Source organism: Desulfosporosinus hippei DSM 8344, from assembly GCF_900100785.1.
In the GTDB taxonomy this organism is placed as follows: Bacteria; Bacillota; Desulfitobacteriia; order Desulfitobacteriales; family Desulfitobacteriaceae; genus Desulfosporosinus; species Desulfosporosinus hippei.
The window spans coordinates 57672-113131 of sequence record NZ_FNCP01000017.1; the positions used below are offsets into that span (position 1 = coordinate 57672).

Here is a 55460-nt window from a genome sequence, read left to right on the forward strand (position 1 = left end):
CTTTGGATACTTTTGTTCATATTTTCCCGAAGAACTAATCATTGCAGCAGGTTTTGAACCCTTACGTCTCTTGCCGGATTCTGAAAACTCTACACCTGCTGAACTCCCGGGATATTGCTGTTCTCTAGCAAAAGGGACATTAGATATGGAAATCAGAAAACAATACTACGATCTGATTGGTATAGGTTTTACTCATACTTGTGACACCATGCAATGTCTGAGCGGAGTGTGGAGCGCCTGTGGTCAAACTAAAACCGTTGACATTGTTCCTCCGGTCATGCTAAACGCTCCTGGAGCATTCAGCTATTACCTGGCTGAAACTAAAAATCTTATGATGACCCTCTCTTCCCTGACCCAAACTGCGATTAAAGAAAGTTCTATTCTTGAAGCCATCAAATTATGTGCTCATACGCGGAGCTTAGTTACAGAAATTGATAACCTCCGGTCAATTCTTCCTTCCCCTTTAGTTTTCTCAATCCTTAGAGCCGGACAACTTATGCCTCGAGTAGAATATGTGAAAGCTCTTGAAGAGTGCCTCCCTGATTTAAAGGAAATGTCCTCAAAAAACCTTCATCAGGTAAAGATACTGGTCAGCAGCGCTGTTTTAGAAAGCGACAGCCTTTTTGCAATGATCGAAGAATTAGGAGGTAGAGTGGTTGCCGATGATACATGTACCGGCTACCGTCACTATTCGGGAAATACGGTTTGGGGATCAGTTAATCCACTCACCGACATCGTCCAAAGATACTCAGAAATGCCGCCCTGCCCCTGTAAGAACCGCAGTCTCAATGAAAGGATTCACCATCTCACTACTCTAGCTAAACATCGAAATGCCCAAGGGGCTATTATTATCATTCGTAAATTTTGCGAGCCCCATGCTTGGGATGCAGTTTCACTAGCAGAAAGTTTAAGAGAAAAGGGTATTCGTACTTTAACCCTTGAACTTGAAGGAGCAAGTGTGGGGGGACAGGAAAGAACGAGACTTCAAGCCTTCTTAGAAGGTTTACTTGAAAGTCCAGATTTGTAAAAGGAGCTAGTGAGAATATGAATGAGGTACGAGAGAAGCAAAGTAATTACCGTCCTTTATCCAGCAAAAAAGCACTACAAAAAACCATGGGCCGTTATTATGCCTTAACAAACTATCACCGCTACTGGGGCAAAATTTTTCGTCGTCCTTTAGCCTGGGTCACCAGCGGTGCTCCGGTAGAGCTACTGCGAGCTTTCAATATTCATTCCGCTTACCCGGAACAATACGCAGCAATCTATAGTGCACGTAATGCAACAGTAGCCTTGTGTGAAGTTTCAGAAGCCGCCGGTTATTCTCAAGATCTCTGTTCTTATGCCCGATCAAATATTGGCGGAGTCCTGCGGCCTGATTTGGCACCATTAGGCGGAATGCCCAAACCCAACCTCCTAGTTGCTTGCAATAACATTTGTGGAACAGTTCTAAAATGGTATGAAGTTTTAGCACGTCATTTTAAAGTGCCTCTTTTGGTTTTAGATACTCCATTTTTACCCCATGAATTTACTGCACAAGCTAAAGCGTATGTTTTAGAACAATTAATCTCCATGGCCAATGATTTAGAAAAAATTACAGGGTGCCCTTTCGACGAGAAAAAGTTAGCAGCAGAAATGAAGCGCAGTCGAGAAATCACTTCCCTCTGGATAGAAACCCGACAGTATTGTCAAAACAGTCCCTCTCCCCTGAACGCCCCCGACCTCTTTATTAATATGGCTCCTATTGTGGTTCTTCGGGGTTCAAAGGCAGGTATTGAATATTATCGTAAGCTAAGAGATGAAGTTAAACAAAGAGCTGCTCTGGCTCAAGGAGCCATCGAAGATGAGCGAATTCGCCTAGTCTGGGACAACATCGCTATCTGGCCTCAATTATTTAGTTTTTATAAAATGTTTTCTGAGAAAGGAGCATGTTTTATTACAGACACTTATAGTGGCGGATGGGCCGTCGAACATGCTCCAGGAACTCCAATGGAAAGCTTAGCTGCAACTTATACAGAAATCTTCCTGAACCGCTCCCCAAAATACCGAGCGAATCAATTAATTAAATTAATCGAAGATTATAAGGCTAATGGATTTGTAATGCATTCTAATCGCTCCTGCAAACCCTATTCTTTAGTTCAAGAAGTTATCCGTAAAGAAGTTATGCGAGAAACAGGAGTGCCGGGGTTAATGATCGAGGCGGATATGGCCGACCCTAGGGCTTATGCCGAAGAACCTGTCCGCAACCGGGTTCAAGCTTTCTTGGAAACATTTTTATAAGATTAAAATCAAGGAGGAGAAATACATGCCCAATCATTATATAGGAGTCGACATTGGATCTCTTACTGTCAAAGTTGTACTCATCGACGATGATTTAAAAATAATTGGTCAAGGAAAAGAAAGGGCGGGCTATAGTGGGCGAACCATTGCCCAAAAATTGATCGCAGAAGTACTCGCAAAATCTGGTTTAACAACTCAAAATGTCGGTGCCACAGTTGCTACAGGCTATGGACGAGTAACCTTCTCAGCTGATCGTGAAGTATCAGAAATCACTTGTCAAGCCAAGGGAATCAGCCATCTTTTTCCCAGTGCTCGAACAGTTATTGATATAGGGGGGCAAGATAGCAAGGTTATAAAACTCTTTCCCAACGGAAAGGTTGCAGATTTTACAATGAATGACAAATGCGCAGCCGGCACCGGTCGGTTTCTGGAAGTAATGGCTTCAGCCCTTGAAGTGGATTGGCAGGAAATTAGCGAATTAGTCTCCGCTTCTAAAAAACCAACTAAAATCTCTTCCTTTTGTACTGTTTTTGCCGAGTCTGAAATCATATCTCAAGTTTCAGCCGGCGAATTAAAAGCTGATATTTTAGCAGGAGTATGTGATTCGGTAGCAAGCAGAGTCGCCTCAATGAGTCGTCGTACAGGATTAGAGCCGGATATCGTGTTTACTGGTGGAGTAGCACATAATGATGGAGTCGTAAAAGCACTGGCCAAACAACTTGACTTTTCCTTACTTATATCACAAGAACCAGTCATCACAGCTGCTTTAGGGGCTGCATTAATTGCCAGAGAAATTAAGAAATAAGATAAACACAGCCAGTTTCCTAAACATAAATTCCCATCAAGAAAATCCCGATAACCTTGCTCCAAATATCCCAGAACTGAGCAATGGGCAGAGGGTTTACTCCAAGACCACACTCGACGGTAAATCCCGGGCGTCTCCAATCTTGAATAAACCAATCCTTATACCCTGCATCACTTTCAACATACCGAACAGCTTCATATCCACTGACTTCAACCAAACGGGTTACGATTAGTTGAGATTCATTAGGCTCTAACCCCCGATATCCCCAATAAATCTCCTCTCCTTGGGTATGGAATGCACTAACCAACCGAAAATTATGTGATTGGGTAAACTCCGCTATAGCCCTAGACTCCGGCTCGGATAGAGGTGCATTCCCGGGATAATTCTGTGGGGAAGGCGCTGATGCTGCTCGCCGCGAAACTTCAGTTTCCCAATGGGCTGGAAATTGATCGTTTAAGTCTACACCTCGAATATTGGCTTTCCACCCCCTGAAATCTCGAGACCCTGAATTAATCATTAAGGCAGTTTGATAAGCCTTAGTGTTCGTGGCAATTTTCCCCTGCACAAGCTGGACACCATCCGGATTGACCATAGGAACAATCCATAAAGAAGTTGTGTCAAACAAGCCCTGAATATTAAAGGACCCGATTTTCTTCCCAGAAGCATATGCTTTAGCATAGTTTTCAATGAACTTCATTAAAAGGACAGTGGTAATCCATTCATTAGCATGAAAAGAGCCATTATAGTGGACTTCCTTTTTCCCATGTCCGAGTTTTACAACCGGAATAGAACGGCCCATAACGGTTGATCCAATAGAATTGACTTCAATAAACGGATATAACTCTTCAAGAGACTGCAGATCATTAAGCATTTCGTCATAACCATAGCTTTCTCGGGGAATTACAATGGTTCTCTGAACTGCCGGCCTTGGAATGTTAATTACTTGACCCGGCTGGATTAAAGCAGGGTTTCTAATCGATGAATTAGCAACCAATAATGCGTTAAGGTTTATTCCGTACTTCTTTGCAATATTATATAGTGTTTCACCCTTTTTAACAGTATGTTTTATCATTACAAGACACCCCCTAAATACCTACCTATATGTATCGGTCAACAATATCAGATTTGCCTTATAGCAGTATATACATCACATCATCATTTGGTGTAAGTAAAATATATTACTTGTGAAAATTGTACAGTGGCTTGTATAGCTCACCAGAAAAGAAGTGGAAGTTCTGAGGTCCAGATAAAAGTCAAAAAATGCCGGTTCTTTCATTGAAAGCAACCGACATTTTTTATAATCTTAGTTGAAAGCTTCAGCGTATGCCTTTATCGCTAAAACACATCTTTAACGATTTTCTGTAAATCTCTCGCAGTACGGCACCGATATACCTTAGAACAATAGATTTGATATTCTTTCATTGCATTATCCGGTTCCGACCACTCATTTTTTTCCAAAGGATTCAGCCAAAACACCTTGCGGACTTTTTCCGCGATCTGAGCAAGATATTCTGCCTGAGCTTGATGATAGTTGTTCTTACCATCTCCCAGAATAACAAGCACTGCTTGTGAAGAAATACCTTGGAGCTTTTTCTCCGCAAGTTCTTTGAAGACAGCTCCATAATCTGAAAAGCCAGAACTAACTTTATGACCCCAGCTTTTTATTTCCTGTTTTACTTCAGTTAATTCTTGATTCCAAACAAACTCAGTCACATCCCATATTGAATCAATGAAAAATAATATCCGTACCTTTCGAATTCTCTCTCTAAAGCAGGTCACCACATAGATTAAGAATTCCACGAAGGAGGCCATTGAATTTGAAACATCGCAAAGCACTACTAATTCCGGTACTTGCGGTTTTTTATGTCTAAAGTATAGTTTAAAGAAATGCCCATCCCATTGAACACTTTGCCGAATGATTTGAGCTATATCTATGGTTCCTTTCTTAGAGGATTTCCAACGCGCGCCTTGTTTTAAGGCTAATTTCCGGGTCCATTTTTTAATACTGGATTTTACAAGCTCCTTTTCCTCTTCTGACAATAAGCTTAAAGATTTATATAGCCAATGCTGTCGAACCACGGGTTCCCAACTGTTATGGTGCCTTACCTGAACCGTCAAAATCTGCTGTTGAATTTCATTTATGATAGTAGCTCGAGCATTATGATGTAAAATCCAATCATCTTCTGAAAGCGAACCCCGCTGATAAGCCAAATCGAAGGAATTAATCCAAGTGAAATAATCCAGATCCGTTAAAATCTTTTTCACAACGTCTTCAAATTCCTGCTCACTACCTACCAACTCTTCTATCCTCGATAAGGAAATTATTCTGGAAATTTTAGCCGAATCTAAAATATCTCCAGAATTTGTAAGGCTAATCCCCCCAGTACCCCGACCCGTGCCTTGTCCGCCTATCCCAGGACTATTATGGTTTTCCAAATCCTTTTTGACAGATGTATCCTTTGAATCCTCAGAATTGAAGGTCTCTGAACATCCTACGACTATTCTCCATACCGTCTCAAAGACCCCAGTATCTTGTGGGCGATGAATAAATAATGATCTCAATATTTGTTTAGGCGGTATTTCCGGATAGCAAGCCAGACAGGTTTGAGCATCCAGAATATCTTGGGAGGATATTGATAGAGAAACTTGCCTGAGAGCATTGATTACCCGAATAAAAGTCCATCCATTCATAGCTCCCATTTATTGATTATCCTTACTTTGTCTACTCTCGGTTTCCCACTTTTTAAGGCGTTCTTCTAGCTTCCCAATGTCCTTAGGATATTTTAACAAAACGCTCAAAGTCCCAAGGAGGTTACCATAATTCAATTCCTCCTGCTGAAGAGCTTTTAAGGCCCGGGCATAGTCAATGGTCTCGGATACGCTAGGCAGCTTCTGCAACGGCAATTTTCTTACTTTAGCAACAAACTCACAAACATCTCTAACTAAACTATCTGCCAGCTCCGGAGCATGTGCTCTAAGAATCGATATTTCTCGATCTAAGCTGGGATATGTCAAATAAATATGTATACAACGTCGTCTTAAGGCATCGCTAAAATCGCGAGAACTATTGCTGGTTAAAATTACAATTGGTTTTGTTTTCGAAGTAATAGTTCCTAATTCGGGAATAGAAACCTGTCGCTCAGCTAGTAGCTCCAGAAGAAAGCTCTCAAATTCTTCATCGCTTTTATCTAACTCATCAATGAGTAATAGAACTGGTTCAGAAGATAGAATCGCCTCTAAAAGCGGCCGAGAAAGTAAAAACTCTTCCGAAAATAAATCAAATTTTATTTCATCCCACTCTTCGGTTTTTGCAAGCTGTAAGCGCAAGAGTTGTTTAGCGTAATTCCAATCATACAACGCCTTACTTAAATCAAGTCCTTCATAACACTGTAACCTGATAAGTCTTCTTTTCTCTGCTCGCGCCAGAGCTAAAGCCAACTGTGTCTTGCCCACCCCGGCAGGCCCTTCAATAAGACAAGGTTTATCTAGGGCTAAAGCAAGGAATAAGGTTGTCGCTGTTACTGGATCTATTAAATAACCTTCTTCATCTAGTTTTTGAGCTAACTCTAAAGGAGAAGACTGCATAACAAGAATTCCCTCCACTTCGTGGCTAAACCCTTGGATTCCATCTAGGTTTTACTTGATTATACTACATCACACTTTCTTCTGTAACTTTTTTCTTGCGTTAACGATCTTTCCTTGAGACATTTCCTTGGAGCTAATCTGAATTCCAAAAGTGCTTTCTAACTTTCTTAAAACCTGAACTTCCTGTGGATTGGCGATTGAAATTGCAATCCCCTTATTACCTGCCCTGCCTGTTCTGCCGACTCTATGAAGATAAAGCTGAGGATCTTCCGGCAAATCCAAGTTGAAAATATGGGTGATCCCCTTTATGTCTAATCCTCTGGCAGCTATATCTGAAGCCACTAACAAGGAGCTTTTTCCGCTCCTAAAGTCATCCATCGCCTTTTTTCGTTCAGCCTTTTTAGCCCCTCCAAAAATGCCTTCTGCTTCTAAACCGTGATATTTTAGTGTTAAGACCGTTTTTTCAATCTCTTCACTTTTATTAATAAAAATCAGCCCTCGCGTGGGGATGATTATTCTAATTAATTTTCTCAGGGCTTCAATTTTATCTCTCTGTTCTGCTAAAAAATACATATGTTCAACGGTGGGAGCAATCATGATTGTTTCGGTCACTCGAATGACTTCAGGAGTTTTTAATAGTGCCGATGCCTTCTGTTGGGTCAGCGGGGATAAGGTCGCCGAAAACAACAATAGCTGCGTTCTGCTTAGGGTCGTCTTGATTACCCCTTTAACAATATCGCCGTTATTCTCATCAAGTAGACGATCAGCTTCATCCAGCACAATTGTCTTAACTGTTTGAGCTACTATCTTTTTCTTTTGAATTAGCTCAAGAATTCTTCCACTGGAACCCACTATTATATGCGGTTTTTGCTTTAATTTTTCAATTTGCCGAGAAATATTTACGTTTCCAATGATTGCAGCGGAAGTAACTGCAATACCAGAATCTTTTACTAGAGTTTCTATCTCACGCTGAATTTGGATAGCTAGTTCATGGGTTGGAGTAAGAATCATTGCTTGAGTTTCTTTCTTGAGAGTATCGATCTTTTGAATAATCGGAAGCAGAAAAGCTAAGGTTTTACCGGTTCCTGTTTCTGACTGGCCCAATACATCTTTCGCAGCTAAAATATAGGGTATTGCTTGCTCTTGAATTGCAGTTGGCTCAACAATCCCTTGTTGTTTAAGAGCAGTTACTAAAGATTCGTCGATTCCAAGTTTATTAAAGGTATTCATTGATAATCCATCCTGTCTAAAATAAAGTTTAGCTTCATTATATCCTTTTTTTTCGCATATCAGAAATAAAACGTCATAATTAACTCATTACAGCTAACCTATTCTAATGGTTATAAAATTCAGAATTTATACCCGGTATAACTATCCGTAATTTCACACTTGGTCATTACTATAATAAGATCAATGTAAGCAGGCTTATCAAGTCTTATAATTATATATCTAAAATAAGGCAAGGAGACGGAGAGATAATTGTCTAATAATCAATTGTACTGTAAAACTCTCCAGCACTTTTTAGCAGTGGCACCATATATCAATCAATTTGTGATTGATGATATTGGTTTATTCATCTGCGACACGGAAAAAGTAATTTGGGACATGGTTCCAAAAACTTTCAAGTGGGATAAGGCCTCCTATGTCGGCGATAAACCTGGTCCCGGATGGGTCTCACATGATGCTATCCAACAACGAAGACGGGTCGTCAAAGAAGTCGGGAAAGAAGGCTTCGGAGTTCCCTATATAGCTGTAGCAATACCCATTTGGGAAAACGACAACATTGTCGGTGCTATTGCCATTCAGCAATCCGTGGATAGCAGGGAACAGCTTTTTGAAATTGCTAACTCCTTAAACAAGATTATTAAAACTGTCGATGTTAACGTTCACCAAATAGCGGCGAAAGCTCAGGAGCTTTCAGCGACTGGACAACAGCTGGGTTTTATCTCGCAGAGTACTAAAAATCAAGTTGACGAAACAGATACAATAATTGGGGTCATTCACAAAATCTCCGCTCAGACAAATTTACTGGGACTTAATGCTGCCATAGAAGCGGCTCGTGTCGGCATACATGGCAAAGGGTTTTCTGTAGTTGCTGATGAAGTCCGCAAACTTGCGCAAAGCAGTTCTGATTCCTCAAAGAATATCCAAGTAACCCTAAAAAAGATTCAAGATGCTGTAGAGCAAATAAATTCCGCAGTCAGTGAAATGACTATGGTGTCAGACCATCAAGCAGCTTCATTAACAGAAATAGCCCCTTCCGTCAATGAATTATCTAAATTGGCTGATGCTATTGTCGCCTTAGCGAAAGATCTAACCACTGATCATTTTAACCGAAACTGAAAAATTAGGCAAAAATTAAAGGAACCCATCCCACAAAGGTAGGTTCCTTTGAATTACTTTTGATAATATACTCTTCTAATGCTTTACTATTTACTAATAATGATTTGTCTTATCTTAATTGAGCTTTAAGTTTTTCTTTATCCATTGAATAGTCCAATCGCTTGATCTCTTGCCCTCTGTCCAATACAACAACTGATGGCACGATTTTGACATCATACTTTTGAGCCAGACTTTTCTTGGTAGCCGTATCGATTTTCACCACTTTGTAGAGTTCCGAAAGTTCTTGATTTACCTCCTCTATTAAAGTGCTAAACTCCATGCTTTCATTATTTAAGGCATTGAAGAACAGTAAAAGAACTTTTTTGTCACTTTTCATAACACTCGTTCTAAACGCATTCAGTTCCTCAATATAACGCTCGGCAGCGACTGCGGCCGTTGCCCCATCCCCTGCAGCTGAAACCACTTGCCTTAAATATTTAACACGATTGTCTCCAACTCCATATACTCCTTCGAGATTCGTTTCCATCAAGTCATTAACGGGAATATAGCCTCTTTTGTCCATCTCAATGCCGCTTTCCTTGAGAAAATAAGTCGAAGGAATCATCCCTACAAAGAAAAAAACACCCTGACAAGCAAGTTCGCTTGGTCTGCCCGTTTTTAAGTTCTTGATTTTAACACCCTCAACATTAGCCTCGCCCAGGACTTCTTCAATCGTGGAGTTCCAGACAAACTCCATCTTTTCATTTTGGAAGGCCCTTTCCGCACTCACTTTATTGCAATCGAGAACGCCTTCATCATGGAGTACAATCACGGTGACTTTGCGAGCGAACTTGGTAATGAACATGCCTTCTTCGATGGCTTGATCCCCGCTGCCAACGACAACAACGTCTTCGCCTTCAAAAAACTCGGCATCACAGGTTGCACAATACGCAACCCCACTGCCCTGAAGCCGCTTTTCACCAGGAATATTTAAGAGTCTCGGCTCACTGCCACAAGCAATGATAACCGCCTTGGCTGTGTATTCTTTCCTTTTTTTGGTGCTGATGATTTTGTCTTCTTTAGAAAAATTAACGCTCACAACTTCATCACCTAAAAATTCAACACCAAAGGAATCGGCATGCTTTTTAAAGTCTTTCATAAGATCAGGTCCGCTGATTTGGCCATAGCCCGGATAATTGACAATTTCTCGTGTGGTATTGACCAAACCGCCAACCGTCCCTTTATTGATTACCAACGTTCTCAGCTTTGCTCTTCCCCCATAAATAGCCGCCGTGAGCCCTGCGGGCCCCCCGCCGATAATGATTAAATCGTGGGTTAGTTCTCCCATTTTCCTAAATCACTCCCTCTCTTTAGAATGTTTTAGGGATTACGATTCCAGTACTTCCGCAATTTTATCGATGACTTTGTCTTCGTCAACAGCACCTGCTAGTTTTGCTTGATATTCGCCGCCCTTAAAGAAAAGAATCTGAGGAACTCCTTTTAAGGAGAATCTTTGGAACAAGTTTTTATCCTCTTCTACATCCACGTAATAGAATCCAACCCTGTCTTGGTATTGCGGTTGAAGCTCCTCCAAAACAGGAACGACATTTTTACAAACGTGACAGTCTTTTCTGGAGAAAATAACAAGACAGGGTTCCTCATTATCATAGATAATTTCTTCAAAACTCTTGGCATTTAATTGTTCTAAGGGCATATTTTCCACTCCTTTAAATAGCTTTTTGTCCAATCTCTCAAAGTAGTCTTCAAAGAATTTTCATTTATGAAATAAACAGAGTAAGGCAGGCTATTCCACGAATTAAGTTTATGTGAATCAGCCTGCCTTTTTATACAATCAGAAAGTATAAACTTGCGTTTTATTTATATTAGAATTCTTCGGTTAAAATCTGATAGATTGGTGCCCCTTCGCAGTGGGCAGGCATTCTAACACCTACTAATGTTGCAATAGTCGGTGCAATATCAACTTGTCTAATGGTTCGAACTGTTTTAAAGTTTTCTTTAATTCCGTTCCCTGCTGCTAGGAAAATTGGGGCAACAGAAGTATCGAAAGCACCTTCTACAGTGGATAACCCATCACCATGTAAACGGCTAAATCCCTCATCGACAGTAAAGAAGATATCACCACACTGCGGACCGTTTGTTCCTAATACGACAGCGTCTTTATTCCGCATTGCCAGCCCGATAACACGCTGTCCTTTATATCTATAAGAGTACAGATCAGACATAATTTTTCTTTCCAACTCATATTTGTCCGCCGGGTCAACAATGCCATGGGCATCACGACCCTTTAAGTTGATATATATATAGTTACTTCGAGTCTGAACCGCTGTTGTCTTTTCCCAATCTACTTCTTTCAATGTTTTACCGTTTTCGCCCTTTTTCATTACGGTATAACCGAGTTCCTCCATTACCTGTACATTCATGCCGCCATATTCACCAATTTGTGGTGGGAATTCTTCCCCGACCAGTAAACCATGGTCAGCTAGAATCATGATTGTCCAACCTTCATCTAACAGATGTAAGAATTCACCTAAATATTTATCTGTCTGAATGTAAAACTTTCGGATAAAGTTCTGATTAACTTCAGGGTCAGTATAACTCCAGCGCTCTAGATTTTTCGCTAAGTGCCAAAACATATGACCTGCACAGTCAACATTATGCAAATGAGTGAACACTACCTGGTAATCCCGGGTTTTAATTAAATGATTTAAAGCCTTTGCTTGCCATTGACTATACGAATCCCAGGCAGGTTCATAAACCTTCTCAACCAAGTAAGCGTCTTCTCCCCCAACCAAGCTAACAGGCTGAACCGGTCCAACATTTTCTACGACATCTTTTAACAATTCTTTTGGATGCCATAATTTATCCTGGGCAATATCCAAGGCATTACTGATCCACAGTTTCACCGCTGTACCATCGGTCGAAAGTTCCAGGAGTTTCATTGAACGACAGGCTGGTTTTAATACACCCTCTTTATTAATGTCATCTACAATACCGGAAACCATTTTCCCGAGTTCTAATACTACGATTGGTTTCTCTGCCTTCTTATTTTTATAAATTGCTATGCGGTCATAGATGCCATCAGAATTTTTTAAAATCAGGGTGGGTCGTCTTACAATACCATCAGAGGTTAAAATAGTAAATTCTTTGGCATCTGCCGGTGCAGCTGCCCATCCTTCTGCATTTTTCAGCGGTGAATTGACTACATCATAATGAGGAATAGATTCAATGACCATTTCCATATTTTCTGGTCCCATGATATATTCGCGGATTTCACTGCCTGTCATGGCAGCTTCACCATACCATAATTCCATCATATCGGTAGCTGGTTCTTCTTCTTCTTCAGTAATAGCACTCAGATCGGAAATCATGCAGCCGGTACCGGCAGGACGTTCAAGTTTGGGAGCATATATTAATTCTGTAATTTCCTCATTAGCAGCGATAATTTTTTCCCAATCAAGTTGTGCCACACCCATATTAACAGAACCCGGCTGTGTTCCATCAACAACGTGTAAATTGGGGTTGTCACTGGTCGGAGGCCAAGCGGAACCGGGCCAATGCCATACTAAGGTTTTGAGGCCGGCTTCAGTCGTTACATTCCATAACTGCTCAGCTTCACAATTTCTGGAATCCATATTATAGACAACAGCGTCCAAGCTCTTTGGTGACTGTCGCCAAAAGCAGGTAATACCATGCGTTCCAGGATAAGCACCGGTTGCTAAGGTCGTCCAGCAGGCAGGTGTAATTGTTGGCAGGGCACCTAAGTGGGATAAGTCTTCTCTTGCTGAGCCCTTATCAATAAATTTTTGCAAGTTTGGCATTATTCCTTCGGCCAAGAACTTCCGGGTTACTTTGGGATCCATCCCGTCGACCCCTAATACCAATAATTTCTGGGTTAATGCTTCTCTTTTCATTATCTAAATCACAACTCCTCAAAGAGTTTCGAAACTGTCGACCTTCCCGGTTTACTCATTTCGAGCTCAATCACTTTCAGGCCTACCATCCAAGACACGCTCTTGATAGTGGCTTAAGTATTACCAAGCGGGTTGGAATTCTTTAAATAACTTTATTTAGTAACGAGAAGAACTAAAGTTGTTTGCTCGTTCTCCTCATTACTATCATTGATATTTAGTTATTTGGTCGTAACTTAACTATTGACACCATACTCTTTTTCAGTTTCTTCCACTATAGCGCGTAATTCTGCTTGAACACTTTCCGGAAGATGCTCCGGCTTATAGTCTTCGAGTATGGATCTAGCCACATCATAAGCTCTTTCCGAAAAATCCTTACCCCCATCAGCCAGCCAGACATCTCTCATACGGCGGTCAATAACATTACTTTTAGATTGAGAACGCATGTGTTTGAAGGTATGCTCTTGACCAATAAAGTTACCAGCGGTACCTACCTCTTTAATAACATCTATTGCCAGAGTTTCATCAGACACACTTATCCCACAAACAGCCTTTTTAATCATCCTAGCCATCTCATTATCCATGACCATTTGTGCATAGTCATAGGTGATGCCGAGTTCCAACATACCTGCGCCATAGATTAGGTTGGACCCTGCCAACGCTGTCAGCATAGCGGTAATTGTGAACTCATGAGATGCCTGGGCATCCGGGAGTTTGCTGTCTACCTAGCCACCGGCTACCCAGCTCGGCAGTAAGTAAAATTGGGCAAGTTTCGCAACACCTGCATTGATCATTCCGAGTTCCGGAGATCCAACCGGTGCCGTAGCAAAACGCAAATCCATGATTGTGGTTGAACTACCATAGATAACCGGTGCTCCCTTGCGGGTTAGCTGGCTTAAGACGATGCCACTTAAAACTTCAGCATTGTGTGTTACAAGACTCCCTGCTAACGTAATTGGGGAGGTAGCTCCAGCCATAGCCATTGATAGTACGTTTACAGCTATGCCGGCGCGGGCACCTTCAATAATTACTTCAGTACAATGGCCTACTAATTGTAACGGGCTTGTTGGGCAAACATTACAAGAGAAGATTGGTCTTTCCCGCAGCTTTTCTTCTCCACCGACTATGGCAGCAGCCATCTTCAGAACTTTTTTAAAGTTTTTGCCACCTTCAGTACCGATAAATACATGCTTAGACGTATTATTGAAAATAACCTCGGCATTATGAACGACAGCTGCCACTGCCGGTACATCCTGAGGAGCCACCGGACGCAAAACTGCATCCATTTCACTCATTGCATCACAGAAGCGCGAAATATTGGCTACATCTTGCTTAGTAGTCTTCCGATACTCTTTGGTATACGGGTCGATGATTGAGACCCCTTCGCCAAAATTAATAAAGTGAACTCTTTTGCCACCCAGTATAATATCATGTTTAGGATTTCTACCTGCCAAAAGAATTGTATTAGGAGCTGAGCGAATAGCATCCTCTACAATATGAGGAGGAATTTTCACGACTCGCGTTTCGAAATTTACGCTAGCTCCTCCAGCTGCGAAAATTTCCAAGGCTTCTTTAGACTCAACCTTAATCCCTGTTTTCTCCAGTACTTCAAGGGTTCCACTGTGGATATCATAAAGTTCGTTGTCAGAAAAAATATTAAGTCCGAAACCCTCAAATTTTGAGACTCCTGCTTGAACTTCACTTCTCAATTCTTCCACCTCCATAACTTCTGCAACATTTAATATGTCTGATATCTTTTCCCGGAAAACTAGTTTAAGAATGCGGTAGCCATCTCTTTAGCAGCCATAGCGTCTGCACAATAACCATCTGCCCCGACTTCATCAGCAAAGCTTTGCGAAACCGGAGCCCCACCAACAAGAATCTTAACTTGATCTCGTAATCCTTCTTTGGCGATATGGTCAATTGTGACTTTCATATTTAGCATTGTTGTGGTCAAGAGAGCAGATAAACCAACGATTTTTGCATTATGCTCTTTAATAGCTGCTACAAATTTTTCCGGAGATACATCGACACCTAAATCAACTACATTAAAACCGCCGCTTTCCATAATCATGACAACTAAATTCTTACCGATATCATGTAGATCTCCGGCAACTGTTCCAATAATGATTGTTTTACTAACTGCAATGTCTTCTCCGGTAAGCAACGGCTTAACAATATTCATCCCCTCTGATAAAGCCCTTGCCGCCATCATTACCTCAGGAACATACATCTCTCCGGCTTTAAATTTTGGAGTTACAATATCCATACCAATTAGTAAACCCTTGGAGATGATTTCCAGTGGATCGCCACCGGCATTTACCAGCTTCTGGGTAAGCTCTTTTACTGCAGCAGCATTTCCTTTAAACACATAATCTGCTAATTGATCGAAATCGCTCATTTATAAATCCTCCTTTAAGATGCAATACTTCTGCAATTACAAACTAGTAACCTTTCCCAAATAAATCATATTATAATTACATTTCGTTGCATAATTCCGTCTTTTTATGCCGGGTATAAATCTAGACAGCTAGAAAAAATTATTAATATTAATGAGCTCTAGCCTTCTCGATAAACTCTAATAATGCTTTGTCCGTCTCTGAATCGAGTAAAGTCTCGGGTGCATTTTGCAGAATCTGTTGATACTTTCGGTTTGCTTTGATAACAACATCTTCTGAACCGGCGTTCTTCCAATCGCTATAATTTCCCCAATCTGAAACAGTAGGCGTCCACAGTGATCTGAATTTCTCAAATGTACTTATATGCGACAAATAGGTTCCCGTATGTCCTATCTCTTGAATAACGTCAACAGCTATTGCTTCATCCGAGGTATCGATCCCTTGAGAAATCCGTCTTACTCTTCTGATCAATTCTTCATCAATGACAAACTTTTCGTAGGAAGTGGTCATAATTGCGTCTAAAACACCCAAGCTTTGCACTGACATCTGGGCGCCGCTCATCATTCCCATTAGCAGGCTCTGCATGGTTTCATATCCTGCTTGACAATCAACAGTCTTTGAATGGGTGATTCCCGACATGGTTCTAACGGGTAGGTGATAGTAATCTAAACCCATTTGCAAGCTGGCAGTATTTATTAACATTGCCTCAGGAGAACCTGCCGCAAAAGTTGCTTCTTTCATATATCCTGAAGTTGATGCGGTAGCGTATACTAACGGAGTCCCCGGATTCACTAATTGAACCAGAACCAGTCCTGCTATGGTTTCAGTGTTTTGCAAAACTGCCGTTCCTAAAAGTGATATTGGGCCACTTACTCCAGCCATAATGCACGGCGCAAGTAAGATAACTTGATTTCGTTTTGCATATTCAATCATAGTTTCGAGAGTATCAGGAGCATAGGCTAATGGACTTAATGAATTTACTAGTACCGCTGTACAATGGTTCTCCAATAAAAATCCGGGTTTACCCAAGGCCATCTCAACCATATCCAATTGTTGGCGAACCTGTTGGGTATTAGCACAGAATCCGATAACGGGTTTCTCAGTGTTTTTTAATGCTTCGTACATCATAAGTAGATACTTATCACTGCTCTTAACATCACTGGGGTCAACCGGGATTGTGCCTACTAGATCAACAACATCGCTGGCTTGACAGAGTTTTTGGATATTAGCATAATCCTCAAGAGTTGCCTCTCGACGTCCCTTTTGTATGTCTTGAATATAAACCGGCCCAACGTTTGGCTGTATCAAAAAACCTTCTCCAACGGTAACCGAGTATTTATCATTACGAGCCCGCATACGGAAGGTACGTGGAGCTGTAGCCAAGGCTTGATCTACCAGTTCGCGAGTAATAAAAACTGTTTTATTTTCTACTCTTGCTCCATGTTTCTTAAAGACTTCAATAGCTTCATCATTGTGAAAAACTACTCCGGTCTCCCGAAGAATCTTCAGTGTGGCTTCATGAACCCTTACTAAATCATCCTTCGTTAAGACTTCCAGCCGTGATTTTAAAGCCATTATTACACCCTCTCCTATCCTACTTGCCCGAAACTTCAGGTAGCTAATTAGCTTTAATCCTTAATGATACTCTGAGTCAAATAGACTTAGGTAGAGTCTATTTGACTTGATATTAGAAATTCGTTCAACTTGAATTTAATACCAAGAAATTTAAAACATCGGCATTTCCTTAGTGTTTAAGCATTTGGCCTGCTTACACCACCTCCAAACAATCTCCTTCTGGCCGATAAACTACTACCACTCTTCGGTTATTGAAGGATTAGCGGTAGTCGAGCCTTCTACAAAATTGGTTCAGTTGGATTTCATCAATATGTCAAAATATAATGCAATTTTCATGCCGTTCTAAGTATTAAGTTAAATATGTTATCGACAACAAAAAAAGCAAGGATCAGTTACTTCTACAATGATTTAGACCCCTTATTAAGCGCTTAAAAAAGCGACAAAGTATGGGGTCACTCCATCCTCGACATAAAATATAGAATATTTAAGTCATGTTGACTCAAATATTCCAACGATGCAGGATTTTATCTTTGTCTTACCGAATAAAATAAATAGTTAATTTAATATTTTCAAAACAAACTCTCTTGTACGACATTAGATTATAAATATATATCAATTTTTACTGATACTCAATCAATTTTGCTGTAAACATTGCAAAAAGGGAGTTGTCGAAATTGCTAGATATAAACGAACAAAGTTTGAACAGAGATGATTTTAAAATGATTCTGGACAATTCGTTTGATGAGATCTTTGTCGTTAATAGCAAGGGAATTGTAACCTATGTCAATAAAGTATGTAAGAAGCATTATGGCTTAGATCCTTCTGAGATAATCGGAAAGAATGTTAGCTATTTATTGAGTGAAGGTTATTATTCACCAGCCTTGGCTCCCATAGTTTTTCAAAACAAGCAAACCGTAACCGTTGAGCAACAAACTAAAACTGGAATTAAACTTGTTGTCACTGCCACCCCTGTGATTAACAAGGATGGCGAAGTTGATTTCATCGTTATGAATAGCCGTGATATTACACAACTTGAAGAGTTAAAACAAGATTTAGATAAAACGAAAAAACTTGTTAAACATTACAAAAGCAAAGTCGATGAATTAAGTCAACAAGTCAGCTACTTTAAGGGATACTCCTTTCGAGATGAAAAAATGAAGTTATGCCTGGAAATAGTTAAGAGGGTTGCCTTAGTAAATTCTACAGTTCTTATCTTAGGGGAATCCGGTACCGGAAAAAATGTACTGGCCATGGATATTCATAAAATGAGCGAGCGTAAAGATGGCCCTTTCATCTGTATTAATGGAGCCACTATCCCAGAGCACCTCTTGGAGTCAGAGCTCTTCGGATATTGTCGCGGTGCTTTTACAGGTGCAGATAAGTTCGGGAAAGTAGGATTGGTTGAACTAGCCCATGGTGGCACTTTGTTTCTGGATGAGATCGGTGAAATACCTTTGGGAATTCAAGCAAAATTATTAGAACTTATTCAAGAGCGCAGATTTATTCCCGTTGGCGGCAAAGAGCATAAGAAAATTGATGTAAGGATTGTTGCAGCGACCAATAGAAACCTTGTTCAATTAATCGATGAAGGAAAATTTCGCGAGGACCTGTACTATAGGTTAAGCGTCATCGAAATTGATACTCCCCCTTTGAGAGAAAGAACCAATGATATTATTCCGTTATTAGAGTTTTTTTTGAATAAATATGACTTAATGTATAAATACACTCACAAGTTTGATAAACAAAGTCTTGCTGTGCTTAAAAGTTATACCTGGCCCGGAAATATTAGGGAGATGGAGCATTTGGCCGAACGATTAGTAGTTACGGTTCCCGAAGGATATATTCTACCCGAACATCTACCCAGTAAAATGTTTAAAATACCATCTGCTCATGCTCACTCAAACATTTTGGAAGATGAACTGTCCAACTGGAAAAATCTCAAAAAAACCAGTGATGAAGAGGCTATCATAATCAGATTGTATAATATGCTGGGGAGTTCATACAAAGTTGCAAACACCTTAAATATCAGCCAAAGCAAAGTAACACGTATCGTACGCAACCATAAACAACGTTCTACTCTTAAGTAGACGTTAGATACGAAATAATTTGCCGGCTAATTATTGATATTTAGTTTCATAAGTAGAAACCGAGCTCTTACGCAGCGGAGGTAATTAGGATTATGAGATTAGAACAATTATTTCTTTTAATCGAAGTCGCTAAATACAACTCAATTTCATTGGCAGCTGAGCATGCCTTTATTACCCAACCGGCTGTAAGTTCATCAATCAGTAAACTTGAAGATGAGCTCGGAACACAACTTTTCAGACGAACTCCTCAGGGGGCTTATCCGACTTCAATCGGAGAAATTGTCATTGAAAAAGCTCGCCATATTCTTGATACCATCGAAGAAATCAAACAGATTTCCAACACCTCAGCATTAACAGGCGACCTATCCGTTGGGATTATACCCAGTATGGGAGATAAAATTATTCCTAATGTTCTATATTACTTGAAGGAAAAGCATCCTGGTATTAATATTTCCTTAACAGTTGCTGAATCGATTAACATCCTGCAGAATATTCAATCCGGCAAAAACGACATTGGGATTGTATTACTAACTGAAGAAATAACGGGCAAAGACATTTGTTGTGAAGAATTATTTAAAGATAAATTTTTAATTTATGCTGCCAAAGACTCTCCTCTCGCTCAACAGGATTCGGTTTCTCTAAAGGAAGCACTTGGATATCCCTTTGTTGCTTATAATGACGAATTTACCAAGAATAATGGTGGTATTACAAGCATTCTTAAAAAACACGGTGAACCTAATGTCATTTTTCGATTTTGTAATTTTGAATTGATTAAAAGAGTCGTTTCCCAGGGAATCGCCATCTCCTTCTTCCCCAAATTCATGTCTGTCGATGATATTTATCTGCAGTCAGGAGAGATACTCCCGATACCTATCAGTGACGTTAGTTTAGGCATTACTGTCGGTCTCATAAGATCAACACGCCATGCAGTCTCTCTCGTTGAAAAGGAATTTGTGGAAGCCCTGAAATCCATGTGTGAAACTTCCGCAACTATTTCAAATGGCAACTAATACATAAGAGGTATCTGATTTGTAGAAAGAGCAATCCCAAAGAGGATGGCCGTGATCAGCCATCCTCTTTGGGATAATTTTACCCTTTACCCTCAGTCAACTTCATTATATATTTAACGGCAAAAGGCGGCTTCTGGCTGAAGCCGCCTTTTGCTATTTTCCGAGCTGGGCTTACCGCGACAGCCCTGTTATGATTAGTCTTCTTCCGGATAATCGACAACTTGCACTTTATCTTCTCCGCCGAAATCCTCCTTGAGCCACTTGAGTAGGGACAGCGATAACATGATGATAATAAATATAATGGGTACGCCGGTAGCAACCGATGAAAGCTGAACCACCGGTAATCCGCCCACCTCCATGATAGCTATCCCGATCACAGCCAGGAGTGAACACCAGAAAAGTCTTGTCCAGCGGGGAGATTCCTGATCATTCTTAACCTCTTTGCAAGAAATACTGGAAATAATATAGGCATTGGTATCAATGGTAGTAGCTTGGAAAATAAGCATGACAAATAAGAAATAAGGGATCACTATTACAGCAAGGGGTAAGGTATGCAAAACATAGGAAATCATTGCCCCGGCACCGGCATCTTTCATAATCATATCCAGTGCCACCCCTTGATTAAGCTGAAGATCTACGGCATAGCCGCCGAACACTAAGAAGAACAGTGAACAGCCGATGGATGTTACAACCATCATATTTATAACCACGTTTTTGATGGTTCTCCCCTTGGAGATCCTGGCAACAAATAAGCCGAAATACATAGCCCAAGCAGCCCACCAAGCCCAGTAAAATACTGTCCAGTCTTGGGGGAAACCGGATTTGGTAATCGGATCTGTATATAAACTCATCCGTAAAAAGTTAGTAGCCAAAACCCCTAGGCTGTCAACATAAAAGGATAACAAAAACAAGGTGGGGCCAACGAGCGCAACAAACGCTAATAATCCCATACATAACCAACTATTTAATTCCGACAATTTTTTAATTCCGCTATTGATACCGGAGACAGCACTATAGGTAAATGTTGCCGCAATCACCAGTGTGGTCACGACTTTTACCGTCATAGTATCCGGAATACCCAGATAACCGGCTGCAACAGCCGACATCATAGGTACACACGTTCCTAAGGTTGTTCCTAATCCTCCGACCAGTCCAAGCACAACAAAGATATCGATCGCTCTGCCAAGCCATCCGTCTACCCGGTTACCCAATACTCCCCGGCAAGCATAGCTTGGAGAGAAGTAGGGTTTTTTTCTAACGTAAAGCATGTAGGCAAAGGCGATGGCCCCTGGAACAAAGATAGCCCAGGCCGAAAGCCCCCAGTGAAACATTCCATAGGCAATAGCGAATTGCGCAGCTTGCCCTGAAAATGCCTCATTCCAGTAAGGAGGAAACTTTAGATAATACAGAGGCTCGGCCATGGACCAATAAACTAAACCTGCTCCAACACCGCCGGTGAACATCATCGAAAACCAGCTGAAGTCTGAGAATTCAGGTTTATCATCTGTTCCGCCCAATTTTACATTGCCATATCTGCCGAAAGCCAGCCAAAATGAAAATATTACACAGCCCAAAGCAAATAATAACCATAACCAGTCCATTCTATAGGTTATAGCTTTTAATATGGTTGCAACATAGGGTTGCAGCTCTGTACCATAAATAAGCATTGGGGCATATAACAAAACACATAGAATAGCACTGCCCCAGAAAACAACAGGATTTATACGAGCATATATCCCTTTAGACTTCTCTTGTGACAAGTTATTCACCCTTTCTTGTGATTTAATCTGAGAACCGGGTTTAAGAAGATAAGTCAGTTGATAAAATCCACGTGTCTATCTAGTATGTGTTACAAAAGCAAAATCCTTGGTTATTACCTTCTTGTTATTTTCAGGTCACGTGAAAAACAATCCTATGCTGATGCCCGCTATCATGAAAAATGCGTTATAATACCGTTAAACTTTTTTTATCCTCCATTTCGAATTTTTTAATGGCTTAGTTTGTTATCCCCTCCTTTTCTTACCTAGAAAATCCGAATTTAATCAAAAAACTCTTGACATTCATTAGCTGGTCTTTGAATATTAGATCAGGATCTATACCTCTTCTAACCTCCTTCACAAAATAACTGTCAATCTCTATAAGACATTTGTTTGCAAATTTGCTGCCAACTATCAATAAAATAAATATCCCTATGCGAAATAATTCATAATTGAGTAGTATCCTCTCGGTTAATAGGCTATATAACTTAATAAAAAGAGGGTCTTATTCAATAAAAAAAAGATATTCTCTGATAAATCCACAATTTAGCTTCTTGACTATTCTCAATTATATATAAAATTAAGTCTAATTGACTTTCTCCAAGTCAATTAGACTTAATTTTATTGATCTTCATAATAGTTTTGTCCAATATGTGCTGATAACAGCACCCAACCATCTTTTTAATGGAGTGGATTTCAAAGGAAGCATAACCTTGAGTCAACAAGACTTATACACTTTTCTCTTATCTATTGGTTTACTCTTGTAGCTTTCTGTCTTCTCTGCACAACCAAAAGGCGGCCGAATAAACTGACTGCACTTACTGCCAGACCCAGTATTAGTCCAATCCAATAACCCGATGCACCAAGTGGAGTGTTGTCGGCCATATAATACCCTGCCGGCAAACCAATACCCCAATAAGAAATACATGCCGTGAGAAAGGTAACATTCACATCTTTGTATCCACGTAAAGTTCCTTGAATCGGTGCAGCTATTGCGTCTGATAATTGGAAGAATAAAGCGTAAATGAGAAAATGTTGTGCCATTTTAATGACTTCAGCCTCTTTAGAATACAAAGCTGCTACTTCTTTGCTAAAAAGCAGTAGTATAGAAGCACAAATGCAAGCCATTCCAATAGACATACCCATACCCAGATAGCTATAATGCCGAGCATCCTTCAGCCTATTAGCACCTACTTCAAAACCGACCACAATAGTTAGGGCAGAAGAAATGCTCAATGGTACCATATAAAGCATAGTAGCAAAATTCATAGCTACCTGATGCGCAGCAATAGTAACAGTATTGAACGTGCTCATTAGTAAGGCAACAACTGCAAAAATACTGGTCTCTACAAAAATTGCAAATCCTATGGGTAAACCAATCTTTAATTGTCCTTTCCATTCTTTCAGCGATATTCGATAAACATGCTTAAACACTTGATATGAAGAGAATAATTTATGATGCGAAATCACGATCAATGCTATAAAAGCCATACAATAATAGGTAAGAGTGGACGCCACGCCTGCACCAACACCACCTAAGGCAGGAAAACCAATTTTACCAAAAATAAGAATATAATTTAGTAATACATTAAGTGGCAATGATACGACAGCAATCATCATTGTTATTCTCGTTTTCCCAAGGGCATCAATAAATGCACGTAAAACTTGATAGGTAAACAATGCTGGGATTCCATAGGCAAGTGCTAATAGGTAATCTCGGGATATTCGAAGTACGCTATTTTCCAAACCCATCAGTAAAAGAATTGAGTCTAAAGCAATAGCTCCTCCCCCAATAACAAGTATTGCAATAAAGAGGGCTAAATAAATTCCTTGCACGACTTTAAAGGAAACTTCTTCCTCTCGTTTCGCCCCAATTAATTGGGCAACAATGGGAGTAACAGCTACGAAAATCCCCCCAAAACCGGCACCTATGGGAACCCATATACTTGAACCGATGGCTACCCCAGCCAGGTCTGGAGTACTTGCATGTCCAGACATAATCGTGTCGAAAAAATTCATGGAGAACATAGTGATTTGAGCAACTAATATCGGCCATAGAATTGAAAACAACTGTTTAATCTTTTGCAGCATTGTAAATGTTTGTTTCATGAATTCTCAATCTCAAATTTTAATTTTGCCTCAAGTTGATCTTCCCATATCAAGTAGGCCGCGAAAGTTTTCCCCGATTTAGATTTAAAGCCTTTAATCAAGGGGGTTTTCCCCTTTTTCAATAAGCTTTTGACTTGATTTACTGTCAGTACTTTACCACAAATAGGTGTTTTCCATAAAACAAAATGGCAGCCTTCTCTCCAGTTTGAACATCCAAATCCCTTCTGACCTTCGATTATTTCCCCGCCGCACTTTGGACAGTTTCCCAATCCTTTTATCTGACTCTCCTCTACTGTTATTGTTTTATCTTTCTTTCCCGATTCCTTTACTTCCTTGGAAGTGCCTTTACTTTTTTTTATGTTCTTTGAGGATGGGGCAAGAGCTAAAGGGGTTTTACCATGTCTTTGTTCAAAGGAACGCAGCTCTTGAAGAATTCGTACAATGGCCTCTTCTACTTCTGTCATGTAATGTTCAATTGTGAGTTCTCCTCTTTCAACTTTTGACAGGTCAAACTCCATTTGTCCTGTCATTTCCGCACTAATAAGGAGCTGTGCTTGAGGTAGCTTTTCCTTAATCACTTTAATCAATTCCATGCCTTTTTCAGAGGGTCTTAAGATCTTGTGATCCTGCAGGATATATCCCCGATCAATTAGGCTTTCAATAATAGCTGGTCGAGTTGCTACTGTACCCAGTCCTTTTCCTTTAAGTTGCTGGCGAAGTATTTCATCATCAATCTGTTTTCCAGCACCCTCCATAGCTTTAAGAAGATCACCTTGAGTGAAGCGTTTCGGTGGTTTTGTACTTTTTTCTTCAATAAAAACATGTTTCGCCTGTACGTCCTCTCCATTGCTCAGAGGGGGCAAGGCTACACTTTCATCCTCTGTCTGATCTTTTTTGAGCTTTTTCTTACTTTTTCCTTCACTCTCTTCATTAATCTCACCTGAACCATATACTTTTTTCCACCCTAGGCTCAACAATACTTTTCCTTTCGTGCGAAAGGCCTCCTCTTCAACCATAGTAAGTACATCAGTTTGATGGTACTGAGCAGGAGGAAACCAAACTGCCAGAAAACGCCGAATGATTAAGTCATATAGATTCTGTTCGTCGCGATTGAGCCTATCTAGGGCAATTTTTTCAGTTGTCGGGATAATGGCATGGTGGGCAGTGATTGTATTAATTACTCTTTTTCCCTTAGGTAATCCAAACTGAGCTGCCTCATCAACTAAATTCGTATAAGGTTCTTGGCGAGTCGCTCTAAGATGATCTGGCAGTTTTGGTAAAATGTCTGGGGATAAATAAGCACAATCCGTACGCGGATAAGTTATAGCCTTTTTTTCATAGAGTGACTGAGCTAACTGCAGTACTTTCTCGGCACTATACCCGTATTTTTTAGAAGCTGCAATTGATAATGAGGTCAAATCAAATAGCAGGGGGGCCGGCTCCTGTATATCTTTCTGCTCAATTTTAAGGATTTTCCCTTGCTTACCTAGGGTTTTGGCAACAATAGTCTCTGCAACCTGAGGATCTGTTATCCGCTTTGAGTCATCTCTTAGGTCAAACCACTTACCTGGATATCCCCCTTGCAAAGTTGTGAACTCTGCCTTGACCTCAAAGAATTGCTGAGTAACAAATTGTTCGATTTCCCACTCCCGCTCTACGATTAAGGCTAAGGTCGGTGTCTGTACTCGACCTATTGAAATAACATTGGGTTTTTTGCGTTCTGCATCGAAGCTACCAAATAAGGAGCTAAATCCTTCTGTCAAATTCATTCCGAAATCCCAATCTGCGTAGGCCCGTCCATTCCCGGCTGCAGCTAATCCTGCCATTGACTCACCTGGGCGGAGAGATTTTAAACCCTCTAAAATTGCTGCGTTGGTCAAAGAGGAAATCCAGAGCCGAGACAAAGGCTTGTTGCACTTTGAGGCATCCCAGACCTCCTGAAAAAGCAACTGTCCTTCCCGATCGGCGTCAGTTCCACAAATAACCTCACCAATGTCCGCAGACTTTAACCATTGTTGAATTACTTTAAATTGCTTTTCTGCCCCGGATTTAACAACCCGCCGAAAATCCCTAAGGTTAGGTAATACTGGCAATCTCTTTAAACTCCAACGTTTCCCGACTCTATCTAAATCCATATAAGCTTCCGGACGCTCTAGCTCTAATAGGTGGCCATAGCACCAGGTTATCACATAGCTTTCATTCTCTAAGTACCCATCGCCTCGCTTTTTTACGCCTAAGGCGGCAGCATATTCACGAGCTTGGGAAGGCTTTTCTGCAATAATAAGTTTTCTAATCATCTCGATCCTCTCTTTATCAATGAACCTATGTCCAGGGAATTGAGCTTATTATATCTTACCACAGATTAGGTCTATAAGGGTCAATTGGAACTACCCTCTTAAGGCATTCTACTATTATTGTTCGTTTATTATAGTTAAAGTTTAATTAACAAAAAAAGAACACCGACATGGTGTCCTTTTTTACTGCATTAGTTTCCCATTGCTAAATACGAAACTTTTCAACAGCGTATCGAAGCTCTTCAGCTAAATTCGCTAAGCTCTTACTGTTGTCCGTGATTTGATCCATGGCTGCAGTCTGTTCCTGAATAGCTGCACTTACACTTAAAGTTTGATTAGATGTTTCCTTATTTAATTCATCAATTGATAAAACAGATGAAACGATATATTGACTTCCACTTGCCATTTGTTGTACCACTGCTGCTATTTGGTTTACTTGATCGGAGACTTCATTGATCAACCCTACAATATTCCCAAAGGCTTTGCCTGCAGTATTAACTACTTCCACACCATCTGCAACACTGCGTACAGCGCTTTCCATTGCTAAGCTAGCGTCCTTAATATTTTCTTTATTTTCTTTAACCGTTGAAACAATATTAACTGCTGAATCTCTTGATAGTTCTGCAAGCTTTCGCACTTCCTCTGCTACAACTGCAAAACCTCGCCCATTCTCTCCTGCTCGGGCAGCTTCGATAGCCGCGTTCAAAGCTAGTAGGTTTGTCTGCGATGAGATATTAGCAATAATATCAATGAATTCTGTGATATTATCAAAACCAGACTCTAATTTCTGAATTGCATTCTGAACAAGCTCAGTTGAACTACCAACTATGCTCATTTGTTCTACAGCATGAGCAATCGTTTGATTACCTGCTTGGGCAATCTGAACTGTCTTGTTCGCAGTATTGGCAACTATATTACCACTCGAAGCAACTTCTTCAATACTAGCCGAAAGTTCTTCAATCGTCCCAGATGTATCAGACAGTGCCTTGACTTGCTGTTCTGAGCCATTTGCCACTTCAGAAATTGCCCGGCTTATTTGATTTGAAACTTGAGTATTTTGATCCATTGTAGCGACAATTTCCTGAGATGCCGCCGTAAGCTGCTCTGCAGAGTCAGATATTTGAGTTACCAACCCCCTCAAATTAGCAGTCATAATATCAAAGGACCTTGCGAGTATTCCTACTTCATCCTCTGTTGAAATATTAAGTTCAACATTTAAGTTTCCTTGAGCGACCTTTTCAACACTCTCTGAAATTCTTTTCAATGGCTGTACTATCATTCTCGTGATTAAAATCCCGATTAATACTGCAAGCAGTGTTGCCAATGCCGGCAAAAGAATTAGCATCGACTGAGCACTATTAATCATCCTGTTATCGTTAGTAACTTCTGATTTTGCTTCTTCGATATTATAATTTCCGATTTCGCGCAACAGAGTCTGAAAATCTTCTTGCGCTGAAAAACCCATTTTGTAGTAGTATTCCATTGCTTCATTCCTTTTGCCCTTTTGTTCATAATCCAAGGTTGTTTCAATAACTTGCTTCAAAATTTTGAACTGCTCATTGGCCTTTGATAATCTTTCCAGTTCATAACTCGTTGATGCTAAGGGTGTATAACTTATAAGGAATTTCTCAATTGAGTTTTCACGCACAGTTATTTGATCTAATTGTTGCTGATAAGTTGCCTTGTCGAGTGTATAAGAGGTTATTGCCAAAACTGCTGATTTAAGTGCATTACTATCTGATCGTGCTTGATTAATATCCCGTATTGGTATTAACTCGTTGTCATATAAACTATTAAGGGAGGTACTCGCTTTTTGAAAATAGAAATAACCGATATAGCCTACTCCACCTAGGGAAACTACCATTATGGATATAATGATTCCAATTTTAAATGCTGTTTTTCTATTAAGAATCCAATTCAAAGTTATTCCTCCTTTTACTGGTTACCTCAGAGCAGCCGGCTTTAAGTTTGGTGCTTGTGATTTTTTTAACTTCGGTGTTAAATTCGAAATTCCTTTATGGATTCCATCACATTTTCTTATGGATAGCACGAAATTTTGGTGATAATAAGGAAATTAAGCATATGAGCAATGCGTTAATTTTTACAATAGCAAAAGGCGCATGATCAAAACCACTGATCATGCGCCTTTTTAATTACAACAATTAAGTTTTAATATCTCAAAGAAAACAAATTGGAGAAGTAATATTATGCTTCAGCACTCCAAGACCCTAGATAAGCTTCCTGTTCCTTAGTCAATTTATCTATTGATAAACCAAGGGACTGTAGTTTTATCATTGCTACTCGCTCATCGATTTCTGTATTGACCTGATAGACTTGAGGAGATAATTTATCATAATTTAAAGCAACATATTCTAGCGATAGTGCCTGTAAGGCAAAGGTCATATCCATTACTTCGGCAGGATGACCATCCCCGGCAGCCAGATTAACCAAGCGGCCCTCAGCTAAAACATACAATAGATGACCATTAGGAAGAGCATACTCTGTAATGTTCGTTCTTGCTGCCCTTTCTGAAACAGCGATTTCTTTCAGTTGAGCAACGTTTACTTCTACATCAAAATGTCCGGCATTGCACATAATTGCACCGGATTTCATTAAATGAAAGTGCTCCTTATTAATCACATTCATATTGCCTGTAACAGTGATGAAGAAATCTCCATACTTTGCTGCTTCAGCCATGGGCATCACATCGAAGCCATCCATCAGAGCCTCATTAGCTTTGATAGGATTAATTTCGCAGATGATCACCTTCGCTCCTAATCCTTTGGCCCGCAGAGCCACGCCTTTTCCACACCAACCGTAACCAGCAACTACTGCAGTCTTACCGGCAACAACCAAATTAGTCGTTCTCATGATTCCATCCCACACAGATTGACCGGTACCATATCTATTATCAAACAAAAACTTACATTGAGCGTCATTCACAGCTATCATCGGAAACTTTAGAACACCATCACGGGCCATTGAATGCAAGCGCAACACACCTGTCGTAGTTTCCTCAGCTCCGCCTTTAACATTCTTAAGGAGCTCAGGACGAGTGGTATGAATTGTAGAGACTAAATCTCCTCCGTCATCAATAATAAAATCTGGTTCAGTATCAAGGGCTAGTTGTAGATGAGCATTATACTCCTCATCTGAAGCATTATACCAGGCATGAGCTCCGATTCCACTCGCAACAAGAGCGGCTACTACATCATCTTGAGTTGAAAGAGGATTACTGGCAACTACAGTTACCTCGGCTCCCCCAGCTTTGATAACTTGAGCCAAATAAGCGGTCTTAGCTTCCAAATGCAGGCAGATAACTACTTTTTTACCGGCAAAAGGCTGTTCCTTCTCGAACTCCTCACGAACTTTATTAAGAACTTGCATTCGAGGGATAACCCAATCAATTTTGCGTCTTCCTTCTGAAGCTAAGGATAAATCTCGAATTGTAAATTTGACATCCATTTGTAAAAACCTTCTTTCGTAATGCTCAATATTTTGATTTGGGATCAGAATTCAATCTTTAAACTGACCACCGCAACGTCAACGTAATACAATCTATTGAGATTTATTATATGCTGTTAAAGCAAATATGTGTTGTCCTACTGATTATACTCTAAAAGGGTGCTCGTCTTCAAACTGTTACCGTGCTAAGATAAATCTTCAATCTCAGCCCTGGCTATAAACCTCCAAGTAAAATTTCCTCATCCCGTCGATATCCTCTTGCGGCAATTCAACCACTCCCCCCATCATCTGGGCAAGAAGAACGATTTGGGCTGATTTTTCTACAATTTGGCAGACTTTTAGAGCTTCATCCAGATTACGCCCAACACCAAGCATACCGTGATTTGCCAGCAATACAGCATAACGCCCTTCTAGAGCTTTCACTGTGTTAATCCCTAACTGTTCTGTTCCTGGTAAAGCATAGTTATTGACCCGTACATTACCACCCGCAATTTGGACTAAATCCTCAACCGCTCCGGGGATTTCTTTTCTGGCCACTGCCATGGCAGTGGCGTAGGCACTGTGGGTATGTATTATTGCCTCAACATCCTGGCGAGCTTTATAAATTGATAAATGCAAAGGTACTTCGACGGAAGGTTTTCGATTCCCACTCACAATATTTCCGTCCAAGTCCAATACTACTATATCCTCAGGCTCTAGGGTGTTGTAACTCATTCCTGACGGAGTTATTGCTATACAATTCTCACCCGTAATTCGACAACTAATATTCCCCCAAGTTCCGATGGTAAGATTTGCAGCAAGTATTTCTTTCCCCTTCTCGACGACTTTTTTGCGGGCAGCCAATTGTTGATCCATTTTGTCCTCCTTAACAACTTATACTCTAAACCTATACCCTGCTCCCCATACTGTTTCAATATATTGTGGATTCGATAAATCGCTCTCAATCTTTTCACGAATTCTAGCAATGTGAACAGTGACTGTGGCAGAATCCCCCAAAGCATCCAATCCCCATACTCGCTCAAACAGTTCTTCACGCCCAAATACTCTGTTTGGATTTTGGGCCATATACAATAATAAGGCATATTCTTTCTGGGCTAGATTTACTTCCTTACCCATCACGAAAACTCTATGAGAGTCTATATCAATTTTAAGGCCACGAATTGACAAGGCATTGGTTTTTCTTGCCCCTTCACTAAATCTAAGCTTCAATCTTTCATAGTTTTCCAAATGAGCTTTTACTCTCGCCACTAATTCGCCGGGGCTAAATGGTTTTGTTATATAATCATCTGCCCCTAAGCTTAAACCTTTAATCTTGTCGATTTCTTCTTTTTTTGCAGAGACTAAAAGAACGGGGACATCTTTATCATCTTTCAAATTACGTAATATTTCTAACCCATCCATTCCGGGTAGCATTATATCTAAAATAAGCAGATCAACTTTATTATCTTGAAAGGCCTTTAACCCATCCATCCCATTGTTATAAACATTAACTTCAAATCCAGCAACCTCAAGATAATCCTTTTGCAACTCAGCAATACTTTGGTCATCCTCAACGATTAAAATCTTCTTTTTCATTTCTTTCCCCCATCATGACTTACTCAGTGAGATCATGATACTAGTCCCTTCTTTTCCATGACTGACGGCCCATACTCTACCATTATGCCCTTCAATAATCTGCTTGGCAATAGCCAGCCCTAAACCGCTGCCTTTGCTGCGTGCTGCATCTGATCGATAAAATCGATCAAAAATATGAGGTAAATCTTGCTCCTTAATCCCTGATCCGTTATCACGCAGCTCGATAATTATACTTGATATGGTATCTCGAAGAAAAACTGAGATTTCACCCTGACCAGGGCTCATGTATTTGCAAGAGTTATCCAAAATGTTCATAATGACACGTCTCATTCGTTCACGATCTATTAACACGTGTTGTTGCTGATTCAATTCATTAGAAAAAGAAACTTTGATATTGTTACGTTCTAACTCGGGTTCATTTTCTAAAATACAAGACTGGAGATAATCTACAATATCTATTCTTTCAAAATCAAAAGGAATTTGGTTTAAATCTAACTTAGCATAGAGGAGGAGATCATCAATCATTTGATCAATTTGATGTGCTTTTAAGGCAATAGTTTTTAAGTAGCGCTCAATCTTCTCTGGATTACTTGCTATTCCGTCTAAAATCCCTTCTACATATCCTTTTATCGATGTTACAGGCGTTTTTAAGTCATGCGAAATACTCGAAACCAGCAGTTTACGATTATCTTCATACTTTAATTGAGTGTGAACTGAGTCTTTAAGTTTAATACGCATGAGTTCTAAATCACGGCATAATGCCTGTATCTCCTTATCCCCTTCCTCTCCAATCGAGTAATCTAGATTCCCCTTGGAAATTTCCGCTGCAGCGCTTTGCAAGGTGTGGAGAGGATTAATAATGCTTCGAGAAAATTGATAGAGAACGATAATATTTGTGAACACAAAGGTCAGAATAAATGATACAACCAGCAATAATAGTAAACTGTTCATACTATTCTCATGATCTACAGGCAGAAGCAACAAAGCAACTCCTAAAGATCCATCTTTGTAATTAATATCAACCTTCTGAACTGAATAAGAGGTATTATCAATACTTAAATGTTCACTTTTTCCAGCGATGTCGCTTACTTCTAGAGCTTTGGCCACCTCAATTTTCGAAAAACTCCTGGATGAAAATTTAATGTCATCATCCTTTATTAAAAGCAACTCGCCATGTATTGCTTGAAGTTGCTCTAACAAGTATTTCTGATAACTTATTTCATCGAAGACCTCAGGTGTTCTCCTCCAAGTACTAGTTTCACTTATTAACTCGAACTTAAGCATTGACTGCTTTTGCTGGTGCTCATAAGAAAAACCAATTCCGAATAATTTGCCAAATACAAAAAAAACAGCCAACGCAATAATAACAGTAGTAATCATTGGGATCACTACTGTCGATGCATTAGCTAAAATTAAACGTGTTTTAAGCTTCATGACGTCGTCACCTTAGAATTCTTTTTTATCAAAGATATAGAAACCTGCCGAGAACAACATAATTCCAGATCCCAGCATTATTAGAAACTGACGGGCGATCTTAGCAAGAGGAAATGAATTAACCAAAAATAGATTATACCAATCAAGTTGGGTAGTCAAGAATAAACTAGAATACTGGGAAAAGAGTAACCCCAGTACCTTAAACGCGAGAAAGATTAAGATTGATATGAAAAATACGGCAATTCCACTCCTAAAGATATTCGCTAAGAGAACAATTCCTAAGGCTAAAACTGTCATGGGAAGAATACTAACCAGGTAGGAAAAGACTGTTCTCCCCAAAGAATCAAAGGACGCTGAATTGGCATTGAATATAAATCCTGCAAGCATTGAAAAAACAAGCAGAAGAAGAAGCGCTCCCAAGATAAATAAGACTATTGATGTAATCTTAGCTGTATAGATCTTAAACCTACTGATAGGTCGAGTAAGAGTAATGCGCATACTGTTTTGGCTAAACTCTCCCGAAAAACTGTCAATTGTTACCAATGCTGTAAACAAGGGCAATATGGTGTTCACTACTACAGACAAAACGAGCATAGGAAATTCTACACTTCCCGTTCCTCTAAGTCCAAATCCACTTCTTACTCCCACAATCACCAACTGTCCGATAACAATTACGGCAAGAGACAGCAAAATGGCAACTAATACTTTTTTCTTTCTGTAGAGCTTCTCAATTTCATTTAGAAGCGCTGCTTGAAACACGGCCATTTCTCTCTACCTCACTTACAAAGTAATTTTCAAGTGTCGCATAGTTCTTTAAAATCGCATCAGTATTTTCGACATTTAGTATTCTTCCATTGTAGATTACACCGATTCGGTTACAGGTTAACTCCACATCGTGAATTAAGTGACTGGAAATAAAAAATGTCGTTTGTTCCTTTTCCGCTAAGCTCTGAATCATTTTACGAATATCAATCATTCCCTCGACATCAAGCCCATTTAGAGGCTCATCAAGAATAACAACCTTTGGTCTCGATAATACGGCGGCAGCCAGACCTAAGCGTTGCTTCATCCCTAAAGAGAATTTTTTCGTCTTTTCATGTTTAAATTTGTACATGCCGGTTAGTTCTAAGACCTCATCAATTCTTTTATTATCTACATCGGGATAATAACGAGCTATTTGTTTCAGATTTTCAAAGGCACTTAAGAATTGGTAAGACTCTGCAATTTCAATCAAACATCCCACCTTGGCCATAGCTTTTTCATACTCTTCTATGACACTATGACCCATGATTTTTACATCCCCATTTTCCGGTCGAATCAGTCCAGTCATGATTTTCATGGCCGTTGTTTTTCCGGCACCATTGGGCCCAAGAAATCCAAAGATATCCCCTTTATAAATATCCAGATTTAAATCGTATATTCCACGACCATTTCCGTATGTTTTCGTCAAGTTTATAATCTCAATAACCTTTTCCATGTCTGACCTCCATCATGAGAAGCTAAGGCGACTGCCGAGAAGTATCCCGGCAGTCCTCAGCTAGCGCTTATATTGTTAATCTAAATCTGGGCTAAACGAGGCATCAAACATTAATCCTCCAGCATATGGCGAATTCATATTGTGGATATTAAAGTTTACTTTCCCATCATACTCACTAAAATAAATGTTGCCTCGTACTTTTTCACCGGATTTGGTGGTACTCTCAAAGTCTGCATTTCCTCGTTGATCCTTCTCAATTTGAGCAGCAAAGGTTAGCTCACTGAAATCGGAGGCATAATTTTCAAATCCTTGCTTGAATGTCTCGGAATATCGACCCGCAACATTTTTATTATCCATCTTAGTGATGTCAAGGGTCCTTTCACCAACTTTAACGAACTTTCCGTCTTTCTCAATCACGATATCATTTTTGAACTTACCGATAAACTTCTCTGGATTGGAGATCTCAGAATCGGAATAATCTTTGGCAACGTTCTTGATTACTTTCTTTCCTTCAAGATTTGGTTTCGAAACCTCAGTGGAGTTAATATCTTTAACTTTAATTAGGGCCTCGATCGAAATCTCATGAACTGTTCCCTGTTCATCTTTACCTGATAATATTGCAGTACCTAGAATACTCTCCATTACTCCATCAGGGTTTACCTTAGCTGATCCTGTTACTTCTTTAACAAAGACATCCTTTGTTAAATGTGGCATGCTACTTCCTTGATTGCCATTGCCGTTAAACTCTTGCTTTAACTGAAATGATGCTACAGCATTGATTAAGGACGGAATTTGTACTTCAGTAAGAGAACCGGTTAAAGTTTTACTTCCATCTGAATTTTCCGCGACTACAACATGATCTTTTAGACTGCCTACGAGAGCGTCAGCAATTTTTTCGAGATCTTCAGCTTCTTCCTCTTTAAACGGATTACTAAAAATTTCTTCTTTTCTTTCCTTGGTATATTCAGTTATGTAATAAGTTTGATCACCGGCAGATGTATGAATAACAGTGGTTTTATCCGAATAGCTTTGGGAGGAACTCTTATCTCCGTTAAGACTCAAGCCTGTTGATATACTTTCAGAAGCACTTTTCTTTCTATCGAACTTCCCTATTTCGTTATTATTCATGATCGTTTTTCCATTATCCTTGAGAGCCATAGAAAAGTCCAAAGTGAAGCTGTCATATTTCTCACTGGTTTGCTCCGCTGTTAGTTTAATGGAGTCCTTAAGTTCCTCGTATCCGCTTTTACTTGTAATATCAGCTAGAGCCGTTGTGGCTAACAACAGAGTACCTACTGTAAAACTTACAAGCGTTGCTGTTTTCTTCTTAAATTTCATCCATGCCAACTCCTTATATTTTGTAGATCCTAACTATAGTTTAAACCAGTAGTCTTGAATTTCCCTAAACAGTCTATAAACAAATTATAAACTATTTTTCTCAATTTCAGCCACAAACAAAATTAGGATTCCAGTCGGCATACTTATTCCGACGTTGGAATCCACATTAGTTATGATCATATGGCGCTATTAATCGATTCTTAGTCAATCAATTAAGTGACTATTGACTATTGACTATTGACTAAGAACTAATAACTAATTAATGAAGCCATCAAAATTCCAGTCGCAACACTTAAACAAAAGGAGAAAATACCTACTGCAATATTCCCATTAGGAATTTCCTGCCGCACTTTTATAGCAGGCGTTAATAGTTCAAACAACCAATACACTATGATTAGAGAAATAGTTCCGGTCATTGTCCAAACAATCATGTCCCAGAGATCGATTGAGTGGTAAATGGCAGAGGCAAGCAAGATTGCTGTTCCTAATACTTTACCGCCAAGATCAAAGGCCACAGCTTTTGCTGCTGACACTTTACGTAGGTTATCCAAATCATCCCCATCAGCAAGGATTTTAAATTCTTTATAGGGTGTAGTTACCGAAAACAGAGCCATCGAGATAATCATTAAGGGAATCGTTACACCTAAATACATTAAAAAATTCATTAAATACATGTATATTCCCACCTCAACCTTTTCAGTTATTCTTTGTAAGAACGTTCAACTTGTTTTACTCCGGTAGGTAAATAGCATGCTAAATTGCCTGTTATTCTACCACCTATCCGCGCACTTATTGCAGATGCTTTTCCTCCAACTAAGAAGGAACCCCAAAGCAATCTGCCTCTAAACAGTCCATTCTCTGTATTACATTCAACTTCTTCCATCTCGACTCGTTTCTGAAAGACCATAGGCTGGTCCCAATAACAACTATCATTGTCTTTTTCAACTAGCTCGCCGTTTGATTCATATAAACTAACTGCTCCGCCTTCTCGCCCAAATACCGGTTTCGTAACATACGCAGCCTTATCTAGGAAATGGTTTTCCATGTATGTGGGAAGCATATACTTTTCAATTAAGTGATGCTCAGTAGGAGTAAAAAACTCACCTGCTTCGTGTAAATTCCAGATGAGACTAAGAAGAGCCTTTGATTGAGCGGCAAAAGCTGATGGAGGGTTAATTATTGCCAGCTTTTCTCTAGCTACAAGATCAAGAACATGAGCTCCCGTTGGATAATTATCCACTTCATCCTTATCTTCAACTAGTTTCTCTAAAGCATGAAGCCGATACCATACGTCAATGGGTAAGAGCTGATCGTTAATTAATGCACACAATCGATCATCAAAGATCCTCAAGTCTTCAAGAGGAACAAATTTTGCTGTGAGTCCTGATTGCTTCATTAAGTATTTCACAGTATCTCTGTCCTCATCGTGCCATCCCAAAGCACTAAACACTATTGAATCTATAGCATAACCAAGCTCTTTATAGGATTGAAGCATCTCTCTAAAAGCATCTCGGATATTAACTTCCATCCCTTCATTTAGGCTTTGAGCGCCGAAAAATGAACTTGCTTTTTGATTAACAAAGAACGCTTCGACAACACTTGTTGGTGTATCAGAGTTAAACTCTATCATTTTCAATCCTTCGGAGGTGTTAATGAAATCAAAACGACCTATGGCTGTCACCAGATCAGGCTTCACAACAACACGAGCTGCGGGGATCGCTTCCTTGGGAATTCCCAATTCCATCAATAGCGCTTCATCTGCAGTTTGGACAGCATAGACAGTTTTTGCAAAAATCTTACCTAATGCTTCAGTTGCCCAGGCAATTTCCTTGCGAAATTCAGGACTTATATAATGAATTCCAGCCAATCCATACTCTACCCCATCTATACGATCCCAAGAAAAAACTGTCCTTAACGGTGTGTAAAGCAGTTCCCTGAGCTTTGAATAGGACAGCTCAGCTGGCACTAGAGCCACCCCCGCCTATTCCCCCGTGAGACCCACTTGTAATACCGCTTGATCCTGATGAGCCAGAAGCCTTCGCTGAACTGCTTCCTGATGTAATACCCGAACTATTCGAGGCCCCTGTACCGCTGGAATTTGGATAACTTGAACCACCACTGGTTATACCAGAGGGCTTTACGGATTTGATTGCTCCTGAAGAATGCTTTTTAGAAAATCCTAAAGGAGCTAAGGTCCTTCCGAAAAAGCCATCATCATCGTCTTCTTCTTCGATTGTAATTGGATTTCCTTCATCGTCGTAGACAACTTGCTGTTGTGGGGCACAGGCAGTAGTGCCAAAAATTAGAGCTGTCGTGAGAAATAAACTAACCAACTTAGTACTTTTGTTCACCTATTTTCTCCCCTCTATGTAACTTTACTTTACTTTACTTACTTACTTACTTACTTACTTACTTACTCTAATTGCATAGAGAACATATCTTTGTCGATCCTCATCAACTTCAAATGAGGTTTTTTCCCACTCCTCATTACCTAACATAAAATAATTGCATTGGGCCAGTAGCGCCAAATCAGATAATGAATCAAATTCTAAATTTGTTATAATAGGATATTCGGATGCATATTCACTAAATTCCCGTATCTCAAGAGCAATATAACCTAAACTCACCTTAGAAGGAGGACTCTTCAACAAAGGTTTTTCGTCTTGTGTCAATTTTACATAGATTAGATATAATGGAGCTTCAATTGCATTTGATGTTTTTTCGTACACAACTCCATCCTTTACTAAATAGTCAGCAAGAAAACGAACCATGACTTCATCTTTTGGAATTGCTTTAAAATGATAAAGTGCAGGATAGTTTTTTTCCTCATTTAAAATACGATACTCCAGTTGTTCCATAAAGTCTAACCCCCTACTTAGATCACGCCACTTAAAAGCCAATTTATTAGATCATCAATTATCACTTGATCCTCTTGGTCAACATCGATTCCTCTGATCGCATTTACTATTAAGTCTAGTTGCAAAGGTAACATTAGGAGTGTTAAAGCTATCCTGTCTATTAAATGGCTATTCATTGCATCTGAATATATTTTAGCATCGTTGATTAATCCATTTGACAATGTTAAACCTAGCTCTATTCCACCCCAAAGAAACCGAGTTGAAAGAACCATATCAAAGTTAGGTGTTTTACCGTAAAGCCAATCCCATGATGAGTATTTCTTATATAGATTTTCAAGAGGAAATGTTGTATCGCTCATTATTATGGGAGGTTCAGAAACTTTGCCATAAAGATCTTGGAAACTTTTCATTAGAGCAGTTTTCATTGACTCAATGGATATTTCCGAACTAAATAGGTTTAGGTTCCCTACCCTAGCCTGAACGGAATCAACTCCCTTAGATACTATCTTTTCTTTTGAGACTTGAAGGTAAGCAGCGAGTTTAGCTACGTCAACGTCAATCAAAATTGTTCCGTGATGATATGCTTTATCACGTTCAAAGTAAAAAGCATTCCCAGAGAACTTACGCCCTTCTACCGTTAAGTCATTACGACCTGTGAATTGAGCATTAATATTAAATGTCCTTACAGCTTCTAAAATTACACTTAACTGCTTTTCTAAATCATATTGGGCTCTGTCCATAATGAAGGTGAAGTTTAGATTCCCTAAGTCATGATAGACCGCACCTCCGCCTGAAAGACGACGAGCTAACTTTCCACCAGCCTGTTCTAATTCATTACAACGACATTCTTTCCAGGCATTCTGGTTTCTTCCAATGACTACAGTATTCTGGTTTTGCCACAGATATAAAATTACTTGATTATGCTTAATCTCTCTAAATAAATACTCTTCTAAAGCAAGATTATGCCAGGGGTCGAAAGACGTTGAACTAACAATCTTTGTTTCATACTCAAGGTATTCCAGTTTAAACACTCCTATCAAATATGATCTCATTCTACATTTTGCTCTAGAACTCCTGCAATTAGTCAGTTAAATTTATCATACTAAGATAAATGAGAGTGCTTGTGGAAATTTTACTATATTTAGATTATTTGGTGACAAGGTTTTCTTCTTTTGTGGATTCATTTTTAACTTGCTAACCAATTACAAACAGGAATGAAACAATACTCTAAACAAGAAATAAGTCGATCACATATAGTGATCGACTTATATTAATAATTTAAGCTATGAAAACAAATAGCTTATACGCAACCAGTTGGTTTTGGAAGTCCAGCAATTTTACAAGCGCCTTTTCCAGGGCCAGCTGGGAACAGTTCATAAATTTTCTTTTGGTCGTAGCCTGTGTCTTTAACCATTTTACGAACCATTGGAGCAACACCGAATTGATCAAAATAACCTCTGAGATAGTTGATCATTGCCCAGTGTTCTTCTGTAAGCTCTGGTACTTCCTCTGTGACAGCAAGTGCTTTAGCTACATCTTCATTCCATACTGCAAAATCCTCAAGAAAACCGTCTTCGTCCAGTTCAACAGTTGCATCTCCTACTACTAGTTGAGCCATAATTAATATTCCTCCTTATGTGTGTTTATAAAATTGATACTGTTTGAGTGAGAGGTAATTCAAGATGTATAGTATATACCTGAATTACTCCCATTCTACCTCAAACTGGTACCAAAAGAGCATCAATTAAACTAATTTGCCTTCTCTTCTCTAACTGAGATTGCAACCTTGTATAATATTGTGACGAGGAGCATCCCGATTGAGTAGACTGCTAAGGTCACCAAAATCTCATTAAGAGTCGGTGCGTATTCAATAACTCTCTCAAAAGAATTGGGTACAAATCCAGCTACAATTAATATCATACCTTTATCAATCCAGTTTGCAATAATGATTGATAGCAAACCTATAATTAAGGTTGCCTTATTCATACGTGTACTTGGGAATACAAGCATGGCAATTCCCAAAAAGGCTAAAACTACCGCAGTCCACATAATTGGAACCAGACTGTAGTGACCGTCCATACCAAAGAATATATACCTTAAAGGAGCGCTATATTCAGGGATATTGCTATAGAATGCTGTGAACAGCTCTAAGATATAGAAGAACACATTGGCAATCATAGCATATCTAACGATCTTAACCAGAGATTGGATTGCGCCAACACCCGGGTCTGGGTCGAATTTACTGACCTTCTTAACAATAAAGCAGAGAAGAATCAAGATTGCGGGACCTGCAGCGAAGGCTGAGGCAAGGAAGCGTGCCGCCATAATAGCCGACAGCCAAAGGTGTCTGCCTGGCAAACCTGCGTATAGGAAAGCTGTGACAGTATGAATACTAACAGCCCAAGGGATCGACAGATAGATGATAGGCTTAACCCATTTTGGTGATGGAGCGCCTTTACGTTCAGCGCCAAGAGTTGTCCAGCCAACCACGAGGTTTATGAGAAGATATCCGCATAAGACTATCATATCATAAAACATAACCGAATGTGGACTTGGATGAAGAATAACATTCATGATACGCATAGGCTGTCCTAAGTCGACAACAATAAACAGCATACACATTATAACAGCCGGAATTGCTAAAAACTCTCCAAGGATGACCATTTTACCAAACTTTTTAAAGTCATGCAGGTAATAAGGTAAAACAAGCATAACCGCAGAAGCAGCGACCCCAACCAAGAAAGTAAACTGAGCAATGTATAATCCCCAGGATACATCTCTGCTCATTCCTGTAACACCAAGACCGTTGTTAAATTGGTTCATATAGGCTACGAAGCCTACGGCGATGATCGCCAATAGTAGTGTAACCCATATCCAATATCTTTTACTACCGGATAGCGCTTTCTCAAGCATGTTCGCCACCTCCTACTAGGTAGTAAACACTCGGCTGAGTTCCCAGTTCTGGCTTACGTCGAATTGTAAGCTTCGTGCTGACAATTTTACGCACTTCTGAATTTGGGTCATCCAAATCTCCGAATATTAATCCCCCATTAGACTTTTCCACACAAGCAGGCATGAGTCCATCTGCAAGTCGTTCGTAGCAGAAATTACATTTTTCTACAACACCTGGTGTTCTTGTTGGATATTCTGTGGAAACTTCTTCAATGAATGGTCTGGGATCTTTAAAGTTAAAACTTCTTGCTCCAAACGGACAAGCAGCCATACAGAATCGGCATCCAATACATCGATGAAAATCCATAGCTACAATACCGTCAGGTCGTTGAAATGTGGCCTCTGTGGGACACGCCCTAACGCAAGGTGGGTTTTCACAGTGATTACATGTTACCATAAAAGGGCTATGCATAACATGCTCATCCAAATATTCATTATGCCCGCCAGCAAAGGTATGATGATAATCATCTTTCCAAATCCATTTGATCTCATCTTTGGTATTAGGGAATTTGGGAACATTATGAAGCTTATGACAGGCTTCAATTACCTTTTCCATGTCAGCTTCTGATTTGAATTTACTCATATCAACAACCATAGCCCAACGTTTAGCAGGCATATCCTTTGCAGCCTTTGTGTATCCAGAAGCCGCAGCATCTTTTTTACGAAAACCTGTGATAACAAAAGAACTTCCTATACCTAAAGCAGTGACCATTCCAGCTCTTCTTAGAAATTGTCGTCTATTGATGCTCATTTCGCTGCCTCCTTTGGCTCAAAATGGCAACTCCAACATTTCGGCTTCACAGCTGAATAATCGTGACAGGAAGCGCAAAATTCAGGTGATTCATTTATCGCCGGGTTGCTGACTCCTGTTGTAGAAGAAGCCGGATTGCTAAGAGCTACTTTCGAAGCCGATCCATTTGCATGACATTTTAGGCAAGTGTCTTGAAGACTGATTGGATATTCTTTTCCTTGACTATTGATATATACAGTCTGGCCATTTCGCACAGCTTCCTCTCTCCATTGATTGAGGAGTTTCATATGATTGGCCCGCATAAATTCCGGTGATTCGACACATTGTTTATCGGATAATTGTTGAATAGCTGGTGTATCAAGTGCTACATCCGGTCCGGCATTAACTTTCCCCATATTATAGAAGAATGGGATGGTAAAAAGTGCCGCAAAGATAATGAGTGAAGCAATAATTTTACCGCCTTTATACATTACTCATTACCTCCTTTTCCCGGCAAATCTTCAAAGCGAAGGTTTGTAGTTCTTTCTTTTTCGCCTTTCATCACGAGTGCATTAGCAACCAATTCTGTAACACCAGTTACTCCTACCCCTGGATTCCAGTAATCCATAAGTGCAGGTAAGGCAGCCCTATCCACGGCACAAATGTTAGCCAGCATGTTAACTCCATGTTTTTCTTTAACATACTTTACTGCATTTGCTCTCGGGAATCCGCCTCTCATACGCTGTTCCATGTTTTCAGAAGCATTTAATCCTGATCCGCTTCCACAGCAGAATGTCTTCTCACGAATTGTATTTTCAGGCATCTCATAGAAATTATTGCATACAGCTTTAATAATTTCACGAGGTTCATCCAGTAGTCCCATTCCTCTCGATGGATTACAGGAATCATGGAAGGTTACCTTCAGATGATCGTTGCGAGTTGGGTCAAGATTCAGCTTATTGTGCTTAATCAAGTCAGCCGTAAACTCGGAAATATGGATCATTTTAGTTGATTTGGCATTTTCAAAAACAGTACCCGTTATTGGCGAAACCGGCACTTCAAGGAAGTCTGCAGGGCCATGCCAGGTGTCCATATATTGATTCAGAACCCTCCACATATGACCGCATTCTCCGCCGATGATGTATTTAACGCCTAATCGCTTAGCTTCCGCATAGATCTTGTAATTAAGTCTCTTCGCAGTTTCGTTCGAAGTGAAGAAACCGAAGTTGCCGCCCTCGGAAGCGTAGGTGCTCCAAGTGTAATCAAGCCCCAACTCATGGAACATCATGAGATACCCCATACAGGTATAGACCCCAGGCTCGCCTAAAAGATCCCCTGACGGAGTGACGAACATAATCTCGGCGCCTTTTCTGTTGAAGGTCGGATTTACTCTAATTCCTGTAATATCCTCAATATCATCAACCATGGACTCAATGTTGCCTGTAATTGCATGCGGTTCTAAGCCAAGGTGATTGCCTTTCATATAACAGGCTGCCGCAGGTCCTGCAATCCAGTCAATATTTAAGCCGACTAAATTAAGAAGTTCCCGACCAATAATCGTAACTTCAGCTTGGTCAATACCATAAGGACAGAAGACAGAGCAACGACGACATTCTGTACATTGGAAAAAGTATGACCACCATTCCTTTAAGACATCCATATTAAGTTCTCTAGCACCAGCTAGACGCCCGAGAAACTTTCCGGACTTTGTGAAGTACTTCTTGTAGACTGATCTTAGCAATTCTGCTCTGAGGACAGGCATGTTCTTGGGGTCACCAGTTGCGATATAGAAATGACATTTATCGGCACAGGCACCACATCTAACACAAATATCCATGAAAATCTTGAATGAGCGATACTTACTAAGTCGTTCTGCAATCCCATCTAGGATAGTAGATTCCCATCCCTCAGGTATTTTCCAGTCCTCGTCGGCTGGCGACCATTGTCTTGGGTTGGGTAGGCCTAATGTCAACAAGTCTTTTTCTTTTGCTCCCCAACAGTAGGTACCCGGTTTGAATTCAACAGGCGTATCCATCCAATCTGTCGCCGGAGTCTTAAAATCTATCTTAGATAATTCTCCCGGCTTAGGAAGTTTAACTTTCGGTGCCATCCACGATCACTCCTTTTCTACCGGTAAACCAGCTTTTTTCATCTTATCCCTGAATTCATCTTCATAGTGTTCATAGGTATGAACCTCAACATCGTAATTCCATGGATTAATGTGTCTTACCATACGACTATTGTTCATCATATTACGGGTTGGGCTCATGAAAATACCACCCATATGCATCAGCTTACTCATGGGGAAATAAGCAAAGAGTATGCTGACCAGGAATATATGGATGAAAAACATTGGTCCAATGTCTGTTGGAAGAACCGGTTGGAAAGTAGCTAATCCTATTGCTAATTCTTTAACAGCAACCAAGTCTACCTTAAAGAAATAGCGCATTAGAATACCGGTACCAGCGATGCTCATAATCATAAAGAGCGGGAAAAAATCCGCAGGAAGTGAAATATATCTAACCTGTGGAACAACAAGTCTTCTGCAGAATAAAAAGGTGACTGCGATGAGAATAAAAACGTCTGTCAAGTAGATTGCAGGCAATCCTATTTGCAATATCCCATCAACACTCTCGAAGGCTTGAACTAAGAACGGAACCGGATCCATAAAGAACCTAAGATGCCTAACAATGATTATCAGGAATGACCAGTGAAAAAACAAACTACCTAACCAAAGCCATTTTGCTGAGCCGTAGGATAGTTCAGGGCCGTTTTGTCCCTCTCTTAATTCAGTCTTAGTATTACGGAATAACGAACGGAATAAGAGAACTTCCATAGCCATTCTAACAATAACACCAAATGCACTTGACGGATTTTCGATCTTATTTTGCTTAATCCAAGGTAGTGATTTTTGTTGTCCAATTGTTGTAGGAATTCGGAAGGGAACCGGTGACCGCCCCCACTTTACGACTCTGTAAATGAACCCACCTACAAACATGATGAAGGCTAGATAAGGAATGATAATACCAAAGACATAGTGTAAATTTGCAATGCTCGCCCCAATACTGGCCACTATAATGAGTACAATGACTGTGATGAAAGAATACAAGACTTTCACTCTACGACCTCCTTCCTTTATTTTTGGTCTTTGTGTTCAAATTCTTGAACTGGAATCTCGGACATTAGATTGGCTTTCTTTAGCAGGGTAAAGGTCATCCGCTTTAGTTCGTCTGTCCTTAGTTCATAGATCTGCTCACGACACTTTACATATATATCAAAGGCAGTGAGGGCCAGATCATCAATTTTCGACTCAAACTCTAATAACGCAAGATTGATCTGACTCTGCCCAATATCCTTACCCAGCGCTTCTCGAACAATAGTTTTGAGTTGGAAGATAAACGCCATGGCTTTAGCGGGAGAAAAATCTTGTATTGCCCTGACCTTAATTATATCTTCGAGAAAAGAAATGCTTTCTGAAAAGTCCTCTCCTTTAACGAGCACTTCTAAGATGCCGTCAATCCCAGTTGAGAAGGTATAACCAATTGGGTTTGCAAACCTATCTTGTTGGTTCATTAAAAACCCCGATTTATCATTGGGATAGGATGCTAATATTACCTCTAGCCAACGTTTCGAGATGTCGGACTTCTTTTCCTTTAAGATTTCATTAAATTTTATGTCCAAAATAAAGCTCACTCCTTGTTGTAGAACCATTTATTGTCTTTGTAACACAATTTTAGTCGATGTTGAATATGACTCGCTTCAACATCGACCTGCCCCTGAGAACGTTTTCACATAGTTAAAGTCCCAGCTATCCCTCTTAAACTACTAACCTTGATATTTAAAATATGGTGTCCCCTCCCTAAAGAGCAAGTCTCCAACGATTCATCCAAAAGGAGTGAGTGACCGGAAATATAATGTTATTTGTTCTTATAATCACTATCAGTCTAAGGAATTTTACTAGGCTTGTAAAATTCTTATTTCCTATTGATCAATTAGATAATCGTATTGCGATCATTAACAAGAAAGAGCTACGAATTATTATAGCTCTTTCTTATTCATCTAGACAATCCCTATTTAAAATTCTATCCTAAAGCACGCTCTAAAATTTCATTTAGTCGATTAACCATGCTGCGAGGGTCAACTATTAGACCTGCTGCAATTTGAGCGTTTTCGAATATTTGCTCAGCAGCAGTTTGGGCAAAAGCATCTTCATTTCTACGAGCATAATCCAGTCGTTTAATCATGGGGTGCGCAGCGTTAATCTCTAAAACGCTTGGCCCTACTTTATTAAGATCTTTATTAACTAACTGCATCATCCGCTGCATACTGTTAGTCCCAAACGGACTGAACACTACTGCCGGACTGTCAACCAATCGTTTAGATTCCCGCACTTCAGTCACTTTAGCTCCGAGTACTTCTTTTAGCCAACTAGTTAAGGCTAAAACATCTTCTTCTGAGAGTGCATCCGCACTTCTTTCCTGCTGAATTTGATCCCCTAAATCTAATTCAGCTTCATCGGCAGAAATAAGTTTCTTACCCTCATATTCTCTAATTGAGCCAAAGATATAGTCGTCAATTGCTGCGTAGGTATATAATACTTCAAATCCTTTGTCTCTAAATGCTTCTAAATAAGGACCTGACTCGATGACTTCACGTGAAGGACCATTGACATAATAGATTGCAGATTGTTCTTCTTTCATACGACCAATATACTCAGCCAAAGATACTAATTCCCCAGCTTTTGTGCTTGAAGACTCAAAGCGCAATAGTTTAACGAGTTCTTTTTGGTGAGTAAAATCATTCGCTGCCCCTTCTTTAATAAAGAAATTAAACTTCTCCCAAAACTCTTTGAACTTCTCCGGTTCCGATGTTGCCTGACCATCAAGAAATTTAAGAAAGCGGCTAGTAACCACTTTGTTTAATTTACTTACTAAGGCACTGTCTTGCATTGTTTCCCTTGAGATATTCAGAGGCAATTCTTCACTATCTATTACCCCTTTCAAAAACCGCAGCCATTCAGGTAAAACCAGGGGCGACTTTTCCTGGATAAGAACTTTTTTGCAGTAGAGGCTGACTCCCGGCTCAGTACGTCCAAAGCCAAACTGTTCGAAGTTTTCTTTAGGAACAAATAATAAAGTATTAATATTCAAAGGAGCATCGGACGAAAAATGGAGACGCAAAAGTGGTTCATCGTATGCATTAGCAATGAATTTATAAAATTCATTATAGTCGTTGTCTGATATCTCATTTTTATTTTTAGTCCAAAGAGCATCAACTGTATTTACTTTTTGCCCATTAACCAGAATTGGGTATGGTACAAAACTAGAGTATTGCTTAATCACCCGTTGAACGGTTTCTTCCTTGGCAAATTCGTAGGCATCTTCTTTTAAATGGAGAACCATCTTTGTTCCTCGAACACGATCCTCCCCTTCAGTAATTGTATAACTCCCTACGCCGTCAGACTCCCAAATAAAGGTTTCCCCATTCAGGTGATAGGAGCGAGTAGTAATGGTCACTTTTTCCGCTACCATGAAGGCTGAATAAAAACCTACGCCGAATTGACCAATTAAATTAAGATCTTTTTTATCCCCTTTATCGGTTAAATGTTTAATAAATTCTTTGGAGCCGGAATGGGCAATAGTTCCTAAATTCCCAACCAACTCTTCCTTAGTCATTCCAATACCTGTATCGGTAATGGTAAGTGTATGTGAATTATCATCTGTATCAATATGGACTTCTAACGCTGCGTCTTGGTCTTTAACCTCCGGCCCGGTTAATTGGGTGTAACGCAGTTTCTCCATTGCATCAGCTGCATTAGATATCAGCTCTCTTAAGAAAATTTCACGATCTGTATAAAGAGAATGAATAACAATGTCTAACAATTGCCTGATCTCAGTTTGGAATTCCTTAGTTTCTACTGCCGTACTCATTGTTTACCTCCACGAAATTGAAATAAGTAGGTGGCCCGTCAAGTCGAGCCTCTACCTCATAGTTTAATCAAAATTTGGCAAAAGTGCAAAGTCTTTTTGCTTATTTATTCATGCAAAAACATCAAAGTCTTAAAGAATGCAATTATCTAGGCATTGCTTTAGACAATCTTCAAAGTGACGGTCATTATCCGACGTTCTCTTTTTAGGCCCTTTAGTTCTGCCCCCACTTCTACGAAATTTTGCTTTCGCCTCTCGTTCCTCAAGCAAAAATTCAATTGTCGCCGGATTAAACTCTTTGCCTATGGGATTTAAACACTTAACCCCTTTTCCCAATAACATTGCTGCTAGGCCCCAATCCTGTGTCACAGCTATATCTCCTGCTTGAGCCAGATTTATTACTCGGATATCTGCTTCTTGTGAAGAGTTTCCTACGACTATATGATGATCCGAGACAATATTATGGTTAAAACTTGCTACAGTCCAAACAGGTATAGCACGTTCACTGGCTAACCTGATGCAAATCTGTAAGACTGACTTGGGACAGGCGTCCGCATCCACAATTACTTTCATACCTTCACTTCTCTCAGTCAACTAAACATTAACAGATTAAGATTCCTTTTAGATGTTTTTCTTTATGGTTATTTCTCTTTCAAACCGCCCTCAGTTTGAATCACCTTGTTTTCTTTAAGTAGTTTACCTACGGCCCGTTTAAAGGCAGCTTTACTCATGTTCAGTCGGCTCTGGATTTCTATGGGGCTGCTTTTGTCATTTAGGGCCAAAAATCCATCATGATCCTTTATTCCCTGCAGAATCTTCACTGTATCCGATTCCATTTGAATATGTTTAAGTTCTCTGGGAGATAAATCAAGTTTACCATCCTCTCGGACTCGGATTACTCTCGCTTCAACTTGATCCCCTTCTTTTAGCTCTATAAAACACTCATTAAGAGGAATCAGTCCCATGTATATATTATCTACCGCAACAAAAACCCCGATCTCGGGGTTCACAGAGTAGACTGTGCCGACAACCTTATCATTCTTTTGATAGGGTGAATCGGGGTTCAAATACTCGTATATTTCAGTTGTAGCACTTAGTCTTTGACTTTTGTCTAAGTAAACTTTTACCAAATAGCTTTTGCCTTCATCGATAGGGTATTTCTGTTCACGGAATGGCAAAAGCAAGTCTCTTTCCAGTCCCCAATTTAAGAAGGCACCAATTTTCGTTTTTGCATTAACCCTAAGATAGGCTAAATCCCCTAACTTAGCCAATGGCTTTCGAGTTGTGGCAATTAATCGCTCTTCAGAGTCACGATAGACAAAAACCTCTAGTTCATCACCTTCTTTAGCCCCCTCCGGCAATTGTTTGATCGGTAGCAGGATATTATCGTGACGAATGCCGGTACCTGCATCTAAATATGCTCCAAAGGATGTAAAGTTTGCAATCTTAAGTTTATAATATTTCCCAATCTCAATCATTGTTTGCTTCCCTTCCAATGCTAATATAGTACACCTTTCAAGAATGCACCATGTATTCCCTACCTATTATAACGAAAGGGTATCTCAGGTGCAAAAAATCATTACATAAATTTCCTGGGTTCATTGTATCTGTTGTTGCAGTAGTTAAAATACCTATTCCTTTTGCTGTGTTAATATAATCATTTCTGTAAAGAATATAACCATAAAATACCAAACGTAAAAGGGACTAGCCTAGCTAATCCCCAAAACATTACAGTTCAATCTATTCTCCCCTAAAAATTCAGTTAAAAGAAGTTCGAGCTATCATTCTGTTCGTGACAGTTTGGACGACAATATTGACACCCTTCAGTGCAACATGGACCAAATAAACTCGGAGTAAACTGATGCACTTTGAGCTCTTCATCATTGGCTAAGGTATTAGACAAAACAGCTGATGAAACCGTATCATTCTGATGAGCCAAGGCTTCTTCTCGTTGAGTTTTCATAGACTCGAATCTCCTTTTTCCTGAATTTGTACATTTTACTTATAATTGATCGAACCTCACATTTTTATACTATCCTATTCATATTATATAAATAAATTCACAATTTTTCAAATATTTTATTTTCTCAACCATCGGTTAATGGCAAATTTATTTGCTTCCCGATTCAAATCTGCCAAGCTGGTTGTCAGTGGTATCTCCTTAGGACAGGCACGAACACAGTTTTGAGAATTGCCACAATCTGCGATTCCCCCCTCATCAAGCAAAGCTGACAACCTCTCATGTTTATTCATTTCCCCGGTTGGATGAGCATTAAATAGTCGGACTTGCGAAATAGCTGATGGACCAATAAATTTTGAACGGGGGTTTACTTGAGGGCAGGCCTCCATGCAACATCCGCAAGTCATACATTTGGACAATTCGTAGGCCCATTGTCTTTTAACTTCAGCCATTCTTGGACCCGAACCCAAATTGTAGGTTCCATCAATTGGTATCCAAGCATGAACAGTCTTTAGGTGGTCAAACATGATTTGCCGATCAATCATCAAGTCTCGAACAATAGGGAATTTAGTTAACGGCTCAAGGACAATTGGCTGTTCAAGTTGGTCGATCAAGGCTGAACATGCCTGCTTTCCTTGCCCATTAATATTCATTGTACAGGCACCGCACACTTCCTCTAGGCAGTTACATTCCCAGACCACGGGGGTCGTTTTCACCCCCGATGCAGTAATCGGATTTTTCTGTATCTCCATTAAGCAAGAAATAACATTTAGCTTTTCTCGATAAGGTATCTCAAACTCTTCCCAGCGGAAGGGCTTATTAGGACCGTCTTGGCGGCGGATTTTTATTTGGATTTTTTTTTGCTCAGCCATCTTACACCCCTCCTATTTGTCAACGTCATAGCGACGAGCACGTAATGGAATTAATGACACGTCAACAGCTTCGTAACTCAGTTCTGGGCCTCTCGGTGTCCAAGTTGCGATGGTAGTTTTTAACCAATTCTGATCATCACGTTCCGGGTAATCCGGTTTATAATGAGCGCCTCTGCTTTCGTTGCGATTTAAGGCTCCCAAAGTAATCACTCTGGCTAGTTCCAACATATTCCATAGTTGACGAATAAACGCACCTTCTTGGGTTCCCCATTCAATATTGTCGCTTCTGCCGATATCACGCCAGCGCTTCATTAGATCTTGGATTACCCGATCAGTTTCCGCTAACTTATCGTTATAGCGCACGACTGTGACGTTTTGAGTCATAATATCTCCGAGCTCTTTGTGAATATGAAATGGGTTTTCCGATCCTTTCATAGCTAATATACTTGCCCATTGATCATCTTGGCGTTTCTTTTCATTTAAAAATGCCTGCTCCTTGCCACTGGGAGACAACCTTTTAGTTTTCTTTATATACTCCAAAGCCTTCGGGCCGGCTACCATACCCCCATAAATAGCAGAGAGCAGCGAATTTGCTCCTAAACGATTTGCCCCATGATATTGATATTCACATTCCCCAGCTGCAAAAAGTCCCGGAATATTCGTCATTTGATCATAGTCCACCCAAAGTCCACCCATAGAGTAGTGTACTGCCGGAAAAATTCTCATAGGAACCTTTTTAGGATCATCTCCGACGAACTTTTCATAGATCTCTATGATTCCCCCCAATTTTATCTGCAGTATGTTTGGATCAATGTGCGAAAGGTCTAAATAAACCATGTTTTCACCATTGATACCTAGTCCTTTGTCAAAAACCACTTCATAAATTGCACGAGTTGCAATATCTCTCGGAACCAGGTTTCCATAAGCCGGATACATTTCCTCCAAGAAATACCAAGGTTTCCCATTCTTGTATGTCCACACCCGTCCGCCTTCTCCTCGAGCTGATTCAGACATTAGTCTAAGCTTATCGTCTCCAGGAATAGCGGTTGGGTGAATTTGGATAAACTCGCCGTTAGCGTATTTTATCCCTTGTTGATATAATGCTGACACTGCACTTCCTGTACAAATTGTAGAATTTGTACTTTTACCAAATACTGCCCCCGGCCCGCCGGTAGCCACAATTACAGCGTCTGCCGGAAAGGACTTAATACTCATGTCACGGAGATTTTGCGCAACGATTCCCTGGCACACTCCATCATTAATTACTACAGAGAGTAATTCCCAATGTTCATATTTTTGAACTAAGCCTTCTACCTCATAGCGTCGAACTTGCTCATCAAGCGCATAAAGCAGCTGTTGACCGGTAGTAGCCCCTGCAAAAGCAGTTCGACAAAACTTTGTTCCCCCAAAACGACGAAAATCCAGAAATCCTTCGGAGGTTCGGCTGAACATGACTCCCATCCTATCCATTAAATGAATAATTCCCGGTGCTTCATCACACATAGCCTTTACCGGAGGTTGATTAGCAAGAAAATCTCCTCCATAGATAGAATCGTCAAAGTGATTCCAGGTTGAATCTCCTTCTCCTTTAGTATTAACAGCTCCGTTAATTCCCCCTTGGGCACAAACGGAGTGTGAACGCTTGACAGGTACTAGTGAAAACAGATCAACTTGTGTACCCGCTTCAGCCATTTTAATCGTAGCCATAAGTCCCGCCAGTCCGCCTCCAACAACGATGACTTTGCTCATCAACTAACCCTCCACTCCCTATAAGTCTATCTGCAGCTGTAATTACGCAGTCATTATTTCAAAAATGCAAAGATATCTGCCATACCTATCACGGACATGAGTACAAATATAACTCCTAATGTATATAACCATACTCTCTGAGAATGCGGCCCGACGGTTAATCCCCAAGTAATTGCAAAAGCCCATAAACCGTTGGTAAAATGAAAGATTGCCAATAAAACGCCTAAAACATAAAAGCTTAATCCCAGGGGTTGACTCATAAATTCGGAAAGAGTGGCAAAATTCGCCTCACCAAATCGCAAAAGATAGACATGGGTAATGACAAAGACGAGGGTGTAAAGACCCGAAATCCTCTGAATCAGATAGAACCAATTCCTGGCATATTTGTAGCGCAAAACATTGGTTTGACCTGTATAAACCACCCAAGTACCGTAAATTGCATGGGCTGCAATAGGTATAAAAATGACAATCAACTCAGCTATAAAAATTCCCGGGAAACTTTGCATTGTATTAATAACTAAATCATACTGTTTCGGCCCCCCCAGAGCTGTTAAATTAAGGAACAGATGAAACGTTAGAAAAAATCCTATAGGAACCAAACCCAATAATGAATGAACCCTTCGAATTAAAAAGTGATGATTAGACACTTGTGCTAGACTCATTAACTCAATCCTCTCTTCCAAATCTAATTTTTACATATGCCTCTACTTACGCACCGAATCTTGATTCTACCCTCCATTTATGGTATTGCTAAAACACTAGCATATCTTATAGATAGCAATCTCTATGCCAATATATTAGAATTGCTTAACTTTTCTGATTTTTTATACAAAAAAATTTTACTTCGCTTGTAGTCTAGGATTCAACCCTAAGGTAATTTGGGGGTTTTATCTTTCACCTAGAACAAAATGTTTATATGACTCTTTTATTATACATATCAAATTTATAATTTCTAGAATTTAGAAGCTTGCCCCTTCTAATAATTGGAACTTATCTTATTCCTGATCAATCCCTTTCTGTATCAACCCATTGTCTTGAGTTTATTATAGAGTGTTGCCAGAGAGATCCCTAAAGCTTTAGCAGCTTGCTTCTTCCCTTCTACTGCATTCCCATAACGTTCTATGGCCATATTTATAAGGTGCTTCTCCATTTGCTCAATAGGCATAATCTCTTCGATTATCTGCTCATGATGTATGGTTTGCGGAAACTCTACAAGATTGAGAAATTGTTTGTGGGTGATTATTTCTTCATCAACTGTTACCATTGCCCTTTCCATGACATTCTGCAGTTCGCGAATATTACCCGGCCATTCATATTGCATTAACAATTCTTCTGCTTTAGTAGTTAATCCCTTGACGTGTTTTCCGAATTTCCGATTAAACTTGGCTATAAGAGAATGCACATATGCCGGAATGTCTTCCTTGTGATTTCGGAGTGACGGCAAGCCTAATTCAACAACATTGAGTCGGTAAAAGAGATCTTCTCGAAAATCTCCTTGCTTGGCCATTTGCAGTAAATTTCGATTCGTAGCTGCAATGACTCGTACATCCACTTTAATTGTCTGTGACCCTCCAACTCTTTCAAACTCCATTTCTTGTAACACTCTTAATAACTTAGCTTGCAGATGAAGGTTCATATCTCCAATCTCATCTAAGAAGATAGTGCCTCCATTTGCCAACTCCATCTTGCCAAGTTTAGTTTTTAAAGCCCCCGTAAATGCCCCCTTTTCATGTCCAAAAAATTCACTTTCGAGAAGAGTCTCCGGGATAGCAGCACAGTTGACTTTAATAAATGGCTTATCGAGGCGTAGGCTTGAGGCATGAATCGCATGTGCAAATAGCTCTTTTCCTGTACCTGATTCCCCGGTAATCAGTATTGTCGAATTGCTTTTAGCTGCCTTGCGAGCCAAATCCAAAGCACTTTCAAATTCCGGGTGGCTTCCGATTATGTCATCAAAGGTGTATGAACTGGTGGATATCTGATTAATTCGGGTCTGTAAATCGTCAATGACTCGGTTTGAGGCCCTTAATTGTTCCATTAACTTGTAAATATCCGTCAAAGGTTGAAAAACTACAACAGCACCTTCCATTTTGCCTTCAACGACAATAGGAGATGCATTAGCCACAACCTCTACATCAGCACCTCCAACAACTGCACGATGGGCAAATACGGCTTCATGGGTTCGAAGGGAACGGGCAAGAGCACCGTTTGGAGAAACCTCAAAAATATTATTGCCAATTCGCTGCCCGGCAGGAATTGCCGTCACGCGACTAAATGATGGATTAACGTATTTGATATTTCCATCGATACTGGCTACTTCAATGGCTTCCTGGACAGAGTTCAGGATGGCATCAAGTTCCCCTTTTAAACGCTTAATATCCGCCAGCTTCTCTTTCTCTTCAATAAGGTGCATCATCAGATTTGCACCCTGAGCTTCTATTACTACGCAGGATTTTTCTTTATAACTATTTATTTGTTCCCGAACATACTCAAGTCCGGTTGCTTCAATAATTACGTCCAAATTTGTGATTTTGAATAAGTCATCCAGGGATGAAAGAGTTTTCACTCTATCCAATCTAGCAAGCTGCATACCCTGGGCAGTTTCAGCACAATCACACACGGCGGCTATCTCAATATGTTCTATGCTACGTAACGTTTTATAAATGGATGCCCCCCCCTGGCCCATACCAACTATACCTACTTTTACTTTAAGAGCCATAAGTTTTCCTCCCATATTTAACGATACTTGTAAATGCTATGCCCTTTAAAACAATTCGCTCTTGATCTATTTACTCCTGCCATAATTCTTTTATTTTTTAGAATTTTTAAATAATTAAGTAGAAGTTTTACTATATAACGTAAAGGGACTAATTTATAAATAACTCAACTTTCGCACCGCAGTTGTGCGAATAAAGCCTTGATATAACTGGGCAATGCACTGATCCAGTTATGTAGTTGACTAAGTGATTCGTAA

46 protein-coding genes and 1 pseudogene (1 of these 47 only partly in view) are annotated in these 55460 nt (G+C 40.0%); 6 read left to right on the top strand and 41 right to left on the bottom strand.

What is annotated here, in order from left to right:
* The 3 genes in view from BLS16_RS14640 to BLS16_RS14650 are tightly spaced (at most 25 nt apart) and all read left to right on the top strand, a layout consistent with a single transcriptional unit that may run on beyond the window.
* A protein-coding gene (locus BLS16_RS14640) for a 2-hydroxyacyl-CoA dehydratase family protein (RefSeq protein ID WP_092334409.1) crosses the window boundary here: on the top strand, window positions 1-1027 show its 3' portion. It extends 110 nt beyond the left edge of the window; 1027 of the gene's 1137 nt are visible here — the last part of the coding sequence; its start codon lies off the left edge, out of view; it ends in the stop codon at window positions 1025-1027.
* Between the two features lie 17 nt (window positions 1028-1044).
* Entirely contained in the window at window positions 1045-2277 is a 1233-nt protein-coding gene (locus BLS16_RS14645; protein ID WP_092334411.1) for a 2-hydroxyacyl-CoA dehydratase subunit D, read from the top strand.
* Window positions 2278-2302: 25 nt separating this feature from the next.
* On the top strand, window positions 2303-3082 hold the full coding sequence (locus tag BLS16_RS14650) for an acyl-CoA dehydratase activase (RefSeq protein WP_092334413.1): 780 nt from the start codon (window positions 2303-2305) through the stop codon (window positions 3080-3082).
* A gap of 19 nt (window positions 3083-3101) precedes the next feature.
* Here the strand turns inward: BLS16_RS14650 and BLS16_RS14655 are convergent, their stop codons facing one another.
* The 4 genes from BLS16_RS14655 to BLS16_RS14670 all read right to left on the bottom strand — a co-directional run bounded on the left by BLS16_RS14655 (window position 3102) and on the right by BLS16_RS14670 (window position 7897).
* Entirely contained in the window at window positions 3102-4154 is a 1053-nt protein-coding gene (locus BLS16_RS14655) for a M14 family zinc carboxypeptidase (RefSeq protein ID WP_092334415.1), read from the bottom strand.
* A 263-nt stretch (window positions 4155-4417) separates the two neighbouring features.
* Window positions 4418-5782, bottom strand: coding sequence for a VWA domain-containing protein (locus BLS16_RS14660; RefSeq protein ID WP_092334417.1), 1365 nt, complete (start codon window positions 5780-5782; stop codon window positions 4418-4420).
* A complete protein-coding gene (locus tag BLS16_RS14665) occupies window positions 5783-6667 on the bottom strand; it encodes an AAA family ATPase (RefSeq protein WP_092334419.1) in 885 nt (294 codons plus the stop codon). It abuts the gene before it with no gap.
* 69 nt (window positions 6668-6736) lie between these two features.
* The gene (locus BLS16_RS14670; RefSeq protein WP_092334421.1) at window positions 6737-7897 is read right to left on the bottom strand and encodes a DEAD/DEAH box helicase; all 1161 of its coding nucleotides are present in this window, start codon (window positions 7895-7897) and stop codon (window positions 6737-6739) included.
* Between the two features lie 249 nt (window positions 7898-8146).
* Between BLS16_RS14670 and BLS16_RS24645 the strand changes: the two genes are divergently transcribed.
* Entirely contained in the window at window positions 8147-9010 is an 864-nt protein-coding gene (locus BLS16_RS24645; protein WP_092334423.1) for a methyl-accepting chemotaxis protein, read from the top strand.
* Window positions 9011-9119: 109 nt separating this feature from the next.
* On the opposite strand, the gene trxB is transcribed toward BLS16_RS24645, so the two are convergent.
* The 6 genes and pseudogenes from trxB to BLS16_RS14710 form a co-directional block, all read right to left on the bottom strand.
* Window positions 9120-10337, bottom strand: coding sequence for a thioredoxin-disulfide reductase (gene trxB / locus BLS16_RS14680; protein ID WP_092334425.1), 1218 nt, complete (start codon window positions 10335-10337; stop codon window positions 9120-9122).
* Between the two features lie 39 nt (window positions 10338-10376).
* Window positions 10377-10703 carry a thioredoxin family protein gene (locus tag BLS16_RS14685; RefSeq protein WP_092334427.1) on the bottom strand — a complete coding sequence of 109 codons (327 nt, stop codon included), beginning with the start codon at window positions 10701-10703 and terminating at the stop codon, window positions 10377-10379.
* Between the two features lie 169 nt (window positions 10704-10872).
* Window positions 10873-12921 (bottom strand): alkaline phosphatase family protein, encoded by a 2049-nt coding sequence (locus BLS16_RS14690; RefSeq protein ID WP_092334429.1) that lies wholly within the window; start codon window positions 12919-12921, stop codon window positions 10873-10875.
* Between the two features lie 233 nt (window positions 12922-13154).
* Window positions 13155-14642, bottom strand: a pseudogene (gene mttB / locus BLS16_RS14700) ([trimethylamine--corrinoid protein] Co-methyltransferase).
* Window positions 14643-14686: 44 nt separating this feature from the next.
* Complete coding sequence (locus BLS16_RS14705) at window positions 14687-15319, bottom strand: corrinoid protein (RefSeq protein WP_034598769.1); 633 nt, start codon at window positions 15317-15319, stop codon at window positions 14687-14689.
* Window positions 15320-15467: 148 nt separating this feature from the next.
* Window positions 15468-16892 carry a trimethylamine methyltransferase family protein gene (locus tag BLS16_RS14710; protein WP_092334435.1) on the bottom strand — a complete coding sequence of 475 codons (1425 nt, stop codon included), beginning with the start codon at window positions 16890-16892 and terminating at the stop codon, window positions 15468-15470.
* 674 nt (window positions 16893-17566) lie between these two features.
* On the opposite strand from BLS16_RS14710, the gene BLS16_RS14715 reads away from it, so the two are divergent.
* Complete coding sequence (locus tag BLS16_RS14715; RefSeq protein ID WP_092334437.1) at window positions 17567-18979, top strand: sigma-54 interaction domain-containing protein; 1413 nt, start codon at window positions 17567-17569, stop codon at window positions 18977-18979.
* Window positions 18980-19071: 92 nt separating this feature from the next.
* A complete protein-coding gene (locus tag BLS16_RS14720; RefSeq protein WP_092334439.1) occupies window positions 19072-19989 on the top strand; it encodes a LysR family transcriptional regulator in 918 nt (305 codons plus the stop codon).
* A 194-nt stretch (window positions 19990-20183) separates the two neighbouring features.
* Here BLS16_RS14720 and BLS16_RS14725 read toward each other — a convergent pair whose 3' ends face one another.
* The 31 genes from BLS16_RS14725 to BLS16_RS14875 all read right to left on the bottom strand — a co-directional run bounded on the left by BLS16_RS14725 (window position 20184) and on the right by BLS16_RS14875 (window position 55205).
* On the bottom strand, window positions 20184-21749 hold the full coding sequence (locus BLS16_RS14725) for a BCCT family transporter (protein WP_092334441.1): 1566 nt from the start codon (window positions 21747-21749) through the stop codon (window positions 20184-20186).
* A gap of 744 nt (window positions 21750-22493) precedes the next feature.
* Window positions 22494-23855: an MATE family efflux transporter gene (locus BLS16_RS14730; RefSeq protein WP_092334443.1), complete on the bottom strand. Its 1362-nt coding sequence runs from the start codon at window positions 23853-23855 to the stop codon at window positions 22494-22496.
* Window positions 23852-26152 carry a type IA DNA topoisomerase gene (locus BLS16_RS14735; protein WP_092334445.1) on the bottom strand — a complete coding sequence of 767 codons (2301 nt, stop codon included), beginning with the start codon at window positions 26150-26152 and terminating at the stop codon, window positions 23852-23854. The genes BLS16_RS14730 and BLS16_RS14735 overlap by 4 nt, the downstream gene beginning before the upstream one ends.
* Window positions 26153-26354: 202 nt before the next feature.
* Window positions 26355-28070 (bottom strand): methyl-accepting chemotaxis protein, encoded by a 1716-nt coding sequence (locus BLS16_RS14740; protein ID WP_092334447.1) that lies wholly within the window; start codon window positions 28068-28070, stop codon window positions 26355-26357.
* Window positions 28071-28354: 284 nt separating this feature from the next.
* The gene (locus BLS16_RS14745) at window positions 28355-29614 is read right to left on the bottom strand and encodes an adenosylhomocysteinase (protein ID WP_092334449.1); all 1260 of its coding nucleotides are present in this window, start codon (window positions 29612-29614) and stop codon (window positions 28355-28357) included.
* A gap of 204 nt (window positions 29615-29818) precedes the next feature.
* Window positions 29819-30469 carry a class II aldolase/adducin family protein gene (locus tag BLS16_RS14750; protein WP_092334451.1) on the bottom strand — a complete coding sequence of 217 codons (651 nt, stop codon included), beginning with the start codon at window positions 30467-30469 and terminating at the stop codon, window positions 29819-29821.
* A gap of 18 nt (window positions 30470-30487) precedes the next feature.
* Window positions 30488-31189: a response regulator transcription factor gene (locus BLS16_RS14755; protein WP_092334453.1), complete on the bottom strand. Its 702-nt coding sequence runs from the start codon at window positions 31187-31189 to the stop codon at window positions 30488-30490.
* A gap of 12 nt (window positions 31190-31201) precedes the next feature.
* Complete coding sequence (locus tag BLS16_RS14760; protein ID WP_092334455.1) at window positions 31202-32623, bottom strand: sensor histidine kinase; 1422 nt, start codon at window positions 32621-32623, stop codon at window positions 31202-31204.
* Window positions 32624-32635: 12 nt separating this feature from the next.
* A complete protein-coding gene (locus BLS16_RS14765; RefSeq protein ID WP_034598756.1) occupies window positions 32636-33388 on the bottom strand; it encodes an ABC transporter permease in 753 nt (250 codons plus the stop codon).
* Entirely contained in the window at window positions 33357-34100 is a 744-nt protein-coding gene (locus BLS16_RS14770; protein WP_092334457.1) for an ABC transporter ATP-binding protein, read from the bottom strand. Before BLS16_RS14770 ends, BLS16_RS14765 begins: the two co-directional genes overlap by 32 nt.
* A 75-nt stretch (window positions 34101-34175) precedes the next feature.
* The gene (locus BLS16_RS14775; RefSeq protein ID WP_092334459.1) at window positions 34176-35438 is read right to left on the bottom strand and encodes a hypothetical protein; all 1263 of its coding nucleotides are present in this window, start codon (window positions 35436-35438) and stop codon (window positions 34176-34178) included.
* Between the two features lie 248 nt (window positions 35439-35686).
* Window positions 35687-36112 carry a DUF350 domain-containing protein gene (locus BLS16_RS14780; RefSeq protein ID WP_092334461.1) on the bottom strand — a complete coding sequence of 142 codons (426 nt, stop codon included), beginning with the start codon at window positions 36110-36112 and terminating at the stop codon, window positions 35687-35689.
* Window positions 36113-36138: 26 nt separating this feature from the next.
* The gene (locus BLS16_RS14785; RefSeq protein ID WP_092334463.1) at window positions 36139-37404 is read right to left on the bottom strand and encodes a glutathionylspermidine synthase family protein; all 1266 of its coding nucleotides are present in this window, start codon (window positions 37402-37404) and stop codon (window positions 36139-36141) included.
* Window positions 37394-37789 (bottom strand): hypothetical protein, encoded by a 396-nt coding sequence (locus BLS16_RS14790; protein ID WP_092334464.1) that lies wholly within the window; start codon window positions 37787-37789, stop codon window positions 37394-37396. Before BLS16_RS14790 ends, BLS16_RS14785 begins: the two co-directional genes overlap by 11 nt.
* 54 nt (window positions 37790-37843) lie before the next feature.
* Complete coding sequence (locus BLS16_RS14795) at window positions 37844-38296, bottom strand: hypothetical protein (protein WP_092334465.1); 453 nt, start codon at window positions 38294-38296, stop codon at window positions 37844-37846.
* Between the two features lie 17 nt (window positions 38297-38313).
* The gene (lplA, locus tag BLS16_RS14800; protein WP_242876303.1) at window positions 38314-39318 is read right to left on the bottom strand and encodes a lipoate--protein ligase; all 1005 of its coding nucleotides are present in this window, start codon (window positions 39316-39318) and stop codon (window positions 38314-38316) included.
* Between the two features lie 278 nt (window positions 39319-39596).
* Window positions 39597-39914, bottom strand: a complete 318-nt coding sequence (locus tag BLS16_RS14805; protein ID WP_034602307.1) for a TusE/DsrC/DsvC family sulfur relay protein — start codon at window positions 39912-39914, stop codon at window positions 39597-39599.
* A gap of 131 nt (window positions 39915-40045) precedes the next feature.
* Window positions 40046-41209 carry a sulfate reduction electron transfer complex DsrMKJOP subunit DsrP gene (gene dsrP / locus BLS16_RS14810; RefSeq protein ID WP_092334467.1) on the bottom strand — a complete coding sequence of 388 codons (1164 nt, stop codon included), beginning with the start codon at window positions 41207-41209 and terminating at the stop codon, window positions 40046-40048.
* Entirely contained in the window at window positions 41202-41999 is a 798-nt protein-coding gene (dsrO, locus tag BLS16_RS14815; RefSeq protein ID WP_092334468.1) for a sulfate reduction electron transfer complex DsrMKJOP subunit DsrO, read from the bottom strand. Before dsrO ends, dsrP begins: the two co-directional genes overlap by 8 nt.
* Entirely contained in the window at window positions 41996-42469 is a 474-nt protein-coding gene (gene dsrJ / locus BLS16_RS14820; protein WP_092334469.1) for a sulfate reduction electron transfer complex DsrMKJOP subunit DsrJ, read from the bottom strand. The genes dsrO and dsrJ overlap by 4 nt, the downstream gene beginning before the upstream one ends.
* Entirely contained in the window at window positions 42469-44088 is a 1620-nt protein-coding gene (gene dsrK / locus BLS16_RS14825) for a sulfate reduction electron transfer complex DsrMKJOP subunit DsrK (protein WP_092334470.1), read from the bottom strand. Before dsrK ends, dsrJ begins: the two co-directional genes overlap by 1 nt.
* A gap of 6 nt (window positions 44089-44094) precedes the next feature.
* Window positions 44095-45096 (bottom strand): sulfate reduction electron transfer complex DsrMKJOP subunit DsrM, encoded by a 1002-nt coding sequence (gene dsrM, locus BLS16_RS14830; protein ID WP_092334471.1) that lies wholly within the window; start codon window positions 45094-45096, stop codon window positions 44095-44097.
* 17 nt (window positions 45097-45113) lie between these two features.
* Window positions 45114-45659: an RsbRD N-terminal domain-containing protein gene (locus BLS16_RS14835; protein WP_092334472.1), complete on the bottom strand. Its 546-nt coding sequence runs from the start codon at window positions 45657-45659 to the stop codon at window positions 45114-45116.
* A 401-nt stretch (window positions 45660-46060) separates the two neighbouring features.
* Window positions 46061-47908: a molecular chaperone HtpG gene (gene htpG / locus BLS16_RS14840; protein WP_092334473.1), complete on the bottom strand. Its 1848-nt coding sequence runs from the start codon at window positions 47906-47908 to the stop codon at window positions 46061-46063.
* A 129-nt stretch (window positions 47909-48037) separates the two neighbouring features.
* Complete coding sequence (locus BLS16_RS14845) at window positions 48038-48478, bottom strand: YaiI/YqxD family protein (RefSeq protein ID WP_092334474.1); 441 nt, start codon at window positions 48476-48478, stop codon at window positions 48038-48040.
* 68 nt (window positions 48479-48546) lie between these two features.
* Window positions 48547-49383, bottom strand: coding sequence for a CvfB family protein (locus tag BLS16_RS14850; protein WP_092334475.1), 837 nt, complete (start codon window positions 49381-49383; stop codon window positions 48547-48549).
* 284 nt (window positions 49384-49667) lie between these two features.
* On the bottom strand, window positions 49668-49868 hold the full coding sequence (locus BLS16_RS14855) for a hypothetical protein (protein ID WP_092334476.1): 201 nt from the start codon (window positions 49866-49868) through the stop codon (window positions 49668-49670).
* A 116-nt stretch (window positions 49869-49984) separates the two neighbouring features.
* Window positions 49985-50737 (bottom strand): succinate dehydrogenase iron-sulfur subunit, encoded by a 753-nt coding sequence (gene sdhB / locus BLS16_RS14860; RefSeq protein WP_092334477.1) that lies wholly within the window; start codon window positions 50735-50737, stop codon window positions 49985-49987.
* 12 nt (window positions 50738-50749) lie between these two features.
* Window positions 50750-52486 carry a succinate dehydrogenase flavoprotein subunit gene (gene sdhA, locus BLS16_RS14865; protein WP_092334478.1) on the bottom strand — a complete coding sequence of 579 codons (1737 nt, stop codon included), beginning with the start codon at window positions 52484-52486 and terminating at the stop codon, window positions 50750-50752.
* A 53-nt stretch (window positions 52487-52539) separates the two neighbouring features.
* The gene (locus BLS16_RS14870) at window positions 52540-53148 is read right to left on the bottom strand and encodes a succinate dehydrogenase cytochrome b558 subunit (protein ID WP_092334479.1); all 609 of its coding nucleotides are present in this window, start codon (window positions 53146-53148) and stop codon (window positions 52540-52542) included.
* A gap of 359 nt (window positions 53149-53507) precedes the next feature.
* On the bottom strand, window positions 53508-55205 hold the full coding sequence (locus tag BLS16_RS14875) for a sigma 54-interacting transcriptional regulator (protein ID WP_092334480.1): 1698 nt from the start codon (window positions 55203-55205) through the stop codon (window positions 53508-53510).
* Between the last annotated feature and the right edge of the window lie 255 nt (window positions 55206-55460).

Coding starts and splice junctions, on each gene's coding strand:
- BLS16_RS14855 (WP_092334476.1), bottom strand. CDS start 49,868: ATGAAAACTCAACGAGAAGAAGCCTTGGCTCATCAGAATGATACGGTT.
- BLS16_RS14755 (WP_092334453.1), bottom strand. CDS start 31,189: ATGAAAAAGAAGATTTTAATCGTTGAGGATGACCAAAGTATTGCTGAG.
- BLS16_RS14850 (WP_092334475.1), bottom strand. CDS start 49,383: ATGATTGAGATTGGGAAATATTATAAACTTAAGATTGCAAACTTTACA.
- BLS16_RS14750 (WP_092334451.1), bottom strand. CDS start 30,469: ATGGATCAACAATTGGCTGCCCGCAAAAAAGTCGTCGAGAAGGGGAAA.
- BLS16_RS14670 (WP_092334421.1), bottom strand. CDS start 7,897: ATGAATACCTTTAATAAACTTGGAATCGACGAATCTTTAGTAACTGCT.
- BLS16_RS14710 (WP_092334435.1), bottom strand. CDS start 16,892: ATGGCTTTAAAATCACGGCTGGAAGTCTTAACGAAGGATGATTTAGTA.
- BLS16_RS14760 (WP_092334455.1), bottom strand. CDS start 32,623: ATGAAGCTTAAAACACGTTTAATTTTAGCTAATGCATCGACAGTAGTG.
- BLS16_RS14780 (WP_092334461.1), bottom strand. CDS start 36,112: ATGTATTTAATGAATTTTTTAATGTATTTAGGTGTAACGATTCCCTTA.
- sdhB (WP_092334477.1), bottom strand. CDS start 50,737: ATGGCTGAGCAAAAAAAAATCCAAATAAAAATCCGCCGCCAAGACGGT.
- BLS16_RS14665 (WP_092334419.1), bottom strand. CDS start 6,667: ATGCAGTCTTCTCCTTTAGAGTTAGCTCAAAAACTAGATGAAGAAGGT.
- BLS16_RS14685 (WP_092334427.1), bottom strand. CDS start 10,703: ATGCCCTTAGAACAATTAAATGCCAAGAGTTTTGAAGAAATTATCTAT.
- BLS16_RS14770 (WP_092334457.1), bottom strand. CDS start 34,100: ATGGAAAAGGTTATTGAGATTATAAACTTGACGAAAACATACGGAAAT.
- BLS16_RS14795 (WP_092334465.1), bottom strand. CDS start 38,296: ATGGAACAACTGGAGTATCGTATTTTAAATGAGGAAAAAAACTATCCT.
- BLS16_RS14705 (WP_034598769.1), bottom strand. CDS start 15,319: ATGAGCGATTTCGATCAATTAGCAGATTATGTGTTTAAAGGAAATGCT.
- BLS16_RS14875 (WP_092334480.1), bottom strand. CDS start 55,205: ATGGCTCTTAAAGTAAAAGTAGGTATAGTTGGTATGGGCCAGGGGGGG.
- BLS16_RS14645 (WP_092334411.1), top strand. CDS start 1,045: ATGAATGAGGTACGAGAGAAGCAAAGTAATTACCGTCCTTTATCCAGC.
- dsrK (WP_092334470.1), bottom strand. CDS start 44,088: ATGGCACCGAAAGTTAAACTTCCTAAGCCGGGAGAATTATCTAAGATA.
- BLS16_RS14730 (WP_092334443.1), bottom strand. CDS start 23,855: ATGAAACAAACATTTACAATGCTGCAAAAGATTAAACAGTTGTTTTCA.
- dsrJ (WP_092334469.1), bottom strand. CDS start 42,469: ATGTATAAAGGCGGTAAAATTATTGCTTCACTCATTATCTTTGCGGCA.
- BLS16_RS14735 (WP_092334445.1), bottom strand. CDS start 26,152: ATGATTAGAAAACTTATTATTGCAGAAAAGCCTTCCCAAGCTCGTGAA.
- BLS16_RS14660 (WP_092334417.1), bottom strand. CDS start 5,782: ATGGGAGCTATGAATGGATGGACTTTTATTCGGGTAATCAATGCTCTC.
- BLS16_RS14765 (WP_034598756.1), bottom strand. CDS start 33,388: ATGGCCGTGTTTCAAGCAGCGCTTCTAAATGAAATTGAGAAGCTCTAC.
- BLS16_RS14650 (WP_092334413.1), top strand. CDS start 2,303: ATGCCCAATCATTATATAGGAGTCGACATTGGATCTCTTACTGTCAAA.
- BLS16_RS14745 (WP_092334449.1), bottom strand. CDS start 29,614: ATGGATGTCAAATTTACAATTCGAGATTTATCCTTAGCTTCAGAAGGA.
- BLS16_RS14655 (WP_092334415.1), bottom strand. CDS start 4,154: ATGATAAAACATACTGTTAAAAAGGGTGAAACACTATATAATATTGCA.
- BLS16_RS14720 (WP_092334439.1), top strand. CDS start 19,072: ATGAGATTAGAACAATTATTTCTTTTAATCGAAGTCGCTAAATACAAC.
- trxB (WP_092334425.1), bottom strand. CDS start 10,337: ATGGGAGAACTAACCCACGATTTAATCATTATCGGCGGGGGGCCCGCA.
- BLS16_RS14805 (WP_034602307.1), bottom strand. CDS start 39,914: ATGGCTCAACTAGTAGTAGGAGATGCAACTGTTGAACTGGACGAAGAC.
- BLS16_RS14870 (WP_092334479.1), bottom strand. CDS start 53,148: ATGAGTCTAGCACAAGTGTCTAATCATCACTTTTTAATTCGAAGGGTT.
- BLS16_RS14690 (WP_092334429.1), bottom strand. CDS start 12,921: ATGAAAAGAGAAGCATTAACCCAGAAATTATTGGTATTAGGGGTCGAC.
- dsrO (WP_092334468.1), bottom strand. CDS start 41,999: ATGAGCATCAATAGACGACAATTTCTAAGAAGAGCTGGAATGGTCACT.
- htpG (WP_092334473.1), bottom strand. CDS start 47,908: ATGAGTACGGCAGTAGAAACTAAGGAATTCCAAACTGAGATCAGGCAA.
- sdhA (WP_092334478.1), bottom strand. CDS start 52,486: ATGAGCAAAGTCATCGTTGTTGGAGGCGGACTGGCGGGACTTATGGCT.
- BLS16_RS14845 (WP_092334474.1), bottom strand. CDS start 48,478: ATGAAAGTAATTGTGGATGCGGACGCCTGTCCCAAGTCAGTCTTACAG.
- BLS16_RS14775 (WP_092334459.1), bottom strand. CDS start 35,438: ATGAAATTTAAGAAGAAAACAGCAACGCTTGTAAGTTTTACAGTAGGT.
- dsrP (WP_092334467.1), bottom strand. CDS start 41,209: ATGCTTGAGAAAGCGCTATCCGGTAGTAAAAGATATTGGATATGGGTT.